The organism is Haloferula sp. BvORR071, assembly GCF_000739615.1.
Classification (GTDB): domain Bacteria; phylum Verrucomicrobiota; class Verrucomicrobiia; order Verrucomicrobiales; family Akkermansiaceae; genus Haloferula.
In genome coordinates, this window is record NZ_BATP01000029.1 from 57,672 (window position 1) to 99,146 (window position 41,475).

General features: G+C 58.8%; 32 protein-coding genes, 1 tRNA gene and 1 pseudogene. 16 read left to right on the forward strand and 18 right to left on the reverse strand.

Going from position 1 to position 41,475, the window contains the following annotated elements:
* Window positions 1-1,410 precede the first annotated feature (1,410 nt).
* Window positions 1,411-2,613, reverse strand: coding sequence for a Druantia anti-phage system protein DruA (locus BV071_RS16190; protein WP_035609274.1), 1,203 nt, complete (start codon window positions 2,611-2,613; stop codon window positions 1,411-1,413).
* A 174-nt stretch (window positions 2,614-2,787) separates the two neighbouring features.
* Here BV071_RS16190 and BV071_RS16195 point away from each other — a divergent pair, with 174 nt between their 5' ends.
* From BV071_RS16195 to BV071_RS16225, 6 genes are all read left to right on the forward strand, one after another.
* On the forward strand, window positions 2,788-4,041 hold the full coding sequence (locus BV071_RS16195) for a hypothetical protein (RefSeq protein WP_265594507.1): 1,254 nt from the start codon (window positions 2,788-2,790) through the stop codon (window positions 4,039-4,041).
* 290 nt (window positions 4,042-4,331) lie between these two features.
* Window positions 4,332-5,108 (forward strand): DUF932 domain-containing protein, encoded by a 777-nt coding sequence (locus BV071_RS16200; protein WP_052573435.1) that lies wholly within the window; start codon window positions 4,332-4,334, stop codon window positions 5,106-5,108.
* A gap of 240 nt (window positions 5,109-5,348) precedes the next feature.
* Window positions 5,349-7,367, forward strand: a complete 2,019-nt coding sequence (locus tag BV071_RS16205) for an AAA family ATPase (RefSeq protein ID WP_075090933.1) — start codon at window positions 5,349-5,351, stop codon at window positions 7,365-7,367.
* A complete protein-coding gene (locus BV071_RS16210) occupies window positions 7,368-9,188 on the forward strand; it encodes an ATP-dependent helicase (protein ID WP_035609279.1) in 1,821 nt (606 codons plus the stop codon).
* A gap of 493 nt (window positions 9,189-9,681) precedes the next feature.
* Window positions 9,682-9,942, forward strand: a complete 261-nt coding sequence (locus BV071_RS16220; RefSeq protein WP_035609283.1) for a helix-turn-helix transcriptional regulator — start codon at window positions 9,682-9,684, stop codon at window positions 9,940-9,942.
* A 46-nt stretch (window positions 9,943-9,988) separates the two neighbouring features.
* Window positions 9,989-10,429, forward strand: a complete 441-nt coding sequence (locus BV071_RS16225; protein ID WP_035609286.1) for a hypothetical protein — start codon at window positions 9,989-9,991, stop codon at window positions 10,427-10,429.
* Between the two features lies 1 nt (window position 10,430).
* Here the strand turns inward: BV071_RS16225 and BV071_RS35450 are convergent.
* From BV071_RS35450 to BV071_RS16245, 5 genes are all read right to left on the reverse strand, one after another.
* Window positions 10,431-10,528 (reverse strand) — tRNA-OTHER (locus BV071_RS35450).
* The gene (locus tag BV071_RS16230; RefSeq protein ID WP_265594508.1) at window positions 10,519-11,394 is read right to left on the reverse strand and encodes a hypothetical protein; all 876 of its coding nucleotides are present in this window, start codon (window positions 11,392-11,394) and stop codon (window positions 10,519-10,521) included. Before BV071_RS16230 ends, BV071_RS35450 begins: the two co-directional genes overlap by 10 nt.
* An 11-nt stretch (window positions 11,395-11,405) precedes the next feature.
* A complete protein-coding gene (locus BV071_RS16235) occupies window positions 11,406-11,918 on the reverse strand; it encodes a hypothetical protein (protein ID WP_035609292.1) in 513 nt (170 codons plus the stop codon).
* 97 nt (window positions 11,919-12,015) lie between these two features.
* Window positions 12,016-12,198: a hypothetical protein gene (locus tag BV071_RS16240; protein WP_035609293.1), complete on the reverse strand. Its 183-nt coding sequence runs from the start codon at window positions 12,196-12,198 to the stop codon at window positions 12,016-12,018.
* Between the two features lie 260 nt (window positions 12,199-12,458).
* Window positions 12,459-13,409 carry a site-specific integrase gene (locus BV071_RS16245; protein WP_081886039.1) on the reverse strand — a complete coding sequence of 317 codons (951 nt, stop codon included), beginning with the start codon at window positions 13,407-13,409 and terminating at the stop codon, window positions 12,459-12,461.
* 833 nt (window positions 13,410-14,242) lie between these two features.
* Between BV071_RS16245 and BV071_RS16250 the strand changes: the two genes are divergently transcribed.
* The 7 genes and pseudogenes from BV071_RS16250 to BV071_RS16285 all read left to right on the forward strand — a co-directional run.
* The gene (locus BV071_RS16250) at window positions 14,243-15,508 is read left to right on the forward strand and encodes a type IV secretion system DNA-binding domain-containing protein (RefSeq protein WP_265594509.1); all 1,266 of its coding nucleotides are present in this window, start codon (window positions 14,243-14,245) and stop codon (window positions 15,506-15,508) included.
* A gap of 1,006 nt (window positions 15,509-16,514) precedes the next feature.
* Entirely contained in the window at window positions 16,515-17,627 is a 1,113-nt protein-coding gene (locus BV071_RS16260; protein ID WP_081886042.1) for a CHC2 zinc finger domain-containing protein, read from the forward strand.
* A 470-nt stretch (window positions 17,628-18,097) separates the two neighbouring features.
* Window positions 18,098-20,167 (forward strand): hypothetical protein, encoded by a 2,070-nt coding sequence (locus BV071_RS16265; RefSeq protein ID WP_035609302.1) that lies wholly within the window; start codon window positions 18,098-18,100, stop codon window positions 20,165-20,167.
* A 44-nt stretch (window positions 20,168-20,211) separates the two neighbouring features.
* Window positions 20,212-20,886, forward strand: coding sequence for a hypothetical protein (locus BV071_RS16270; protein ID WP_265594510.1), 675 nt, complete (start codon window positions 20,212-20,214; stop codon window positions 20,884-20,886).
* Window positions 20,874-23,915, forward strand: a complete 3,042-nt coding sequence (locus tag BV071_RS16275; protein WP_035609307.1) for a type IV secretion system DNA-binding domain-containing protein — start codon at window positions 20,874-20,876, stop codon at window positions 23,913-23,915. Before BV071_RS16270 ends, BV071_RS16275 begins: the two co-directional genes overlap by 13 nt.
* Before the next feature lie 58 nt (window positions 23,916-23,973).
* Entirely contained in the window at window positions 23,974-25,449 is a 1,476-nt protein-coding gene (locus BV071_RS16280) for a recombinase family protein (RefSeq protein ID WP_052573438.1), read from the forward strand.
* Between the two features lie 13 nt (window positions 25,450-25,462).
* Window positions 25,463-26,008: pseudogene (locus BV071_RS16285) on the forward strand (uracil-DNA glycosylase family protein); the annotation flags it as partial.
* A gap of 35 nt (window positions 26,009-26,043) precedes the next feature.
* Here BV071_RS16285 and BV071_RS16290 read toward each other — a convergent pair.
* Window positions 26,044-27,336, reverse strand: coding sequence for a hypothetical protein (locus BV071_RS16290; RefSeq protein ID WP_265594512.1), 1,293 nt, complete (start codon window positions 27,334-27,336; stop codon window positions 26,044-26,046).
* 128 nt (window positions 27,337-27,464) lie between these two features.
* Here BV071_RS16290 and BV071_RS33095 point away from each other — a divergent pair, with 128 nt between their 5' ends.
* Together BV071_RS33095 and BV071_RS16300 are read left to right on the forward strand one after the other, a co-directional pair.
* On the forward strand, window positions 27,465-28,205 hold the full coding sequence (locus tag BV071_RS33095) for a hypothetical protein (RefSeq protein WP_052573439.1): 741 nt from the start codon (window positions 27,465-27,467) through the stop codon (window positions 28,203-28,205).
* Between the two features lie 171 nt (window positions 28,206-28,376).
* Window positions 28,377-30,875 carry an Ig-like domain-containing protein gene (locus BV071_RS16300; RefSeq protein WP_052573440.1) on the forward strand — a complete coding sequence of 833 codons (2,499 nt, stop codon included), beginning with the start codon at window positions 28,377-28,379 and terminating at the stop codon, window positions 30,873-30,875.
* Between the two features lie 16 nt (window positions 30,876-30,891).
* Here the strand turns inward: BV071_RS16300 and BV071_RS35455 are convergent, their stop codons facing one another.
* Both BV071_RS35455 and BV071_RS16310 read right to left on the reverse strand, forming a co-directional pair.
* The gene (locus tag BV071_RS35455; RefSeq protein ID WP_265594513.1) at window positions 30,892-31,170 is read right to left on the reverse strand and encodes a hypothetical protein; all 279 of its coding nucleotides are present in this window, start codon (window positions 31,168-31,170) and stop codon (window positions 30,892-30,894) included.
* 258 nt (window positions 31,171-31,428) lie between these two features.
* Window positions 31,429-33,207, reverse strand: a complete 1,779-nt coding sequence (locus tag BV071_RS16310; RefSeq protein WP_052573441.1) for an arylsulfatase — start codon at window positions 33,205-33,207, stop codon at window positions 31,429-31,431.
* Window positions 33,208-33,360: 153 nt separating this feature from the next.
* Here BV071_RS16310 and BV071_RS16315 point away from each other — a divergent pair, with 153 nt between their 5' ends.
* Window positions 33,361-34,170: a hypothetical protein gene (locus BV071_RS16315; protein ID WP_265594514.1), complete on the forward strand. Its 810-nt coding sequence runs from the start codon at window positions 33,361-33,363 to the stop codon at window positions 34,168-34,170.
* Here the strand turns inward: BV071_RS16315 and BV071_RS33100 are convergent.
* The 9 genes from BV071_RS33100 to ileS form a co-directional block, all read right to left on the reverse strand.
* A complete protein-coding gene (locus BV071_RS33100) occupies window positions 34,137-34,688 on the reverse strand; it encodes a hypothetical protein (RefSeq protein ID WP_052573442.1) in 552 nt (183 codons plus the stop codon). The genes BV071_RS16315 and BV071_RS33100 overlap by 34 nt on opposite strands.
* Before the next feature lie 83 nt (window positions 34,689-34,771).
* Window positions 34,772-35,491 carry a hypothetical protein gene (locus BV071_RS16325; RefSeq protein ID WP_265594515.1) on the reverse strand — a complete coding sequence of 240 codons (720 nt, stop codon included), beginning with the start codon at window positions 35,489-35,491 and terminating at the stop codon, window positions 34,772-34,774.
* Between the two features lie 136 nt (window positions 35,492-35,627).
* Window positions 35,628-35,897 (reverse strand): type B 50S ribosomal protein L31, encoded by a 270-nt coding sequence (locus tag BV071_RS16330; RefSeq protein WP_035609322.1) that lies wholly within the window; start codon window positions 35,895-35,897, stop codon window positions 35,628-35,630.
* A 92-nt stretch (window positions 35,898-35,989) separates the two neighbouring features.
* Entirely contained in the window at window positions 35,990-36,331 is a 342-nt protein-coding gene (locus tag BV071_RS16335; RefSeq protein WP_035609324.1) for a hypothetical protein, read from the reverse strand.
* A 44-nt stretch (window positions 36,332-36,375) separates the two neighbouring features.
* Window positions 36,376-36,582: a hypothetical protein gene (locus BV071_RS16340; protein ID WP_035609327.1), complete on the reverse strand. Its 207-nt coding sequence runs from the start codon at window positions 36,580-36,582 to the stop codon at window positions 36,376-36,378.
* A gap of 36 nt (window positions 36,583-36,618) precedes the next feature.
* Window positions 36,619-36,915 carry a hypothetical protein gene (locus BV071_RS16345; protein ID WP_035609329.1) on the reverse strand — a complete coding sequence of 99 codons (297 nt, stop codon included), beginning with the start codon at window positions 36,913-36,915 and terminating at the stop codon, window positions 36,619-36,621.
* Between the two features lie 60 nt (window positions 36,916-36,975).
* Entirely contained in the window at window positions 36,976-37,746 is a 771-nt protein-coding gene (locus tag BV071_RS16350) for a hypothetical protein (protein WP_035609331.1), read from the reverse strand.
* 122 nt (window positions 37,747-37,868) lie between these two features.
* Window positions 37,869-38,513 (reverse strand): signal peptidase II, encoded by a 645-nt coding sequence (locus BV071_RS16355; RefSeq protein ID WP_035609334.1) that lies wholly within the window; start codon window positions 38,511-38,513, stop codon window positions 37,869-37,871.
* Window positions 38,506-41,265, reverse strand: a complete 2,760-nt coding sequence (gene ileS, locus BV071_RS16360; RefSeq protein ID WP_035609336.1) for an isoleucine--tRNA ligase — start codon at window positions 41,263-41,265, stop codon at window positions 38,506-38,508. Before ileS ends, BV071_RS16355 begins: the two co-directional genes overlap by 8 nt.
* Window positions 41,266-41,475: the final 210 nt, after the last annotated feature.

The following is a 41,475-nucleotide window of genomic DNA, read 5'->3' on the forward strand; positions in this document are numbered from 1 at the left end:
GCCTGCACGTGTCTTGGGCGGAGTCGGTGGCAAGTAGGCTCGGGCAAGGTCAGCGGCTTGCGTTGGCGAACGGTTTCAGGAACGGTCTCCTTCGGTCTGAATGTCAGAGTGGGGTAACCTGAAGCCCTTATCTGGATGAACTGGTAGTTTCCCCGAATGGCGTCGTTGAAAATGTTTGCCTCGGCATCTTCACACAGTTCCACGGAATTCCCGTCGCACGAAAGGTGGATGCCGACGCATTCAGGATGCTCACAATCGATTATAGAAGCTTCCTGCCGTCGCACGCGCTCGAACATTTCGAGTAGCCGCCAGGACGAGTGTTCGAGTCGCAAGAGCTCACCGCTAAAGTGGTTCTTGAACAAGAAGGAGAAATGAGCGGACATCGGTTCTGGAACCGATTCGGAAAACCGGAATTCCGCAAGGAACTGGGGTGGGGATCCAATTCCGAGACGGACCAGCGGAGCATCTCTGTCCAACGCGAAACCCAACGTTTGCGGGCGCCGATCTAAAATAAGAGTAGTATTCTCTGTAAAATGGCGAGCGCCTTCCCTTCTTTGGATCAGAAGCTTTTGCTCTTTGGACGCTTGGTCTTGCGAAGCGACGGCGATTCTAAGAAGGCCCTCGGAACTAGTTGTCCAAACGTCGGGGGTCGACTCAGAGAGCGCCAAGGGAGCGAGGATTGCGTAGTCGAACCATTTTACTCGGACTTCCATGCCCAACCCACTGCGACAGAAGTCTCGGACCTCATGAGGGAGCGTTTCCGGAATTGAGAACGCAAATGCTCGGTAGCCAAGCACGCAAGAAAGTTCGCGCGGATTGCAGGAGGTCGGGATTTCGAGCTTCTTTGAAGCTCGCCAACAAGCCACGTAGTTGCCTGGGCGCAGGAAACGTCCCGGAGGGATTCTCGATGATTGTGTGCTCGAATCACGGAAAACGAGAGGATCCCTTTCGAAAGCAGAAAAATGCCTTCTAACACACACCTCCGTTCCGACCGAGGCCTCGAGGTAAAACACAGGTGCTGCGTCTGACACAGGGATCCAAATCTCGCTCCTGCCATGAAGTCGGTAATCTTTCGAGTGATTCCCCATGGTCACGCTCACAGACGTAGCAGTAAAATCGGGACGAAAGCGTAGCAGGAATGAGCAGCTTCTTCCTCTGCTTGAATTCAGGAACGAAGCATATAGCCCGCAATCGCGAGATTCCCTTCCCACTTCTGCCAAAGGTTCCTGAGAGAGACCTATGATGCGGAGCTCGCAGTCGCCAGCCCCATGATGGTGCTTAAAGTGTGGTTCTTGGATAGCTCCAGCCGCATAGAACACGTCTTCTCCACAGCAAGGGCAAAGGAACCTGTCAGGATAGTATGCCTCCCTAACGCATTCGGCTGCCGCGATTAGCCGCTTCTGAAGTGTGTCAAAGGCGCGATCCATTTTTTAATCGTTCCTTGCTCTCGAATACACCTTCGATCAACGAGAGTGCCTCTGAGCTCTCCCACGCCCGCCAATCGTCACATCTCTGCGACCGCGGAATAATCCACCGATCTTTGGCCAATTGAGCAATTTCCGTAACAGAGGTTAGCCCGCCCCATTGGGGTCTCCGATGTTCCTGACGAAGGTATTCTCGGTAGTTCTGGGCTAGCGGACAAACAAACACCTCTCGTTTCAGATTGTGTTGGAGAATCTTGGAATCTATTTTCAGGTCTTCCAAACATGCTCTGATGGCGCGAAGTCTCCAATTGGGCCCGTTCCCGAACTCGTTGCCGCCAGCATAGGGATGACCAATTGAGGTCAAATAATGCCGCATTTTCTCGAAGAGATCCTGAGGCACTTGAAAGTGGCCGTAGCCTTCCGTAAATCCCACGCGCGAAAAATATGGTTCCCCGCCGAGCTTCAGCCGATTGTAAATCGATGACCTTCCCAACGACGAACTCGTCGTGACCGCCACTAGCCTCGCGTCTTTGGCCTCGCCCGAAATAACGCCGACGGCGGACGCGTACTTCTTTCTGAACGCATCCCGGACAAATCGGCTCTTGATTAAGCAAGAAACGAGCTTTCCGCCCAGCAATCGATTGTAAGGAGGTAGAGCTCCAAGGATGTGGGCATCCATCATGCACGCCAGCATGGAACGTCTGGTTTCGCCATTCCACCCGATGTCGGCATCGCGCGCCCGCAAGTTGAATACAGGGTCTGTCAGACCTATGAGGCCAATTAGTTTACTGTTCTGCTTGTCCCACACTAGGAAGCGCATCCGGCGACCGTAACCGCTCGAGACAGGAACGCTCCACGTCAACGTGGCCAATCTGAAAAGCTCCGACTGCCACGTGCCGGCATTCACCATCTCCAACCTTGGAGAAATGGCTTCTGGGGCAATTTCTTCTCCAGAAGCGAAATGAAACCGGTGCTGAGCCCAGGTCCGTTGAATGAATTCCCAATTCTCCTTGAGTTTCTGGGCGCGCTGAGCCGCATGGCAATTTCGGAATCCATCCTTACTTCCGTCGACCAAGACCAACTGGCCTGTAGGGTCGCGCGTGAAGCCAAGGGATTTGAGGTGCCTTCGTAGCGCACGCTTGATGTTGGACCCCTGTTCTAGGGCCGGCACGAGGGGAGGCAGCTTCATGGGATGGCGTCGCGCTTGTGCGTATCACAGCCACCCTTGCCCCTTCAACATCCGAAAAATCATTGCCTCAGGGCGCACCGGTGCCTTGACGTCTAGTGCTTAGCCAAGGTCAACTGTCCATCTTCTTCCACGATGCCTTGCCCAAAGTATCCGCGCTTCAAGATCCTTGACGAATTGCCGGATTACCTGGTCGTGGATGTTGATTGCTATGACGAGGAGCATCGGGTGAAGCTATCCGGTAATGGCTACCCCCCCGCTGTCCAATCAATCGCTGGGACAACGATAAAGATCCCGTCCGCGGATTTTCTCGCATATTTTCTCTTTAGAAAACAACGCTTCCGTCCGGATCTTTACAGTCAATTGAAGGCGGTAAAAAAGGCGCATCTCTATGAAGCTGCTGCTGAGTTGGAGCACCTAGTCGCCCTTCGTGATGGGACGATTGCGATTGAAGACGGTGTCGTAAAGGCCGACTCCACACTCACCGGTCGCATCGGTGAAGCCGTCTCGCTTTGCGCGATCAATCAGATTCACGACACAGGACCTGGCGACTGGCTCGCATTGCCCGAAGGCGTCGACGAAATTCCGCGTGGGCTGCGGCCATGCGACTTTCGAATACAAACGGCAAGCGACGGAAAGAAGGTTATCCAGGTCGAAGCGAAGGGGTCATTCGCGCGCGAGTCTGTCGACTTCAAGAGTAAGGCTGTTAGAGCGCATGCCAGCGATATCCTCCGTAAGAAGGAAACGCACGCTGTGGTTCCAGAGGCAAAGTCGGGGATTTGGCACGCCGATCTCCGCTATGGAACGATCACCGTTTTCGGCGATCTAACCAAAGGAACGGCCCGATGTTGGCTGCTTGATCCGCCAGCAGAGGGAAACGGAGATTCGTATCGCCTAAGGGTTATTGCGAGAATGCTGCATGCGACGAATCTTCTCCAGCTACTTGCTCCGCGTTCACAGTTAACCATTGCAGTCGTAAACCGCGTCGCCTCGGTTTTGCTGGGTGAGAACATCGCTCAGTTCGATGGCCGTCCTGTCTTACGACAGAACGGAGAAAGCTTCTCGGACGTCGTTGAGGGAGCCGCGGAGATGGGCACGAGCCGCACGAAATTCTCCGCCAACAGAACACAGGTGCGAGGGCATCCTGTTGTCGGAGCCATTTTCAAGTCTAGGCGCATGCCCTTCTTGTTTGTTGGGATTGAGGAAAACCTTCTTAAAGCAATCGTCGATCAGGAACTCGACGCTCTGAGCAGCTATGCGACCAAGCCGCGCGTGTTTGAGGGCTTAGTCGATGCGGTAATGCCGACCGGCAGCGCGAAAGAAATGGGGTTTCCCGATGTTCTCTCAGGACCGTATTTTCGAAAGGTCTTTCGAGGCCGTCTTTTCTCTTCGTCTTCCGGAGTAGTCTTTGGGCAGGTGGAACCTCTCTAGCGCAGGAGGGAAGCTTCACGCCGCCCACGCGTAGGCTAGGGACCTTTTAGACAGAGCTTTCTGCCTAACGCCCGAGAATCGTCCCGAGATTGTTCGTAGGAGAAGCTCGGCCCTTGCGCCCGTAGTCAACCCCTAGGCGGACACCCAGATCATTGCGCTAGATGCGCATGGCTTAGCCATCAACCTTTGAATCTGGTAAAATAGTAGGAAGCCAGATCTTCTGCGAATGCCCACGTCGGCGTTCGCCGTGGAGACGTGGAAGGTGGCATGGAACCCCAATCCAATTATCAATGAATGCCATCATCGATGTTCCCCCGGCTGCTCCGCCAGCCACCGTCCCCGGTCTATTGCTTCACTGCGGTGCTGAAATGGTCTCGCGTGAAGAACTCGCGGAGGTCCCCACACCGCGGCCCACCGACACTTGGTTCCCGCTCGCGCATCGTGATCTGGTAACCGAGGTAGAATGCCAGCTCCTCACGTCAGGTTTCGAGATCAAATCGATGGTTCATTCATTGAGCCACGATAGAGCTCGTTACTTCGGCATCCTTCAGGTCAACGTTCCGGATCGCGAGGTATCCGACTATGCTTGGGTCGTCGGCCTGAGGAACTCACACGACAAGACCTACCCGGCCGGAATGGTTGCAGGCACCCAGGTCTTTGTTTGCGACAACCTAGCCTTCACTGGCGAAGTGCGTCTGAGCAGGAAGCACACCCGTCATGCATCCCGAGACCTCCGTCACCTCACGGCGAGAGCTGTCGGAAAGCTCGGCGACCGGTTTCACAACCTCGACCGACGAATATCCGCCTATCGCGGAAGGCACGTCTCCGACTGGGCTGCGCACGACCTCGTCATTCGAGCGATCGACTGTCGCGCAATTACCACGACGCAAGTTCCTCAAGTCCTCACGGAATGGCGGAAGCCAAGCCACCTGCAATTCGAGCACCGCACAGCATGGAGTCTCTTCAACGCATTCACCGAGGTCCATAAGCGTGTGAACCCGAACCAAGCCCTTCCACGGGGTGAGGCGCTTTACGGCCTGTTCGACGCCTTCTGCGGCGTGATCTGAGCCGCAACATAAGGTCCCGTCCCCCACCGGACGGGCCTTTCTTTATTCCAACTCGCCCAGCATCGCTCCACCTAACACCCAACGGCAATCTTCTGAAAGGACTAGCCCCATTCCCATTCGTGGTAATGTGCGGCACGTAGGTCAGCAAGTATGTCATCTTGCCGGTCGCGGCTTCATTTTTTGCTGATTCATGCTCTGGATCTCACCGCCCCTTTTCTGAATTACGACCGACCTGCCTTCATGAAAATCGAGAGCCTGACCATACGCGGATTCCGCTGCTTTGGTGACGAACCGGTGACCGTTCAACTCGCGGATGAGATCACTGCCCTCGTTGGGAACAATGGCGCCGGCAAGACGGCCATGTTGCAAGCATTGTCGAGGGTCTTCGGAATCTCGGCCTATGAACGGACCGTTCGTAAATCGGATTTCCACCTGGCTCAGCAGGAAGAGTTGGAATCAGGGGCTGAGCTGTCGATCGACATCGTTCTTGGTTTCCCTGAACTCGAAGACAGCGACGAAGAGGACGAAGAAGACGAAGAAGACGAAGAAGAGCTAGGAAGCGCCGTTCCCGAGTTCTTCCACCAGATGGCTGCGTCTGCTCCCGACGCTCCACTGAAGGCCCGGATTGTCATGAAAGCCCGCTGGATCGACGATTCCACTCCCGATGGAACGATTGAGGAGGAGATCAAATGGGTCACATCCCTAGCCGACGATTACGATTGGGAAGACGATTGCCAGAGGGTTGCCGCCATCCAGCGCAGCGCGATTCAATTCGTGTATGTTCCGGCGACGCGAAACGTCCACGATCAAGTTGGAGCACTTCTCAAAGGACGACTGTGGCAAGCGGCGCGCTGGTCGGATGAATTTCGGGAAGCCGCATCCGGCAACACCCAGACGCTACAAGAGGCGTTTGAATCCGAAGGCCCCGGCGAGTTGATTCTTGGAAAGGTCGCGAGCCGTTGGCAGCAAGTCCATGACGGCGACACCGACACAACGCCGCTTCTCAAATTAATCGATCGGAATTTCTCCGAACTGATCAAGAAGGTGGATTTTGCCTTTTCCCCGAACGAAGAGGGCAAAGAGCGGTCAATCGCCGATCTCAGCGACGGCCAGCGCTCACTGTTTCACGTGGCAATGACCGCGGCGGTTCTTGAAGCGGAGCACGCAATTTTCGAGCAGGATCCGACAGAGTCAGATTTCGATCAGGAGCGTTTGCGACGGGCCTTCCTCACAATCATTGCTATTGAGGAGCCTGAAAACAGTCTCTCGCCCTTCTTTCTTTCCCGCATCATCCGGTTGAGTCGTGACATTGGAAAGATGGCTGCGGCACAGGTGCTCATTTCCAGTCATTCACCGGCCATCGTGGGGCGGATTGAAGCTGAGGAGGTCCGCTATTTCCGACGCGACCGGCTGACACGTTGTTCGACCGTCCGACAGATACTTCTTCCCGAGAACGACGCCGAGGCGAAGCGATACGTTCGACTGGCAGTTCGTGCGTACCCTGAACTCTACTTCGCGAGATTCGTGATTCTCGGCGAAGGCGAATCGGAGAGGATCGTGATTCCCAAGATCGCGGAAGCCATGGGTATTGATCTGGATCCATCGTTTGTGCCAATCGTCCCTTTGGGCGGGCGCTACTGCGGCCATTTTTGGAAGCTGCTATCCGCCCTGGAAATCCCCTATGCGACCCTGTTAGACTTCGATATCGGGCGAAGCCACGGTGGCGCCAATATGGTGCGCACGATCGTGGAACGATTGGCTGAAGTGGAGGATTCGTTGGAGGACACAACCCCGGCAATCAATGGAGACATCGATCTGGATAATCTGGAGAACCTTTCCGATAACGATCTCTGGGTTCCCTACGAGGACTGCCAATGGCACAAGGCATTGAAAGAGAAAAGTGTGTTTCTTTCAGACCCAATGGATCTGGATTTTTCAATGATCGAAGCTTTTCCCGCCGCTTACAAGGTGCCTCGCCCTAACGGCAGAGGCCCTCGGACAAATGCTGAGGCCATCGAGAACGCCAGGAAGGCCACGGTTAAGAAAGAAGGTGATTCAGGCCTTTATGACGATTCGTGGGATAGTGATTTCTGTTGGTATTCTTATCTGTTTGTCAGTGGCAGTAAGCCCGATTCTCACCTGGCTTCACTTGGTCGGATTTCCGACAAGAAGCTCGCAGAGGACGCGCCCGCGCCCCTCAAGGCCCTTATCCAACACGTAAAAGCCGTGTTGCATCTCAACGACGACGAGGAGGATTGAATGGCATTCGTCAAACCAGGCGATTGGGCGCTCCAAGGCATCGAGGAACTTGAGGATGCCGCCTGGCACGCTCTCCGAACTATCGACCGATCCGCCTGCGTCACTGCCGGCGCAGGGGCTGGCAAGACTGAGTTTCTCGCGCAAAAGGCCGCGTATCTCTTGCAGACGGGCATCTGCCGTAACCCCCAGCGAATACTTGCGATCAGCTTCAAGCGGGACGCGGCTTCCAACCTCGAGAAGCGCGTAAGGGCGCGGTGCCCACAGCATGCGCACCGCTTTGTTTCTCTGACATTCGATGCGTTTACGAAAGGACTACTCGACAGGTTTCGTCGCGCATTACCCGCACCCTACACGCCGCCGATGGATTACCAGTTGGTTTTCCACTATACCCGCGAGCTACGAGAGTTCCTCAACAATCACGGTTTCCACGGCGTTAATCCAGGTGACCTCGCAACCCAAATTGACCGGACCCTCCTGCCTCTTAGGCAGCCAAGGGAAAGTGCGTTGCAAACCTATTGGCGCGAAAGGTATGGGACAGGTGAGCTAACGTTTCCCATGATCAACCGACTCGTCGAGCGGCTAATTCGGGAACACTCTTCCATCCGGAAGGCTCTCCGTTCGACCTACTCGTTCGTGTTTCTCGACGAGTTTCAGGATACGACTTACGCACAATTTGAGCTTCTGGTCACGGCTTTTGGAAACAGTGCCTCCGCCCTTACCGCAGTGGGTGACCGCAAGCAATGCATCATGGGATGGGCAGGTGCGATGGATGATTCTTTTGGAGAATTCGAGCACCAGTTCGGCGCGCACACGGTCGAACTGCTGTCCAACTGGCGATCCCACGCTGAGTTGGTGCGTGTCCAACACGCAATCGCAGAAGTGATCGATCCAAGCACTGCGGTCCCCGACGCCCGCTCCACAAGAAAAGTTGACGGTGATATATCCGCAATCTGGACTTACCCGACGAACGATGAAGAGACGGTCGGCTTAGCCGACTGGGTCGCCGGAGAAGTGCAAAGCGGCATACCCGCGCAAGAGTTCGCCATACTTGTCCGGAATCATGCTCACTTCGTTGAGGAGCAATTAGCAGAAGAATTTCAGGCTCGGGGCATTCCGATCCGGAACGTTGCGAGAATGGTGGGCCAAATTGCGATCCAGGATGTCTTGGAAGAGCCACTCACAGGGACGCTCCTCCCTTTCTTCAAGTTAGGAAGCCATGCTTCCGACGCCGCTTCCTGGCAGTCTGTGTATCAAAGCCTCCTCAGCTTGCATCAAGTCGACGGCGAGGATGAAAGGAACCAATCGAAGTTGCATGGCTCGTTGCAATCTTTCGTGCGTGAAATTCGCCGAACAATGAGGGGGTGTGTGCCCACCGCCGAGTCCCTGGAAGCGATCGAGAGCCGAATCGTCTCCTTCGTTAGCTTGGACCTCCTCAAGACGCTGACTCCCGCATATGGCCGGCAGCAGGATTTCAATCGTGTGCGGGACGGATTCAGAGCGTTGATGCTGGAATCGATCATGTCCGCCGAATCGTGGTCCGAGGCTTTGAAGAATTTTGAGGGAGACGGCCAGATCGCCCTGATGACAGTACACAAGAGTAAGGGCCTGGAGTTCCACACGATTATTTTCCATGGCCTAGACAGTCAGACATGGTGGAGTCTTACGCAGAATCGTCCCGAAGAGCTCAGGGCATTCTTCGTTGCGTTCACCCGCGCGAAGCAACGGGCCTTTTTCACGCTTTGCACCGAGAGAGGACAAAGCGTCGGATGGATCGAGCAACTTCTTGCCAACGTGGAAGTGAGGCGCATTCCAGGGCCCTAGTCGCACAATAACACAGATCAAATCTGCCTTTGGCGAGATATTTGCAAAGCACCTCTTAAGGCGTGCTACTTGGGGATCGTAGTTCCCGCGGTCGGTGATGACTGCATTCTTTCCCCTCGGTGCTCAACATTCCGGGACTAAGCAGGGCAAGGGATGTCTTGGATCGCCGCCAAAAATACCTCGCGAGGCACGCGGACGATCCTCTCTCCCGGTCCGCAGCCGGCGTCGCCCGGCAGCCTCTTTGCCAGTTCGTCTGTGACGTCGAATCCAATGACTGCAAAATCCCCGTCCGCTAGTTCAAAGACGTCGGGACAATTGTTGCACGCCACGCATTCGACCATCCGGGCGGCAGGAGCGACTCCGAGCCGGCGGAGGATTGCTGGAGTCGAGTTCGCATTCATGGGTCACTCATACTCCTTCGAAAGTAGGCCTTCAAGGAAGAATAACTATCGTTATATCGCGTCCAGCGCCAGTCTCCAGCTAACCGATTGGTGTGGATCCCGTCACACGCGACACCAACGCCTTTGTCGAGGCCCTAGCGTCGGTTCTCAAAACCGCCCGGGAAGAAGCGCAGATTTCCCAGACGGAATTGGCTGCACGCGCCGGCTTGTCCCAGCCGCACATCGGTTACATTGAGAGCGAGAAACGCGCGCCGACTGTCGAAAGCCTGAAGCGAATTGCGATTGCCTTGGGCGTATCGGCTACCGATCTCGTGGGAAAGGCCGAAGCGCTGGCAGCGAGCAAGCGTAAGTAGTGGCGCGGATGGCTTCGTTGGCTGGCGCTTGGTAAAATAGAGGTGCATGACATCATGGCTCGCTTCCAATTGGTTCGCGCTCATCCAAACCGCCGGCGTCGTTGGCGGCCTTTTCTACTCCGCCATTGCTTTGCGCCTCGACGCCAGGGTTCGGCGCACCGAAGTCATTCTCGCCCTCACTGAAGCGCACCGGGAAATTTGGGAGCGACTGATCGAACAACCCTCCCTAGTTCGTGTTTTAGATCCCAAGGCGGACTTGGCTATTGCGCCACCCACTTCCACTGAGCAACGGTTCGTTCAGCTCGTTGTTCTTCACCTTGATGCAGTTCGAATTTCGATCAAGGAAGGGGCTTACCATGCTTCACCTGGCATGATCGATGACCTGAATGAATTCTTAGCCCTACCGATACCACGGCAGGTCGCCGAGTCGCTTCTTCCCTACCAATCTCATGAGCTTCAAGAATTTCTTCGTGGGGTCATGAAATAGGAGGAGTCCCTTGGACTTGAACCAAGATGACCGCCTTCATCAACCCTCTCTAACAAAGGGCTGATGGAGGGCGGCGTTCTACCATTGAACTAGAACTCCTTAATGAGGTCGTCACACAGCATGGAAGCTTCTTGTTCATCAAGACAAAGTCTAGTCCGAATATCGGCAACGCAAGCAGAGCGAAGTCGCTGCGAGTGACCGCGGAGGCTCGAAAAGCGCTTCTGCCATTCCCACTCCTCAGGAAGCGAGGACACCGACTCGATCTCTGTCCTCCAAAGCTCGAACGCATAATCCTTTAGGATCCGGCTGCACATGATGTAGTGCTCGAAATCCATATGGTTTGAAGACCTCGGAAGACTTTGTGCAGAAAACCATTTATTGAGGCCAGTTCGAATCGCGCAGCCGTTCAATCTGTCGGCTCGACTCGCAACTTCACCAGCGTGTTGCCTCAAATCATACGGGTGAGCTGCTTCGTTGCGTATCGTTACAAAATACAGCACCAGGTCGTTCATTACGGTCCTCAGTGGGGAACCTGAGTGCCTTCCCCGAAACACCTGGAGAATATCGGATAGAGAAGCACCATCCTCAAAAATTTGAGGCTTTCCGAGCGAAACCATTTCGGAGCGGAGTTCGTGCAGGAATCGTTCGAAGGCTCCTACTGCGAGCAAGATTCGCAGGCGCTCAATCATTCGCTCGACTGAATGAGAATCAATGCAATCGACTTTGATCTTATGGCGACGGCAGATTTCGCTGAGGTATAGCTCGGGGCTTTCCGCAGCCTGCGATTGAAAGCGAAGCTCCCGCATTGCAAGCTCTTGAATCTCTAGCACGGCGTCTTGTAAGCCGAGCTGTCGTTTCAGACTTTTATACGCCTTGGCTGACATCGTGGCGATTTCTCGCAGTTTGGACGCCGTGAAGCAAGGCGGCTCACGGTCACCTCCCCACTCCGAAACGGATGCTGCCATCCTACGCTAGATCACTCAGACCGTTTTTGGGTCGACTTCCCCAGTTCCGCTCCATTGTCCGCTGTGGAAAAGTTTGGGGAAAACCCTGTGGAGAACAGGCCTTTGGAATTGGGTTTACTGTTTCTGTTAAGATCGGATGGACCTCGATAGCCTATCGCAAAGAAATCGGTCGGAAGATTCAGGCGCAATACCAACTCGCGGGGAGCCTTGGCATGCTCGATGTCGATCCCTCGTTTGACCTTCGGGTTCAGCGATTGGTGCTTCACGAAATTGACGATCCCGATCCAGTCCTGCTTGCGCACGATCTTCCGCTCAGCCTCAAATCTTTCGAATGTGGAACGGATGTCCCGGATGGGCAGACCAACGTCAAAAGCCGCCCTTTTCAGGGACAACTCGTAGACGCCTCCGATGGTCGTCAAGGCATTGGTGAGGAGGTAGAGGAAGATGAGCTTCTCGTTCGGGTTCAGCTCGGCGACGTATGCGTCGTCCCAGAAGCGTGTATTTACGACGCGATACTTGGCCATGTGTTTCTCGATTAAGAGGAATCGCCGCCGTGGTTCCTCAACCAGGAAGGGTCCGTGGGCCGTATCCCAGCAGCGGATTTCGCGCGCGGTTGAGCTGCTAGAACTCGATGGTCTTTTCCTCTACCTCCCCGCCACTCGACGATGCTTGGCCGTGATCAATATACTTGGTGCACCACTCGAACACGACGTCTAGGAGCCGCATGAGGAAGCCACGTTTTTTTGGCGGCTCCTGGCCGAAGAGGTCCAGCGGGATGTATTCGATTTCACGGTCGTGTCTCATGACGAAGGGGATTAGGGCTGGTAAAAAAGGTCCGATTGCGTGCGGGGTGACGCGCAAAAGGCCGCCTCCAGAATGGAAAGCGGCCTCTGCGAAACCTGAAGTGGAAGTCCGGGGGGACGCATAAGTCGTATTGTGCGACATGCCTGCCGGTAGGTTTTCGATGCAGATGGCCTTCCTTCTGGAAGCTACCCGCATTATAGAAATCCCGCCCGCTTTGTACAAGCGGTCCCCTGTGGATAAACCTGTGGATAATGCCGGGCCTACGCCGCCAAGGCGAAAGCTCGAAACTGCCTTTCGGCGATCTCCTTGAATTCCGGCCGTGAAAGCTGGGTATAGTGCGAGATCGAAAGCGGTGAGCTGTGTCCAACAACCCTCGCGATCACTGCATCCGGCACCCCTAGCATCGCAAGACGATGAATCAAAGCATGCCGGAATGAATGTGGAGTGACACGGCGGCCAATTTTGGCGAGTCGCGTCACGCGCTTCATCATTCGCTGCACGTTGCGCGAGAGCAACTGACGTTCACATGATCCGCTCCCTGCCACGAAAAGCCAATCGGTGCTGGCTTTCCCATTCACCCGCTGAACGATCAGCCGTTGGATCACTTGATCTGTATCCGGGTTCCAGAATACGCGTCGCCGTTGAACCGTCTTCTCGGTTCGTATCACTGCCGACGCGTCCTCCTCGATCTGATCGATTTCTAGTTGGACGAGTTCCCCGACTCGCATTCCGGTGTCGTGCAGGATCATAATCATTGCGAGGTCTCGCAATCCATCGTCGCCCCTCGCTCGAAGCACCCGGAGCAAAGCGTGATACTCGTCCTCGGTTGCCGCGTTGTGTGGGCAACCAACTGCTCTTGGCACTACCGCGAGGACTAATGGGAAGCGCGGTAGCACTTCCATGTCCCGCCAATAGCGAAGGTAATTGTGGATCGCGGTCAGTCCGAACTGCACCGATTTTGGAGCGAAGTTTTGATGCCCGATGCTTTCCGCAAAGTTGGTCCAATCGTGAATCGTAAGTTCCGCAACGGGCTTGTTGGTGAAGGCGTGAAACCGCCTTACCCACACCTCGTAGGCTTTGGCCGCGCGCGGCGAATGGTATTTCTTCCACTTCAGGTATTGTTCGACGTGCATGTCAGATTTGCCCGACATGGCAGCCGCGGACGCCAAAGGCGCACCCCGCCGATCCGGCTGCCCATTCTTGGATATCATAAGCCCAAAGAATTAGCTGCTAATTGGCCCTGGGAGCTTCATTGCCTAATCCCCATTCTCCTCCCATGAGGCCATTCGCCGATACTACCTGATTGTTCAAAATTCCGCCACTAGTGGGCGGACTTGTCAAAGAACGGTAACCGGCCTGCTACTTGTATAACGTACATCGTTTCGGTCCGTCAAAGACGCCCATGGGGATAACCCCGAACGGCTCGCCCTGACACGAACCCCGACATACCGGTATGTCGGGGACGACGGAACGGCACGCGACGGATTACCCCAACAAACAAAGGGGTAAAACGACTTCCCCCGCGTCGGCCTGACGGCCCGACTTCCCGCAGCATCCTCCGGCTTTCGGGTGAGTCTTGAGGCAATGCCATCTAGGACATCACCATGCCGCGGGAAGTCGGCCCGCCAGGCGGGCACGACGCGGGGGACGGGTTCAACACCTGTTCCCGCAACGCCGGGTCGAAGGGTTCAACGACGGGTTTTCCCCCGCGCTGCACCCTCCGGAATCCGCTCGCACTCGCAAGCTCGTTGCTCCGCGGCTCCCGGAGAGAGCAGCCCCCCGCTCCAACGTGGTCCCTTCGGGGAGCGCAGCCGTCGAGGGAATCTCGACCGCTGCGGTGAGCAAACGAGTGCCAACTACCTCAGCCCATGCCGACGTGGTAAAATAGGATCAGATGCTCCCGACCGAAGCCAAGCTTCGGACATCGGCGGCAGTCACTCTCCCCACCGGCTCCTGTAACCAGACGGCTTGCCAGTGCGCGCAATTTCGGCGGCGAACGCAAGGCGCATGCCGAATGGCGCCGGCGAGGGCGGCCGCCTTCGGTATGACCATTTCAATCCATCTGGGCGACCGCATCGACTACGGCTGTTCCCAATCACCATACTGGTTACCCGCCTCCCTATTGACTCGGCATTGCTACGTCATTGGAAAGACAGGCACCGGCAAAACCACGTTGCTGAACAACGCGGTGATTTCGCTAATTCAGCAAGGACAAGGCATCGGAGTCATCGATCCTCACGGCGATTTCGCGGAATCACTCCTCGACTTCATACCACCGCATCGGGTGGACGACGTGGTCTATTTGAATCCGGGCGACCCATCGCACGCTCCGGCCCTCAATCTGCTTTCGTCCGCGACGCCGGAGGCCGCGCGACCGCTTCTCACTGCCTCGCTCGTTTCGGCCTTCCGCCACATCTGGGTTGAGAGCTGGGGACCAAGGCTCGAATACATCCTATACAATTCGATCCGGGTGCTTCTCGACAGCGAGAACACGTCACTAGCCGCGCTTCCCCGCCTCCTTACCGACAGGAACTACAGGCGGAGCCTGGTGGGCCAATGCCGGGATCCCTTCGTGAGGCAATTCTGGAACGACGAGTTCGACCGCTGGGATGACCGCTACATGCGGGAAGCCATCGCCCCCATTCAAAACAAGCTAGGGCAGTTCACGACTACTCCGATTCTGCGCCACGCACTCGGTCAGATTCCCCTTCGAGTCGACTTCCGCAACATCTTGGACTCGGGAAAAATACTTATCGTCAATCTTTCAAAGGGACGCTTGGGCGACGACGCCTCACGGCTTTTGGGAGCGCTGATGACCGCCTTCATCGGGTCGGTGGCAATGGCTCGTTCAGACCTTCCCGTCGCTCAGCGGCGCGACTTTGTCCTCTTCATCGACGAAGCGCAGAACTTCCTCTCGGACGCACTCGTCTCGATTCTCTCAGAGTCCCGCAAATACGGTCTCGGACTCGTGCTTTCGCATCAGTTCCTCGACCAATTGACGCCCCGCCTCCAAAGCGCGGTTCTCGGCAACGTCGGCACAACGATCTGCTTCGCGCTGTGCGGCGAAGACGCGCGTCGATTCCAAACCAATTTCGGGGAATCCTTCGTAGCCCGGCAATTCACAGACCTCGCACCGTTCAACGCACTCGTTCGAACGTGTGACGATCCTACTCTTCCATTTCGGCTTGAATCGGCTCCTCCGACGGCCAAGGCCTACCACCTCCGAAAGACGATCAATCACCGATGTAGGCAGATCTACTGCAATTCCCGGACAACCATCGAAGAACGGCTCAAACGCTTCCTTCGATAGACTGTCGACCCGTGCTATAATTCTTCCATGACTGAAACCCGGCCGAGGAAGCCATGGTTTCATCGCGCTGCTTCCCCGACCCCGCTTCGCCTGACCAAGCGAGACCTTTTGATTCTCCACCAAGTTTCAGTTCATCGATTCCTTCGCTCTGACCACTTCGTTACCCTTGTAGGTGGAAGTAATCAGCATCTCGTTCGCCGCCTAGGCCGACTCTATCATTCGGGTCTGCTTGATCGACCGTTGCATCAGCGACGACTTCAGGAGTTTCCCGGCCCACTGGTCTATTGTCTTTCAGAACGAGGACGAAAGGAATTGATCAGCCAAGGTCAGCCGGTTCATGCCAGCGTTCCCCGGTTGAGGAAACTGGGTTCGGCACTCCGTCTCGGTCACGATCTTAGGATTGCCGACGTTTTGGTCGCGCTCGAATCAGCCGCGCTAGGGCTCGGCCACCAGTTTCACCATCACCATGACTGGAACCGAAAGGATGGTCTCACCACGGTGCAGAAGCTCCACGAATTGAAGTGGAGGCTTTGGCAGCGAGACGCGCCTCGACGTGAACCAAGGTGGATCATTCCCGATGCCGCATTCTCCATCGATTACGGAGACGAGCGACCGGCTTTCTTCCTACTTGAGGTTGATCGGGGCACGATGCCCGTCACAAGGACTAACCCAAAGCAAACCAGCTTCACCCAGAAAGTGGAGGCTTACCGCGCCACGAGGACGGAAGGCCATCTATGGAAGCGATGGAACATCCCTGGCTTCCGAGTTCTGGTGGTTGCCGAATCTCCAGCTCGCTGTCGATCGCTTCAGGCTGCAACCGCCAACTGCTTTAGTCGCGGAACATCAAACATGTTCTTGTTCGCGGTAGCGGCAGAACTCATCGCAGCCAACGATCCAACGCGAGAAGTGTGGCAGGATTGCGCGGGCAATCCGGCCCAACTGCTTTCCTAGCAGGCAACGGACTTCCATCCCCGTCAATGAGGCCGCGGAGGGTGCACGTGGTAAAATGAGGATTCGGGAAGCCACGGCAGCAGGTGCTGCTTGGCTCTTCTCTATTCCTTCAAACCTCAAACCAGATTGCTCCTCTATGAACACAGACCAAGCACCGTCCGCGGGCTTCGTGGACTTTAAGAAAGTGAAATCCAGCGTCGGAATGCTGCAGGTTCTTGATCGCTACAAGCTCACGGAGACCTTCAAGCGCAACGGCGACCGACTGTCGGGTCCCTGCCCGATCCACAAGGGCAAGAACCCCACTGCGTTCCGTGTCTCCCTCGACAAGAATTGCTTCAATTGCTTCGGCAGTTGCGGCCGAGGTGGCAACGTCATCGACTTCGTTGCACTCATGGAGGAAGTCGACTTCCGCAAGGCAGCGCTTCTCCTCCAGGAATGGTTCATGGACGGCGGTGTTCCGGATGACACCAAGCGAGCGGAACAGCGAGCAACCAAAGCAAGGCCTCCTGAGCAACCGGCTCCAGCCGCAGACCACGAACCGGTGGCATCCGATGCAGATGGCTCAGCCAATCCTCCTCTCACCTTCGAACTGAAGACCCTCGACGCGACACATCGCTATTTGGAGGAGCGAGGACTGAATCCTGAAGCCATTGAGCGCTTCGGGTTGGGCTACTGCAACCGCGGCATGCTGCGGGGACACATTGCCATCCCGATTCACAATCGCGACGGCCAGTTGGTCGCATACGCAGGCCGATGGCCGGGCGAGCCTCCTGAGGGGAACTCGAAATACAAGTTTCCCAAGGGCTTCCACAAGAGCATGGAGATCTTCAACCTCCATCGTGCACTACAAGAAGAAGAAGCCTTACCTCTGGTAATCGTCGAAGGCTTCTTCGACTGCTTTGCCCTTTGGCAGGCCGGGATCGCAAAGTGTGTCGCCCTGATGGGTAGCTCGATTTCGGCCGAGCAGGAACGCCTCCTCTGCGAAGTGTTGGCACCCGATGGCTCCATCGAGATCTTGTTCGACAACGACGAGGCGGGCACTCACGGAGCGGATCAGCTCCTCGACCGGCTCGGCCCAATTGTTACTACACGGATCATCCATCTGCCGGAAGGTATCCGACAGCCGGACGACCTTCATCCGGACGACATTGCGGAAGTGTTTGCATGACGCTTCTCAAAGGCTCCCTCTCAGGAGGGGGCCTTTCTTATATTCACCTTCCGTCGGGATTGATTTCTAACGCAGTTTAGATGGATGTTAGAATAGTCGGCAGCCTCCCTCACTGCTTGCAATGGAAATAGTTACCGGGTAAAAGGCGTCAAATGGCGGACCTCGTCCTTGCTCGCTCGATTCCTGAATGTGTCGGCTTTCTCCGAAGGTCGTCGCGAAGCGATCTTATAGGGGTTGTAGGAGGATTGCTCGTGCTCCCCTTCATGCTGTTCGTCTATAATCCGTCCAGTTCGAACTCACTAACACCGGCACTCGCTGCATTCCTTTTGCTGCTGGGCCTGTCTTTTGGAGGGGCATTTCTCGCTGCCAGCCGAGCTAACATTTCTGTAATTCCCCTTCATTGCGTAATCCCGTCTGGTGCTAGAATGGGGGCAGGATTGGGATGCGTTACTTTTCTGGTAGGGGGAGGAATGGCCCTCCTCGCGAGTGTCATCCGCCACTTGATGCTTGGAATTGCGCCTGGCGATTATGAATGGAGTGTTCCCACGCTGGCAACGACCGCAGGTATCTTCTTCACCATCTTTCCAACCATTGCGGTGGGTTCTCTCGGCGCGGTTTGGCGCTTCGGTTTGCCCAGCGTCCTAGCCGAGCGACTGCGCCGGAAGAGCCATTCACAGGATCGCCCTCGTCAGCCCCTCGGTGTGGCAATTTGGGCGTCCCTTGCCACTTTCATATTATGTCTCGGGTCGCCTGCCATTTTAGTGGTGCGGGCGAAGCGTTCTCCTGTTGAAGCGGTGGCAGCAGAGCCGGCGAAGGGGCAGCCGTTTGAGCACCGAGTGCCCGTAGACTTCGCAGATGCTGAAGCTGGCCGGTGGACGATCAAAGAACAGCGTCCTCTTGAGGGCCTCCTGTCCGGTGCCTCTGCGGCGATTTCCAAAGATGGAAAGTATCTGGCATACATTCGCGACAACGGGACGCGTGTCGCCGTGCACGATCTCTCGTCGGATACCGAGTGGCGCAGATTCAGCGTCTATCCATCAGCAAAAGCGCTGGCTTGGTCAATTGATGGCAAGCGGATCTTCATGACCTCGGCATCCAAAATCGATCCATTTTGGATCCTTTACCCGGAAGAACGCGACGCAAAGTATTTGCCGCTCACTTCAACGGTAAGTGCCGATCGGCTAAACTGGCACAAAGAGAACGAAATTGAGTTTTTTTCCGGAGCCACGCGGGTGGCGATCTTGGATCTTCACCTTTTCAAATTGCAGCTTCCGTCGGCGGAGTATGATGACTCCGGTGGTAAAATTGTGACCGACCCGTTTCCCTCGACTAGCCGTTGCAGGGTCGAGGTGAGCCCTTGTTTAGAAGCGGCGGAGAGCCCGCTCGCTATGGAACGCGACGGATGGGGGTTTCGATCCAAGCCTGGGTTGTTCGCTATCGATAAGCAGTCTAACCAACGCATTCCGCTCGTCACTGAGAACCTAGGGTTCGGAACGGACTTTCTCGTTACCTCAGACTGCAGCAGGATCATTTCGATCTCGCCAAAAGGAGCTTGGATCTCCTACGTGACATTGAAGGAGAAGCCTGATGGAGGTGTGCTAAAGGGGAGCTTCCCCGAGACGCCGGAGACCTTACTAAAGGACATTGGCTCCAAGAATCGCCTCGCTGCATTTGTCTACGCGCCGCGGAAAAGTTCCCCCGATAAGAAAGACAGCGATGCCGACTTTTCGCGTGTGCGCTGCTTGGCTTTCTTGGAATCCCACGAGGGACCAGACGCCACCTTCCACATTGCGGAGAGCTATCAACCCATTGAGCCTGGAGACCTCATTGGACGTTGGCACTTTTGGGTCAAAGGGTGCCCAGTAGCAATCGCCGGGCGTGGCGTTGAGAATTGGTCCTTTCCGGTAACGGAGGTTCCGTTAGTCGGCGACCAGAACGCGTTTCCCTCTCGCGCTTGGGAATATCCGAAATTTCAACAAAGCGGCGCCGGCTTCACCCTCATCAATTACGGACCCAAGCCGATTACCGAACGCGTGGACAGCGTTTACAGGTTGCCAAGCTCCAAGGGACCATCGCCTTCCAGAGCGGAGTCGAACAAGCCCGAGCTACAGCGAGACCCAAGCGGCGCTGCTGCCGATCAAGGAAAACCAGTGCCCGAAGTTTCAGCAAAATCGAAGGTCGAAGAATTTGTGAGAGCTCATCATGCGAAGGTGGGCAAATACGATCTTGAAGGATTTGTCGCAGACTACGCTTCATCGGTGGAACGCTACGGCACGAAGGGTGTCACGCCTGAAGCCATAAGACGAGAGCAAGGTAATTACATGCCGAGGTATGAACAGCTCTCCGAAGTAATTTACGGCGCTGTTCTGCTGAAAGAGACCGATGCCGGTTGGGATGCCAGCTATACCATTCGTTCGTTTGCCGTTGTTAAGCGCGATGGTTCGGTTTCAGACCGGATGGTATCCCTCACTTTGGGCATCGCGGAGAAACCAGATGGAACTTTCGAAATCATCCGCGAGCAGATATCCTCAGTCAAATAACCCTCCTCTTCATGTTCGGAATTTGGGACCTCAAGCACCTACGCATGGCCTCACGTTGGCACGTTCTCGTGCCGGACTTTGAAGTGTCCACTGACGAGTTTTACCAAATGATCAAGAGTGCCATTGAAGCAAAGCGCGTCCCCGATCTAGAGATCTCAGAAATCGAATTCCGCGAAGGCGGCCTAATGTCGGCCCGCCGTCGATACCTGAGGTTGCGGCGCGAGAGGCTGGTGTTTGACGTCTGTTCCGCCCCCTTCGGAACGTCTTGGTTTTTCTCATGCCGCGCTGGCGAGATTCCAATGCACTTGAAGGTCTGGGAGATTGTTGCCATGGCAGCGACCATCGGTGGGTTCTTCTTACTCCACATGGCGATCTTCGGGATTAACGCGGGCTCGGCCGTTTTCTTGCTCAACGCTGCGGCGGTGATATTCCTGCTCAATTGCTTAACGGCCACCTCCCTTTATGGGCTCGACGCGATCCTACTCCGCACGCCGGTCGTTGGCGCGTTTTACGAAAGATACTTCCGTGGCAATTCTTATTTTCGCGAAGACACCCGCCAGATGTATCTCCAAACCGTGGATGGGTTGGTTCGCGGTGCAGTGGAGGAGGTGGCAGGGCAAACGCCCGGCGGCGTGAAATTCATGCAGGACGACATCGAGACCAATATCGGCCTGTTCGGTTGGATCCGGGAATTGTTCCGCCGCCCATGGTCACGCTAGATCAGCGCCTCTCAGAGCAGTTTTGCGCCTACGAGATGTTGGCAGGGGGATCTCTTCCTCCGCAGGATGGCTTCATTCGTCCGGAGCCTCCGTTTACTCCCTTCACTGGCTACCGGTTGAGGACATCCGCTCGTGCCGACCGAGGCAGACGCGCCGGACTGTTCGGCAGCATTCTGGAAGGCACTCGGCGTAACGAACCGGAGCCAGCCGAACCTGATCCAACCTTCCATTTTAGGGAGCATTGGATCGCACCTTTGACCGAGCTTCGCGCCCACCTCGATGCGAAGTCGCCTATCCGACGCGAGAGCTTCGCCCAGTTCTCGGCGGCACTGGTAGGACTGCCGAGTCCGGTTGCCTTCGAACTGGTCGGAAGCTCTGACGAGATTCGAATGCAGTTGGTGGCGGATACCAGCGACGCCAACTTTGTTAGGAGCATGGCCGCAGCCCACTTCAAGGGAGTATTCTTCTCAGCGCAGAAGGAGTCCCTTGCTGACGAATGGCGGACTGCGGGCGACCTCAAGAGTGGGGTGATCGACTTCTCGCTCAAGAGCTACGTTCACATCCCGCTCACGCTCGGACCTGACCCACTTACCGGGATCGTTGCCGCCCTCACAGAACTTCGCGGGAACGAGCGTGCCCTGGTGCAGATCCTGTTCGAGCCCTCGCGGCACCCGTGGGCGGACAGCTTGCTTCAAACCGTGCGGCGTCCGAACGGCCAACCGGTGTTCAAGGAAAGTGGCGATCTGGTCCAAGGTATAAACCGGAAGATCGCGGCACCGCTTTTTGCAGTAGTTGTTCGGGCCGCTGCGGTGACGGATCAGGTGGCGCGAACCAGCGAGATCCTTTTCCGGATAGCGAGTAGCCTGAATGCCAGCGGCGGAAAGAACCAGCTTCAGCCGCGGTCTGGACCAGACCTGGAGGATGTCCTGGCGCGGAGGACACGGCGGTTTGGAATGCTATTGAACGGCGACGAGCTCTCGGCCATCACGAACCTGTCATCGGCGGTTAGTGCGAAGCTGTATCGTCCGATGGTTCGGACCGCCTCGGTGCCGGAATCCCTCACCGGAGGACGAGGGGTCGTGCTCGGCGTGAACGAGCATCTCGGCGATGTTCGCAATGTGATCGTGGGTGACGACCATCGTCTCCGGCACATGCATGTGATTGGCGCGTCGGGCACCGGCAAATCGACGCTCATGACCAACATGATCCTTCAGGACATGGAGCAGGGAGCCGGGCTCGCGGTGATTGACCCTCATGGAGACCTTATTGATGCGATTGCGGAATCCGTTCCTCCGAGCCGTCTCGACGATGTTGTGTTGCTGGATCCCTCGGACGAGGACTTCCCGATCGCGTTCAACATCCTCTCGGCGCACACCGAGCTTGAGAAGGGGCTCCTCTCTTCGGACCTCTGCTCGGTCTTCAGAAGCTTTGCCACCAGTTGGGGCGACCAGATGACCGCAATCCTCAGCAACGCCATTCTTGCGATGCTGGAGCACCCCGGAGGAAACACTCTCGCCGACTTGAGGCGCTTCCTGGTCGAGAAGCCATTCCGAAAGACCTTCCTGAACTCGGTGGACGACACGGAGGTCGTCTACTTCTGGGAAAAGCAATTTCCCCTGCTTTCGGGACACCCCGAGGCCTCGGTGGTGACGAGGCTGAACGCGTTCCTCAGGCCGAAGCCGATCCGCTTTATGGTGTGCCAAAAGCGAGGAAGACTCGATCTCGCAAAGGCAATGGACGAATCGAAGATCCTGCTCGTCCGGCTGCCTATCGGCCTGATGGGCGAGGAGAACGCCCGATTGTTCGGCTCCTTGCTCGTCGCCAAAATCCATCAGCTCGTGATGGGACGCCAGGCCCAGCGGGCGGATCACCGGCGGCCCTTCTGGCTCTACGTCGACGAGTGCCATTACTTCATGACGGACTCGATCGCGTCGATCCTCTCCGGTGCTCGGAAATACGGGCTCGGCCTCGTGCTGGCGCATCAGGGGATGTCTCAGATCGAGGATTCGAACCGCGGTGTGGCGGACGCGATCGCAACCAATGCGCACATTCGAACCTGCTTCCGCCTGAGCGACCGCGACGCCAAGCGGTTGTCGGAGGGATTCTCAAACTTCGAACCGTCCGACTTCGTTTCTCTTCCGAAGGGGCGTGCCATCGGTCGCGTGGGCGGGGCAGATCAAGACTTCAACCTTCAGGTTCCCTTCCGCGCGCTGGCCGTCAGTCCCGGCGGGCAGATCGATCGCATACGTGATCGTTCCCGGCAAATGTATGGACGACCGAAGGCTGAGGTCGCCGCGGAACTCATGGCCGACTCTCCCCGAGAGGAAGCAGCCGAGTCTCCGAAACGAGAGCCTAAATCGGAGCCGCCAGTTCGGTCTTCCGTGCCAGCACCGCCAGACGCTTCGCCAGAACAGAAAGCGGCAGCCCCGGCATCGCCGCCGCCTGCGCCCATAGCTACCCAACTACCTCAGCCCAGTTCTTCGCCCTCCCCAGTCGAGGAAGTTGAAAGCGAAAGCCTCCACGAGTCGCTCGTGAAGCTGCTGAAACTTCAGGCACAAGGGATGAACTTCAACGTCGAAACCGAGCACACGGTTACAGGCGGCCGAATCGACCTGATCCTGGAAAAGGCGGATCGGAAATACGCAATCGAGGTCTCCGTCGGAAACGACTCCCGTTACGAAACCAAGAACCTCACCAAGTGTCTCCAGGCGGGTTTCGCAACCGTGTGTTTGGTGAGCGAGGACGCGGCGAAATTGGATACGGTTCGAGCGAGAGCGCAGAAGGCGATGACTTCAAACGACCTCGCGAAGCTCGTCTTCTGTTCACCGCGGCAAGCTCTGGAACTCATCGTCGGCTGGGCAGCGGAAGCGGAAAGCACCACTACCGAGTCCATGGGCTGGAAAGTTACCACCACCTTCGAGCCTCCCCCGGAGCATGTGCGGGACCGGATCAGGAAGGAGGTCGACGAAGCTGTAGGCCGTGCGATTCGCCGGAAGCGAGGAAAGGCCTCAGACACTGAAAATGAGTGATTTTAAAAATGGGCCGAATAGAGTTGCGTAACTCTGATTTTGAAGGCAAACCGTAAGAATGCCAACATCTTCCAAAGCCCTGCGTGTCGGCATTTGGATTCGAGTCTCCACCGAGGACCAAGCTCAAGGCGACAGCCCGGAACACCACGAACGACGGGCCAAGGCCTACGCCGAGTCGCGCGATTGGGTAGTTGCCAAGACCTACCGGCTGGAAGCCGTCAGCGGAAAATCCGTGAAGGACCATCCTGAGGCGAAGCGAATGCTGAATGACCTGCGTAGCGGTCACATCCAAGCCCTGATATTCTCGAAGCTCGCCCGCCTCGCCCGTAATACGAAAGAGCTTTTGGAGTTCGCCGATATCTTCCAGGAGCACGACGCGGGCTTGGTGAGCCTACAGGAAGCCATCGACACTTCGACACCAGCGGGCCGGTTTTTCTACACGCTGCTCGCTGCCATGGCGCAATGGGAACGAGAAGAGATCTCCGACCGCGTTGCCGCGTCTGTCCCCATTCGCGCCAAACTCGGGAAGCCCTTGGGTGGCCAAGCTAGCTTCGGCTATCGGTGGGAGGGAAAGGAGCTGGTTCCGGACCCGGACGAAGCGCCCATTCGCCGCCGACTCCACGAACTGTTCGTGGAGCATCGTCGCCTCCGCACCGTCGCGAACCTGCTGAACGAAGCGGGCTACAGGACCAGAAATGGGTCGCTGTTTTCGAAGACCACCGTGTTGCGGCTTTTGAACGACACGACCGCAAAGGGTGTTCGGGTCGCCAACTACACCAAGCTGTCGGCGAACGGAAAGAAGGTGGAGATCAAAAACCGTTCGGAATGGGTTCAGGTCCAGGTTGAGCCGATCGTCAGCGAGGAACTCTGGAACGAATGCGCACGCATCGTCGAAGAGAATGCCCGGCCGGCACGTCGTGCGGGCCGCAAACCGGTTCACATCTTCACCGGCATGGCGAAGTGCCAATGCGGCAACAAGCTATATGTGCGGAGCAACAGTCCTTACTACGCGTGCGCCCGCAAAGGCTGCCGGGTCAAAATCGGGGTCGAGGACCTCGAACGGCTCTATCGCGGCGAGCTTACCCGCTTTCTCCATACCCGCGAACAGGTGGAGAACTACCTGAAGCGGGCCGACGAGACCCGAAAGGAGAAGGAACAATTGCTTGCCACGCTCCGGAAGGAGCACAAGCGCGTCGTGAGCGAGGCGGACGGTCTTATCGAACTGCACCGCAAGGGGGTGCTGACGGGCGATTCGTTTGAGGACCGATTCTCACCGCTCGAACAGCGCCGGAAGCAGATTGGCGAGGAACTGGCCACCATCGAGGGCGAGGTCGACCTGCTCAAGATCGAGGCTTTGAACGCTGACCACATTCTAAGCGAAACCCGTGACCTATCCTCGAAATGGCCGCGTCTCTCGAAACCGGAGAAGCGAAAGGTCGTAGAGGCAATCACCCGTGAGATCGTGGTCGGTAAGGGGGAAATCAAGTTCAAGATGTTCTACTTCCCCCCACTCCCCCCTTTGGGAAACTGTTAAAAAAGGACCGTAACCCGGGCCATTCGGGATGGCGCAGACGGGGGTGCCCTTCGGCGAGGTGGCGGCGGTGCGGGACTGGATGGGGATTTCATCCGCGGTGGGGAAGCCGGCGATGGAGCACCCGAAGCGACCGGTGACGGGCTTCGCCTGTACGAAGTCGGAGGTGAGCGGGCGGCGGCTGTGGGGGCTCTTCGCGGAGCGCTTCGGGAAGGCGGAGGCGTTCTTCAAGGAGCACTTTGTGCTGAACTATTGCCCGCTGGTGTGGATGAGCGAGACGGGTGCGAATCTGACGCCGGACAAGATGGCGGCCGCGGAGATGGTGGCGGTGGATGAGGCCTGCCTGGAGCATCTGGCGGAATCGATCGCGGAGCTGAAGCCGGAGTGGCTGATCGGGGTGGGCGGCTATGCGGAGGAGAAGCTGAAGGCGGCGGCGGCGATGACGGGAAGCAATGCAAAGCTGGGGCGGGTGCTGCACCCCTCACCGGCATCGCCCGCGGCGAACCGCGGCTGGGCGGAGGCGGCGACAAAGCAGCTGCTGGCGCAGGGAGTGTGGGCGTGAGGTGTTAGAGGCAGCGCTGGAGAGCGCTTCGATTCCTATCTGGGTCCCGGAGCGTCCTGGTAGGATGCGCGGTCGGCTGCGGGCAGGAGGTCGATCCAATTGGCCAGTTCATCGGTCTGGCCGGTCTTCACGAGGAAGTCGCAGATTTGCTTCACGCCAGTGGTCTTGGTCGTGCCGGGTTCAGAGCCACGGAGCCAGGTTTCCGCGGCTTGGCGGTCCTTTTCGAGCCAGCCTTTGAAAGCAGGCGCCAAGAGGTCCGGATACTTCCCGGCGAGGAGCTTGACCGCATCTTCGGGTCTCTGGCCGGACCAGCCTTTCACCAATGCCGCCCTGGCCTCTCCGGAGAGGTCTTCCTTTTCTAACAGCTCTGCAGGGAAGGAGTCGAAATCGAAAGCTGCTCCGACCTGCGCGTAGGTGCCCGCAAGGTCTGCATCGAGGGAGTCCATGTAGCCGAGCAGCTCTCTGACGGAGGAGGGATGTTTGTAGATGCCGGAGGATTCCACGGCCATGTCCGCGACGAGCAGCGCGACGCCTTTGGTATCGAGCCCCTGGGTGAGCTCTGCGTAGTTGACCGGCATTTCCTTGCGAACCGAGCGGACAGCGCTGCCTGCCACTCCGAAGCGATAGGCTTCGAGCATCTCCGGGGAGAGTCCGGCCACGGCTTTCAGGATGCTGTCCTTCGTCGCGGGGTCCATGGTGGGGTCACCGATCGCGGTGCCGACGCTGCTCCAGACCTGGCGCTCGAATGATGTGACCGGCTTGACCTCTCCCTGGATGCTCGGGTCGGCTGCGGTCTTTTCGCTGTCGTCCAAGGAGGCGAGGAGCTTCAGGGCTGGGAGAGGATCGCGCGCGATCCACTGTCCGAGTGCGCCAGACTTCGTGTGGTAGCGGAGTGTGGGATCGGGGATGCTGGAGAGCCATTCCATGGCCAAGGGTGCGAGGCTGGGATCGAGGTCGCGCATGATCTCGATTCCGAAGTTGTGGTCCCAGGCCTCCAATTCGCTGAGGCTTCCGATGAGTTCATCGAACGCAGCGCGGTTGCCCGACTTCAGCATCTGTCTGATGTCGGAGGCCAATTGGGGGAATGCTTTTCCCGAGCCGCTGCGCTTGAGCGTTTTCAAGACGGTCTCCTTGCCGTTGCTGGACTCTTGCGCGGATCGCAGGCGGGACTCTTGGGTGGAGGCGTGGCTTGGTTTGGAATCGACCTGGGCTTTCGCGCTGCGGTCGCATGAGAGCGAGTGAAGCGAGAGGAGAAGGCCAAGTGCCACGCAGCTCACACGCGGCCGCAAGGCAAGGGCGGCCAGGCGATGGAGCGGGGCGGATTTCATGAATTCCGAGGAGCTAGCGGTTTTGGTGGCGTTTGTCCAATTGATGGATGGCGGCACCGGGAGATGGTGCGGAAAATTCTGATCGAATTCTCCGCGGCGGCTGGTTAAGCGGGGGCCGGATTTCTCCCATGCGACAAGCGAACTCCCTGATCCTGCCGGCACTGTTGCTTGGTCTCTGCGTGGCGCAGGCGGGGCCGCCGCTGGTGACAGATGATCCGGATACGCCGAAGCGGGGTGACTGGGAGATCAATGTGGCGGTGACGGCGGACAAGCGTGGGCGGGATTGGTCGCTGGAGACGCCTTTGCTGGATTTCAATTATGGGTTCCGGGATACGGTGCAGCTCAAGTTTGAGCTGCCCTATCTGGTGGAGATGGAGAAGGATGGGCCGGACCAGAGCGGGATCGGCAACTCGGAGCTGGGGGTGAAGTGGCGGTTCTTCGAGAATGATGCGATCGCGATCTCGACCTATCCGCAGCTGGCCTTCAACAGCTCCGATCACACGGTGCGGCGGGGGCTGGTGGATGGTGGTGTGGAGTTTGTGCTGCCGGTGGAGTTTTCGCATGAGTTCACGGAGGAGACGGAGGTCTTCGGTGAGCTCGGTGGGGCCTGGACGGATGATGGCGACAGCGGTGCCTTCTGCGGTCTGGCGATGGAGCATGAGGTCAGCGAGTCCTTCGCGGTGCTGGCGGAGCTGTTTGGGCAATCCGCGCATGGCTTCGAGAATCCCGAGCTATTGCTCAACGTGGGGTTTCATTGGCAGGCCTGCGAGCATGTCGCGTTGATCGGGGCGATCGGGCGGGGTTTGATTGAGGGGGATGAGCCGATGGCGGAGCTGAGCTCTTATTTGGGGCTGCAGTTCACGTTTTGAGGGCTGTGGCTGGCGGGCGCGGCTACAACCGGGAGGGATGGGCGGGGGATCTTGCGTTCGAGATTCGATTTGTGGTAGCTGTAGGATGCTAGGCATCCCCTGAGGATTGTTTCCGATCGGGCGGTTTAGCTGCTTCTGCCCTGCTGTCATTCACCCACCTCTCCTCTGCTGATGAAGACCAGTGCCCCGGGCCTGCGCTTGAGTGCGCGGCGATGCTTGCGCGTTTTGTTTGCTGCCTGGGTGCTGTCGGCGATGCCGCTGGGTGCGGCAATCACGGGGCAATTCTGGTGGGCGGGGGAAGGCAATCCGACGGATGCGCGGATCGCCTATGCGAACAATGATGGCGGGGCGCAGACGGTGAATACGGACAATAGTCCGACGGTGGATCTGGTGAGCGCCTTCCCGCAGGATGTGGGGCTGGATACGGCGGCGGGTTTCTATTTCGCGATCGTGAGTAGCTCCCTCCACGACCATGCGAGCCTGCTGCGGGGGCCGATCGGCGGGGCGGCGGCTCCGGCGGTGGTGGTGACCTTTCCCTCTTCCCTCATCGTGGATGCGCTGCACGTGGATCCGATCAACAAGAAGATCTATACGACCTGGCAGGATGGGAATGGAACGGCGAGCAACACGGGGATCCGTGTGTATAGTTACAACACGACGACGGGTGCGATCACTGACCTGGGCTTCCTGATCCGCGCGGATGCGGATGGCACGAAGCCGATCGCGAATGGCGGACTTGATCTGTTAGACGTGCGGGACTTCGATCTCGATCTATCGACGAATACGCTCTACTTTACCGAGCTGCTGCCCGGGATCCCTGAGATGGGGATTTACCGGATCAATCTGAGCACGGCGGCGGTCACGCAGATGGTCAGCTCGACGCAGTTCCCGGACTCGGGCTCGGGTGGCTATATCATGGATGTGGAGGTGGATCCGGCGACCGACAAAGTCTACTTCACGACGGAGTCGCAGCATCCCTTCGGGGCGCCATCGGGATACAATGCAGCGCTGAACAAGCTTTGGGTGGTGGCGCAGGGGGCGGCCAATGCCACCGCGACGGAGGTGACGCTGAGCGGGCTGCCGGCGGGCGCGCACATCTATCCGGGCGACATGATTTTCGATCAGGGGCTGCGCCAGCTTTACATCGAGTCCGAGGAGAGCGACGCGATCAGCACGGACGATGTGATCTATGTCTTCCAGCTCGATGCGACGGGCAATGCGGCAACGCTGGTGAGGACGATCACGCCGAGCCCGGCATTTGACAGTGCGGCCGCGAATATCCAGGGGATGGCCTTTGATACCTTGGCGACCTTTACGATGACTGCCACGGCCAGCCATGTGGTGGAGCAAGGCAGCCCGGTGGTGCTATTGGCGACGGAGCCGGTGATCGCGGATATCGATGGTGTTGCGCTGGCGAGTGCGACGGTGACGATCACTGGCAGCTTCGCGGGCAGCGGGGATGATCTCTTCGTGAGCGATGGGGCCGTTCACCGGATCAGTGGTGTAGTGAGTGGCACGAGCATCGCGGTGAGCCGAACGACGGATGGTGGCGGCAATCAGAAGCTGACGCTCACGGGCTACGATACCTTCGCCCACTACCAGCAGGTACTGGGGGAGGTGCTGATTTCGTCGCTCGGGGATAACCCGACGAATTTCGGGAACAATGTCAGCCGCACGGTCACCTGGCAGATCAATGATGGCGCGGCGGGGAATCCGGCGATGAGCTTGAACGCGGCTGCGACCAATCTCCGCAGCAGCACGGTGGTGATCGATCCGGTGAACGATGCGCCGGTGAACGTGAAGCCGGCGAACAAGGTTCTGAATGAGGATAGCAGCCTGGCGATCGCGGGTTTCTCGATCGGCGATGTGGACGCTGCCCCAAGCAGCCAATTGAGATGCGTGCTTTCGGTCGATCACGGGACCCTGACGATTGCTTCGGCGGGCGGGGCTGTGGTGAATGACAGCGGCAAGGCTAGCGTCACGCTAACTGGCACCATCGCGCAGATCAACACCACACTGGCGGCGGCGAACAATGTGGTCTACACGCCGAGCCCGAATTTTGCGGGCAGCGACGCGCTGCTGATCACGACCAATGATGACGGGAACACCGGCAGCCCCGGCGCGCAAACCGACAGCGACAAGGTGGACATCACAGTCAATGCGGTGAATGACAATCCGGTGACTGGGGATGACATCATGATGCGCTATGCGACTCAGCCGACGAATGCAAAGGTCGCGGCTTTGCTCGGCAATGATAGCGATGTGGATGGCGACAGCCTGGTGTTGCTCTCCGTCGGCGGTGCATCGAACGGGGTGGTGAGCCTCTCGGGCGACATGGTCACTTACACGCCAGCTGCGGGATACCTGGGCGGGGATAGCTTCACCTACAACATCAGCGATGGCCATGGCGGCAGCGACACGGGAATCGTGACCGTGATCGTGGTCCCCGGGCATGAGAGCGCGAACATCGAGATGCTGACGGGTGGCGTGACGAAGGCTTCCTTCAACGGGATCCCGGGCATGACTTACCGGATCCAGTCATCGGATACGCTGGCAGCGGGTTCGTGGGTGAATCGTGTGAATGTGACCGCCAATGGCGCGGGGGGATTCAGCTTCACGGATCCGGCGCCCTTGCCGAAACAGCGCTTTTATCGCTGCGTGCCGCCGTGAAGTCGCGCGGGGTGGATCACCGGTCGCGCAATGGTGTCCGCACGGATTGCTTGAGCTTTGCGAACTCCTCTTCCGTGTAGAGTTTGAGTTGGAAGTCCGAGTAGAGCACCAGCTTGCCGCTGGGAGGGCCATCAACGAGCAGATCGAAGTCCAAGCGGATCGCCCAGAAATCGTTGTAGCCCATCGCGAAGAAATGGATGTCCGACAGTTCGAAGTCGGCCAGATGGTGAGCCCTGAGATAGCGGTCGACTGCGGTTCGGATCTGATCAATGCCGGGTGCTTGGCCGGATAACACCGGCTTGGCCTCCGTATTTGGTTTCCATTCAAAGGAGGCCAGGCGCGCTTCATCTGATTCAGGTGCCGGCGTCTCCCGGGCAAGGGAGCAAGTGAGGAGAGAGATCAGGAAGATCTTGGGGAGGCTGTTCCGGACTTTCGCTGAGGCTTGCATGCTTTTGTATCCCGGTGGGGATACAAAAGAACCCCGCGGCGAGTGGCGCTTGTCGGGCTTATTTGGAGAAATCGACAAGACTGCACGTGGCGGCCGACCCCTCGCTCAATCGTCTTCCTCGGCGGTGCCTGACTCTGGGGTGGAGCCGATGAGGCGGGCTGGCGGGAGGCCGACGCGCTTGCTCCAGGTGTTCCACTCGGCGGTGAGTTCCTTGACCTTGTCGGGATTCTTGGCGGCGAGGTCGGTGGCTTCACCTGGATCCGCTTCCATGTCGTAGAGGAGGGTCTGCTGGCCCTTGAACTCCTTGTCGAGGGCGTTGAAGTTCTCGGTAACGAGCTTCCACTTGCCCTTGCGGATCATGCGGTTCGACTCGTGCTCGACGAAGATGGGACGCTCCGCGACGGGCTCCTTGCGGATGGCGGGGATGAGGCTGATGCCTTCCGCGGGGAGGACGGGATGGTCCTTGTAGGTAGCAGGATACTTGGCGCCGGTGACGTCGGTGATGGTCTTCATCACATCGACGAGATGGGAAGGCGTCTCGACCCATGCGCCGTGGGCTTGGACGCCGGCGGGCCAGTGGACGATGAGGGGCGCGCGGATGCCGCCTTCGTGGGTGAAGTGCTTGAAGTACTTCAGCGGGGTATTGCCGAGGTGGGCCCAGGCACCACCGATGCTGATGTCATCGTTCTGGCCGGGCTGCCCCATCTTCTCGAGCGGGCGGGCGGCGGGTCTTGGCTTCGCTTGCGGCTCGGCTTGCGCCTGCGCTTGTTGCTTCTTCTTGCCCGCAGCGCCCGGCCTGCCCGGCGGGCGGGTGGCACCGAAGACGCCGCCCTCGTAGTTGGCGCCATTGTCGGACATGAAGAAGATGAGCGTGTTGTCGAACTGCTTGGTTTCGCGGAGTTGCGCGACGACCTTGCCGACGTTGTCATCGAGCTTCTTGATCATGGCGGCATAGAGTGCCATGCGGCGGGTCATATCGTTGCGGCGCTCGGCGGGCAGGCTGGTCCATGCGGGGATCTCGGGCTGCTCGCCGCCCTTCGGACCGGCACCGCCGCGGCTGGGCATGGGGTAGCGCTTGTCGATCACGCCCGAGGCAAGCTGGCGCTCGTAGCGCTCGCGCTGGAGAAGGTCCCAGCCCTTGCTGTAGATCGGCATGAAGGTATCCGCGAGGGCGGCCGGAGCCTGGATCGGGAAGTGCGGGGCACCGAAGGCAATGTAGATCGCGAAGGGCGTGCCATCGTGCTTGGCGGTGCTATGCTTGATGAAGTCCGTGGCGTAGTCGCCGATGGCATCGCTCTGATAAAAAGTGCCGCCGTCCTTCTTGTAGTCGCGGAAGGCGATTTCCTGGTTCTTCGAGACCAGGGTGTAGTTTTCCTGCCTCCAGTTGTCGGTGCTGTGGGCACCGCCATTGGCGAAGCGGAAGGCGTGGTCGAAGCCGCGGTTCTCCGGCAGCAGCTCGCCATTGCCGAGGTGCCACTTGCCGGCCATGTAAGTACGATAACCCTCGGACTTCAGGAGTTCGGCGAAGGTGATGTTGTTGTCGTTGCGCAGGTTCGGCAGAGGTGCAGCGGGCTTGACCGCGGCCTGCTGCGGGTAGAGCCCGGTAAGCAGGGAGCAACGGGTCGGGCTGCAACGCGCGCTGTTGTAGAACTGGCGGAAGCGCACCCCACCGGCGGCCAAGGCATCGAGATTCGGCGTCGGGATCTCGCTGCCGTAGCAGCCGAGGTCGGACCAGCCGAGGTCATCGGCGAGGATGACGATGACGTTGGGGCGCGCGGGCTTGGGGGCGGTTTCCTCGGCAAGGGCCGGCCCGGCCGTGAGCAGCGCTGGCAAGATGATGATCCCGAAGCGGACGGAGAGCCGGTGGCGGAGCGTGGTGAACATGGACAAGAGAAGAGTTTTGCCGAGGAGCGGAGTGTTCCCTAGGATCGCTGGAAGGTGCAGGTTTGAGTTTTCAAAACCGCGGATGGGCGCGTCGCCATCCCGCTACCGTTGGAGTCGTCTTGCATTGGAGCAAGCCCGGCTTCAGCTTGTGCCATGAGATTTCTCTTGTGGCTGGGCCTGGTGGCGAGCGCGCTCGGCAATGACACGGGCATCAACTCCGGCGAGTATGGGCCTGCACCGCTGGGCGAGTTCAAGGGCGAGGAGTCCGTGATCCGGATGGTGGAGGAGAAGATCGAGATCCACTTCGGCAAGACACAGTCGGAGGTGGCTTGCCGCTTCGTATTCCGCAGCGGCAAAGCGGAGGGCGATGCCAAGCAGGTGGTGGGCTTCCCTGACTTCATCGATACCGAGACGGACACAGGCACGATCACGAAGCTAGAGACCTTCATCAATGGCGAGAAGGTGGAAGCCAAGAAGCAGCGCGGCTGGTTTTACACGCCGGATTATGAGACGCCGCGCAGCGGCTTGGGCGAGCCGCCGAAGGAACTGGTCGAGCAAGACAAGATCACCCGCGCGGATTTCTTCACCGTGGAGGTGGTCTTCCCGCAGGGAAAGGATGTGATCATCGAGCGCCGTTACACCGCGGACAACGGCGGCAACGTGATGCAGAGCAAGACCTTCTCCTACACCACCTTCACCGGTGCGGTGTGGAAAGACACGATCGGCAAGGCGGAGTTCAGCGTGAAGCTCGAGGGCTGGACGGTGAATGACCTAGCCTTTGAAGACGGGCCCCAGAAGAACCGCCCGCGCGCGCAAGACGGCTCGTGGTGCTCACCGAACAAAGCGGAGTGGACGGTGGTCTCGCCCACGGAGTTGAAGATGACCTGGCTGGACTTCGAGCCGGCTGTGCACAAGACGCGACGCAGAATTCACTTGGCGACCTGGTCGAAGCCAGCGCCCTGAAGCCGTGCACGCTTCCGGAAGATCCAGACGAGGAAGACGACGGAAACGATCGCGCTGACGAGGTAGCAAGTGACCTGAATCGTCTGGGTGATCATGATCGGCAGGGTGCCATCCGGATAGACATCCTCCGGGTAGAGGGGCTTTTCGGTGCGCCAGACCCATGCGCCCGTGGCCAGCCCGGAGAGTTCGGTGACGAGGATCAGCCAAGGGAGCATTTTGAGCATGGTGGCCGGAGCGAGCTTCGGCTTGCTGCCCACGCGACCGAGGAAAAGGGCACAGAGGCCGAGACCCAGGCCGGGCATCGAGGCGCGGAAAGCCCATGCGACTGCGAGCAGGCTGGGGTTTTCAATCCCCCAGAGCGGGTCGTGATACACGGTGAAGTGCTCTGGTGCGATGCGGACCATGTACTGGTCGTGGAGCACGCAGTAGAGGAAGACCTCCGCCCAGATGCCGAACACGATGGTGTAAGTCACGGAGCGCTTCTCATTGAGCAGCGAGACATTCGGAGAACCCGGCATCGGGCCCCAGTCTCAGGCTTTTCCTTTCAAGGGCGAGCGAAACCGGGAACTTCACGGATTCTTCCCACAGCACTGCGAGCGGCTCACTTCCTGGCGTCGCGATCGGCACGTTCCAGAATCGCGATCTGGCTGCGGGTGCCCTGGATCAGGAGCTCGGCTTGGCGGATCTGGTCCTGGAAGCGTTTGGCCCGCTTGTCGTAGTACTCCGCCTTGTTGAGCTTGGAGCGGTTGGTATTCGTCGATGTAGTCGAGCGGCCCGTGCTATCGGTGACGGTCACGATGACCTCGGCATCGGAGCGGAGCTTGCTGGCACGCTCCTGCGACTTCTGGATCTCGTTGCGGGCATCGGTGATGCCACGCTCCATACGCTGGATGTAGGCTTTGAGGGAGGCGATCTTGGCTTGGTTGTCCCCTTTCAGCTCGGGAGCCTTCTCCAAGGGTTTGTCATTGTCGGAATCTGCAGTGCCGTCCCCATTGGCATCGGGAGCCTTGTCAGGAGTCGTACGGCGATGGGCATCATCGGCCTTGGCCTCGGCTTCCTTTTGCTTCTCGGCATCCTCGGCAGTGCCGTGGGGGAAGCGGTCGGCGATTGCTTGGGGGAGATTCTCAAAAGGCACACGGGCGGTGCCACCGGAGTGGGTGATCTTGATGCCCACGGCATCCTGACCGGTGATGGTCACGCCCTCGTAAACCTTGCCACCACGGAGAGTGAGGGTGCCGACTTCCAAGGGTAGCTTCGCCGGTTCCACGGCAGCGGCCCAAGCGGCGGTGAGAAAGAGCAGGGAGGAGAGGAGGATTCTCATAAGATCCAGCGAGTAGCGCAAAGCGGCTACCGGGTCAATTCACGCGGAGTTACGGAATTCGCAGGAAGGGGAAAAGAAAACGCCCGGCCGCAGACTGGCTGCGGTCGGGCGCTTGGAAAAACTACGCGAGGGCGGCTTAAGCCTTCGGCTTGACGGCGCGGCGAACCGGCGCACCGAAGCGCTTCTGGAATTTGTCGATCCGGCCTTCGGTGTCGACGAAGGTCGCCTTACCCGTGAAGAAGGGGTGCGAATCGGAGGTGATACCGATCGAGATGAGGTAGTGCTCGACGCCATCGATGACTTCCTTCTTGTCGGAGGTCTTGGTGGAGCGGCTGACGAAGCGGGCACCCGTGGTCATGTCAACGAAGACGACCGGGTTGTATTTCGGATGAAGATCCTTTTTCATGACAGTAAGAGGGCCCGGACACGTTACCGACGCGGCGGGGAGCGGGAGGATGCACGGCCAAAAGCCCGTGTCAAGCCGTCGGGAGGACGATTTCAGGCCAGCCCGTCCGCCCCGCCGAGGGCCACCAAGGCCACGGTGGGGATCGGGAAGGGCTTCCCGACCACGAAATCCTCCAAGGCGAGCTGCAGCCACTCGCGGGAGGCGCGGACGCTCTCGACGATGATGGTGTGGTTCCCCGCCAGACCGACGATGCGGTAGCGGCCGACCTCAATGGTCACTTCGTCGTGCTCGCCAGCGAGCATCACTTGGAGCAGCAGGGTCTTCTCCTTACTGCGGATCCGGAGCTCGGTCACGCGCCCGTAGCGCTCCAAGCGGGCGCTCAACAAACTTTTCGCAGCGCTGGATGCCAAGCTATCCTTGAGGTTTCCAAACATAATCGGGGGAAAATTTAATTGCAAAAAGCACGAAACACCAATGCTTAATGCCTCCCCCACCAGTGGACCAGAAGCCAGCCCGCTGAGCAAAGAGCGAAGACCCCGCCCCAGAATACGGCGGGCGACACGTGGCCCGGAGGCTCGCTGTGACCGGGATTAGTGTGCCGGGTGGCATTGCCGAACCAGAGCATGCAGATCGAGCAGGCCATCACCCAGATCAGTACGACCGAGAGGATGAGCGTGGCACTCATGGGATACTCTCCGCAAAATCCGGGCCAAACTGGAGCTTAGTCCTCATCTTCAAGGGGGATGCTCTCCTCGTGCATGGCCGCGAGTTCGGGCGCTTCGGAGCTATCCTCGGCCTCCACGTAGTCGATATCGTTCATCGCGTCGGTGGCGTCTTCGCTGCCATTCCGGAGGGCGGAGGCCTCATAGGCGTCGGCCACGGCGTCGCGGGTTTCGTCCTCGGCCACTTCCAGACCCTGCTCCACGAGGGAGATGTTGGGGTCCTCGTCCACGTAGGGCGGAGCGGTCGAGGCTTTGCGGGTGGAGGGGATGACTTGGACCGGGTCGATGGGTGTCATGAGAATTCGGGATGTGTTACCCGATTCTCTTCGCAGGCGGCGTTCCAAGGGCCGCCGTGCTCAACTCCGGCCGCCGAAATCGCGGGCGCTGACCTTCCCGCCACCATAGGGAGCGCCGAGGCGCATGGCGACGCCGACCTTCGGGAAGACGTAGCGTTCCCGTGCCTTGGCCTCCGCCCGCTTGAGCACGGCAACGACCAAAAGAGAGACCAAGCCGGCCACGGCGATCAGTCCGATCGAGAGCAGGGCGGTGCGAGTGCGGCTGGAGCTGGCGGGAGCGGCGGCACGCTGGTCGAGCAGCTTGCCGATACCGGAGGCAACACCGGTGCCGAGGGTTTCGGCGAAGGCCTGGCGGTCCTTGGATACGGCGAGCAAGGATTGCTCCAGCTCGCCTTCGATCTGCTTCAGCTCAAAGACGCTGAGCTCAGTGGGCCGGTTGCGTTTGACGATGTTTCCCGGTTCGAGCTCCTCTTCCTTTGGAGGTGCCTGGCCGTAGCGCCAGCTGAAGCTGTCCGACTCCAGCACCAGGATCATGCCCGGCTGCTCCCCGAGCCATTTGGCCTGCAGGGCTGCGGCCTGCTGTTCCAGCGTGCGGCCGATCAGTGAATCGTAGACTACGAAGTAGAGCCGGTAGCCGTGCTTGTCTTGCAGCGCGCCGAGGGCGGCGGCGACCGCCTTCAGCTTTTCCGGCTCGCGGGCGAAGACACGGCCCGTGTCGAGGACGAGGTTCTCCGGGGCGGGCGGGACGACGATCTCCTCGTCTTGGGCCAAGGCCGGGGCAGCCAGAAGCAGGGTCCAGAGGAAGGCGAGCGCGACGGGGAGAAACCTCACGATGAGGTATTTTTCCCGGTGTGGGCTGGGACGCAAGCCTTTGGGGCGCGGGGCGGGAATTGAGTCCCGAATTTCAGATCTCAAATTTGAGATTTCAAATCGGGAATCCCCCGAGGTCGGCCTCAGGACTTGTTGGACGCAGACTTCAGATCCGCCTTCAGCCCGGTGAAGAAAAGCAAGGCTGCCGCGACGCAGATGCAGGAGTCCGCGACATTGAATGAGGGCCACTGGTAGTTGACCAAGGGGATCTTGAAGTCGAGGAAGTCCACGACGTAGCCGGCCTTCAGGCGCTCCCAGAAGGACTCGCCAGCCATGTAGGAAAGCTTGGACCCCTGGACCAGACGGTCCGTGAGGTTGCCGAAGATCCCACAGAGCAGCAGGCCGACGGCGACCTTGCCCCAGTTGCCGATGAAGAACTTCTTCTTCAGCCCCAAGGTGATCAGGCAGAGGGCGAAGATCGGGACGATCAGGAACACGATCGGCGCCCAGTCGCTGCCATTGCCGAAGCCGAAGGCCACGCCCTGGTTGTGGACGCGGGTGATATTGAAGTACTCGGGGATGACAGTGATCGCATCTTTTTGCGCGATGGCGTTCGAACCCGGCATCGGCTCGGCGAAGCGGCCGACGATCCAGAACTTCGACCACTGGTCGAGAATGTAGAGCGGCAGGGTGACGGCGAGGAGGACGGAGGCCAGGCTCCATTCCTTCTTGTTCCCGGCGACAATGGGAGTCGTCTCCATTCCAGCGGTGGCGTTGGCGTCAGGCATGGGACACGACTTGGACGACGGATTCGCAACGGGCGCAGAGGCCAGACTTGCCGAGCGGCTCGTAGCGGCGGCAGCGCGGGCACATCTCGTGATGGGTCTTGGTGGCTTTGGCGGAGAGCGCGGAGCCGGCGGAGACATCGAGATCGGCGATGATGAAGAACTCGGTGGTGAACTGGCGGTCGCGCAGGAGATCGTAGACGAGTTCCTTCTCCGGCACCACGAGCTGCACGGCGGCCTCGTTGTTCTTGGTGAAGGTCTTCGCCTTCACCTGTTCCTCGATGGCGGTCTGGACGGTGCGCTTGATCTCGAGCAGGCGGTTCACCTTCGCGGTGGCCTGGCCGCCGGCAAAGGCTGGATCGGCCTCGGGGAAATCCTGTTCGTGGACGCTGCCTTCGGTGAAGGCCGCGTGCTCCCAGGCCTCGTCCGCGGTGTAGGCGAGGATTGGCGCGAGCAGGCGACTGATCGCGGAGAAGACATCATACATCGCCGTCTGGCTGGCACGGCGGCGCACGGAGTTCTTCGCGTCGCAATACATCCGGTCCTTGGTCGCATCGATATAGATGGCGGAGAGGTCCACGGAACAGAACTGGTTGAGCGAGTTGAAGACCTTGCGGAACTCGAAGGTCTCGTAGGCCTTGCGGCACTCGCTGACCACGGCATTCAGGCGCTCGAGGATCCACTGGTCGAGTAGCGGCATGTGGCTGGCGGCCACGCGGTCCATCTCCGGGTCGAAGCCATCGAGGTTGCCGAGCAGGATGCGCAGGGTATTGCGCAGGCGGCGGTAGGGCTCGGCCACTTGCTTGAAGAGATCCTCGCCGAAGGGCACTTCACTCTGCCAGTCCACGGAGGAAACCCACAGACGCACGATGTCCGCACCGTACTTGTTGTAGTAGTGCGCGGCGTCGATCGGCTTGCCGGACTTGTCGGCCTCGGACTTCGATAGTTTTTCGCCTTTCCCCTTCTTGTCCTTATCCACCACGAAGCCGTGGGTGAGCACGGTCTTGTAGGGAGCCTTGTCACGCCAGGCCACGCTCATCATCAGCGAACTCTGGAACCAGCCGCGGTGCTGGTCGGTCGCTTCGAGGTAGAGATCGGCAGGTGCGTGGAGTTCCGGGTGCTTTTCGAGCACGGCGACGTGCGAGCAGCCGGAGTCGATCCAGACGTCGAGGGTATCGCGGCCCTTTTTCAGGCCGGCTGGCAGGCCGAGCTTTTCGGCCAGCTCGGCGTCGGAGAGCTCGAACCAGATATTGGTGCCGTGGGTCTCCACTAGGTCAGCAACCTTGCGGGCCACCTCGGCGGAGAGGATCGCCTTGTTGTCAGCATCAAAGAACACCGGAAGCGGCACGCCCCAGGTGCGCTGGCGCGAGATGCACCAATCCGGGCGGGATTCGACGGTGCCGTAGATGCGGTTGCGGCCGTTGGCCGGCAGCCACTCGACCTTGTCGATCTCCGAAAGGGCCTTGCCGCGCAGGGTCTCCAGCGAGATGAAGAACTGCTCCACGGCGCGGAAGATGATCGGCGTCTTGGAGCGCCAGCAATGCGGGTAGCTGTGGCGGTAGACTTCCTTCGCGAGAAGCACACCCTTCTCTTCGAGCAACTCGACGATCGGCTCGTTCGATTTGAAGACGTGCTTGCCGACCAAGGATGGCAGGCCGACTTCGGCGGTGAAGTTGCCGTCATCATCGACCGGCGAGAGCAGGCCGAGGCCGTATTGCTGGCCGGCGACGTAGTCATCCGCCCCGTGGCCGGGAGCGATGTGGACCGCGCCGGTGCCGGTCTCGGTGGTGACGAAGTTGCCGAGGATGATCTTCGAGGTGCGGTCGAGGAAGGGGTGGCGGGCTTCGAGGTTCTCGAGCTCGCGGCCCTTCACGCTCTTCAGCACGGACATGCGGCGCATGCCAGCCTTCGCTTCGAGCTCGGCCACGAGTTCCTTCACGACGATGAGGATCTCGCTGCGGCCATTGCCCTCGAACTGGCTGACCTCGTAGGTGAACTCCGGATGTACCGCGACGCCAAGGTTGGCGGGCAGGGTCCAGGGAGTGGTGGTCCAGATGGCGATGGCGGCATTGCCGATCCCGAGCTTCGACGAAGACTCCGGGGTCAGTGGGAATTTGACGAAGATCGCGGGGCTTTCCTTGTCTTGGTATTCCACCTCGGCCTCGGCCAGCGCGGTGTGCGCGCCGTAGGACCACTGGACCGGTTTCTTGGATTGGTAGACCACGCCGTTCTCCACCAGCTTGGCGAAGACGCGCAGGATCTCCGCCTCGTAGCCGGGGGCCATGGTGAGGTAGGGATTGTACCAATCGCCGAAGACGCCCAAGCGACGGAAGGAGCCGCGCTGGATCTCGATGAATTTTTCCGCGAACTCGGTGCAGCGGCGGCGGATCTCCGCGGGCTCCAGGCCGGTGGCTTGCTTCACCACCTTGAACTCGATCGGCAGGCCGTGGCAGTCCCAGCCGGGGACGAATGGCGCGGCGAAGCCGGCCATCGTCTTCGACTTCACCACGAGGTCCTTGAGCACCTTGTTGAGCGCGGTGCCCATGTGCACGTCGCCATTCGCGAAGGGCGGGCCATCGTGAAGGATGTAGGTCGGCGCCTTCTGGGCACGGCGACGCTCCAGGATGCGGTGATAGAGGTCTTGCTTCTCCCAAATCGCCAGACGCTTCGGCTCGTTCTCAACGAGGTCCCCACGCATGGGGAAGCTCGTCTGCGGCAGCAGGAGCGTGTCTTTATATTGCGATTCAGAACTCATTGGCGGGCGCGGAAGCTAGCAGGGGTCCCCCGGGGGGTCAATCACGGGGGAGGGGTGGGTTTTGGGGGAAATTGCGAGGGTGGCCGCGATGCCTGGAATCTACCATAAATCACTGATCATTATTTATTTAACTACAAATCGGAGCGTATTGGGGAGAGGATGCTGCCGCCGAAGAGGGTGACGCCGGAAGCACTTCGGTTTGGAGGATTA

What these genes read in the sequence shown, in the direction of transcription:
- BV071_RS16190 (WP_035609274.1), bottom strand. Translation starts at nt 2,613, where the DNA reads ATGAAGCTGCCTCCCCTCGTGCCGGCCCTAGAACAGGGGTCCAACATC.
- BV071_RS16270 (WP_265594510.1), top strand. Translation starts at nt 20,212, where the DNA reads ATGGCCTCACGTTGGCACGTTCTCGTGCCGGACTTTGAAGTGTCCACT.
- BV071_RS16315 (WP_265594514.1), top strand. Translation starts at nt 33,361, where the DNA reads ATGAGATTTCTCTTGTGGCTGGGCCTGGTGGCGAGCGCGCTCGGCAAT.
- BV071_RS16355 (WP_035609334.1), bottom strand. Translation starts at nt 38,513, where the DNA reads ATGCCTGACGCCAACGCCACCGCTGGAATGGAGACGACTCCCATTGTC.
- BV071_RS16200 (WP_052573435.1), top strand. Translation starts at nt 4,332, where the DNA reads ATGAATGCCATCATCGATGTTCCCCCGGCTGCTCCGCCAGCCACCGTC.
- BV071_RS16225 (WP_035609286.1), top strand. Translation starts at nt 9,989, where the DNA reads ATGACATCATGGCTCGCTTCCAATTGGTTCGCGCTCATCCAAACCGCC.
- BV071_RS16340 (WP_035609327.1), bottom strand. Translation starts at nt 36,582, where the DNA reads ATGAGTGCCACGCTCATCCTCTCGGTCGTACTGATCTGGGTGATGGCC.
- BV071_RS16245 (WP_081886039.1), bottom strand. Translation starts at nt 13,409, where the DNA reads ATGATATCCAAGAATGGGCAGCCGGATCGGCGGGGTGCGCCTTTGGCG.
- BV071_RS16280 (WP_052573438.1), top strand. Translation starts at nt 23,974, where the DNA reads ATGCCAACATCTTCCAAAGCCCTGCGTGTCGGCATTTGGATTCGAGTC.
- BV071_RS16230 (WP_265594508.1), bottom strand. Translation starts at nt 11,394, where the DNA reads ATGGCAGCATCCGTTTCGGAGTGGGGAGGTGACCGTGAGCCGCCTTGC.
- ileS (WP_035609336.1), bottom strand. Translation starts at nt 41,265, where the DNA reads ATGAGTTCTGAATCGCAATATAAAGACACGCTCCTGCTGCCGCAGACG.
- BV071_RS16275 (WP_035609307.1), top strand. Translation starts at nt 20,874, where the DNA reads ATGGTCACGCTAGATCAGCGCCTCTCAGAGCAGTTTTGCGCCTACGAG.
- BV071_RS16265 (WP_035609302.1), top strand. Translation starts at nt 18,098, where the DNA reads ATGGCCCTCCTCGCGAGTGTCATCCGCCACTTGATGCTTGGAATTGCG.
- BV071_RS16235 (WP_035609292.1), bottom strand. Translation starts at nt 11,918, where the DNA reads ATGGCCAAGTATCGCGTCGTAAATACACGCTTCTGGGACGACGCATAC.
- BV071_RS16325 (WP_265594515.1), bottom strand. Translation starts at nt 35,491, where the DNA reads ATGAGAATCCTCCTCTCCTCCCTGCTCTTTCTCACCGCCGCTTGGGCC.
- BV071_RS33095 (WP_052573439.1), top strand. Translation starts at nt 27,465, where the DNA reads ATGCGACAAGCGAACTCCCTGATCCTGCCGGCACTGTTGCTTGGTCTC.
- BV071_RS16345 (WP_035609329.1), bottom strand. Translation starts at nt 36,915, where the DNA reads ATGACACCCATCGACCCGGTCCAAGTCATCCCCTCCACCCGCAAAGCC.
- BV071_RS16335 (WP_035609324.1), bottom strand. Translation starts at nt 36,331, where the DNA reads ATGTTTGGAAACCTCAAGGATAGCTTGGCATCCAGCGCTGCGAAAAGT.
- BV071_RS33100 (WP_052573442.1), bottom strand. Translation starts at nt 34,688, where the DNA reads ATGCCGGGTTCTCCGAATGTCTCGCTGCTCAATGAGAAGCGCTCCGTG.
- BV071_RS16250 (WP_265594509.1), top strand. Translation starts at nt 14,243, where the DNA reads ATGACCATTTCAATCCATCTGGGCGACCGCATCGACTACGGCTGTTCC.
- BV071_RS16210 (WP_035609279.1), top strand. Translation starts at nt 7,368, where the DNA reads ATGGCATTCGTCAAACCAGGCGATTGGGCGCTCCAAGGCATCGAGGAA.
- BV071_RS16290 (WP_265594512.1), bottom strand. Translation starts at nt 27,336, where the DNA reads ATGAAATCCGCCCCGCTCCATCGCCTGGCCGCCCTTGCCTTGCGGCCG.
- BV071_RS16205 (WP_075090933.1), top strand. Translation starts at nt 5,349, where the DNA reads ATGAAAATCGAGAGCCTGACCATACGCGGATTCCGCTGCTTTGGTGAC.
- BV071_RS16330 (WP_035609322.1), bottom strand. Translation starts at nt 35,897, where the DNA reads ATGAAAAAGGATCTTCATCCGAAATACAACCCGGTCGTCTTCGTTGAC.
- BV071_RS16300 (WP_052573440.1), top strand. Translation starts at nt 28,377, where the DNA reads ATGAAGACCAGTGCCCCGGGCCTGCGCTTGAGTGCGCGGCGATGCTTG.
- BV071_RS16260 (WP_081886042.1), top strand. Translation starts at nt 16,515, where the DNA reads ATGAGGATTCGGGAAGCCACGGCAGCAGGTGCTGCTTGGCTCTTCTCT.
- BV071_RS16310 (WP_052573441.1), bottom strand. Translation starts at nt 33,207, where the DNA reads ATGTTCACCACGCTCCGCCACCGGCTCTCCGTCCGCTTCGGGATCATC.
- BV071_RS16240 (WP_035609293.1), bottom strand. Translation starts at nt 12,198, where the DNA reads ATGAGACACGACCGTGAAATCGAATACATCCCGCTGGACCTCTTCGGC.